A 57671-nucleotide genomic window follows, 5' to 3' on the forward strand; every position below is an offset into this window, starting at 1 on the left:
CTCGTCGAGGGCTTCCACCCCCCACCACGCTTCGACCAGCACGGTGGCCTGCGGCGCCGACAGTTCCAGTTCGTAGAGGCGGCTGGAAGCGGTAAACAGGGAATGCATGGGCGGCGGGAGGGGCAGGCTAATGTCAAGTGAGTGAAATCATAATGCATGACATGAAGATTTAAAAGGACCAAGCAGGCTCCATCCGCGCCGATCAAGCCAAATGAACGCCCCCCGCGCCGTACTCAAATGGCGGGATAATTGCCGCATGCTGCCCATCCTCTATCGCGACGAACACCTCATCGCCATCCACAAGCCGGCCGGCCTGCTGGTTCATCGCTCGATGATCGACCGCCACGAAACCCGTTTTGCGGTGCAGTTGCTGCGCGACCAGATCGGCCGCCGTGTGTATCCGGCCCACCGCCTGGACAAGGGCACTTCGGGGGTGCTGCTGTTCGCCTTCGAGCCGGCGGTGGTGGCACACCTGGGCGCGGCGTTCGAGCAGCGCGCGGTGGGCAAGCAGTACGTCGCCATAGTGCGCGGGCATCCGCCGGCGGCGGGGCTCATCGACCATGCGCTGAGCCGGCAGGCTGACGAACCCGGCGCCAACGATGCACAGGCTCCCGCGCAGGCCGCGCTGACCCGCTACCGCACGCTGGCGACCACCGAACTGCCGCATCGCGTCGACCGCTACCCGAGCAGTCGCTACGCCCTCGTCGAACTGATCCCGGAGAGCGGGCGCCGCCACCAGTTGCGCCGCCATCTGAAACACATTGCCCATCCCATCATCGGCGATGCGACCTACGGCAAGGGCCGCCACAACCGCCTCTTCCACACCCTGTTCGGCTGCCAGCGGCTGCTGCTGGCATGCACCGCGCTGCACCTGACCCACCCGCTGAGCGGGCAGGCGCTGGCTTTGTGCACGCCGCCGGACGTCGACTTCATGCGGGTGGTGGATGCGCTCGGGTGGACGGCGGCACTGCGCCGCGGACTTTCGGGCGTCATCGAATCGTAGGAGAATGCCCTTCCCTGCACAGCCGCAACCGGCCGGAACCGCCATGAACCGTCTGCTTCAAGTACGTCAGCTGGGCCAGCAGATCTGGCTCGACAACCTTTCCCGCACACTGCTCCGCGAGGGCCAGCTCGAACGCTTCATCCGCGACGACGGGGTCTGCGGCATCACCACCAATCCGGCGATCTTCCACAAGGCGATCGCCGACGGCCGCTACTATGCGGACGATCTGGCGGCGCTGAAACGCACCGTGGCGGATGCCGAGGCGCGCTACGAAGCGCTGGTGATCGCCGACGTGCAGGCGGCCTGCGACCTGTTGCGCGAGACCTGGACGCTGAGCGGCGGCGAGATGGGCTATGTCAGCCTGGAGGTCTCCCCTGCCCTCGCCCACGACCGCGCCGGCACCCTGGCTGCCGGGCAGCGCCTGCACGCCGCAGTGGGACGCGACAACCTGCTAATCAAGGTGCCGGCCACGGCCGCCGGGGTGGGCGCGGTGGAGGATCTGGTGGCACACGGCATCAGCGTCAACGTCACCCTGATGTTTTCGCTCGCCCATGTGGACGCGGTGGCCAGCGCCTATCTGCGCGGGATGGAGCGCCTGCAGGCGGCAGGTGGCGATCTGGCGCGGGTGATGTCGGTGGCCAGCCTGTTCCTCAGCCGCGTCGACACCCTGGTCGACCGCCGCCTGGACGACATCGGCGGCGCAGCGCTGGCGCTGCGCGGCCGGACTGCAGTGGCGATGGCGAAGACCGCCTATGCCCATTACCGCGCCCGCTTTCACGGCCCCGCCTTCGCCGCGCTGCGCGCCGCCGGGGCGCGGCCGCAGTACATGCTGTGGGCGAGCACCGGGACCAAGAATCCGGCCTACAGCGATCTGCTGTACGTCGAGGCGCTGATCGGCGCGGAGACCGTCAACACCCTGCCCGACGCCACGCTGGCCGCACTCATCGACCATGGCACGGTGGCCGACACGCTGGCAACGGAGACGGACGCGGCGGCGGCCACGCTGGCTCAGGTCGAAGGCCTCGGCATCGACCTCGGTGCCGCCGGCGAGCAGCTGCAGGCCGAGGGCCTGCGCCAGTTCGACGAAGCCTTTGCGCGCCTGCTCGAACTGGTCAACTGACCCGTATTTCTCACCCTGGCACGTCACGAGGGGGTCGAGGCGCCGTCGTGGTGCGCCGCACGGAGCGAGCGGCGCCGAAGGCGTAGCTGACACTACGTCGAGGCGGCGCGAGCGAGTACGGCGTGCCACGGCGAGCGTATCGGCACCCGCAGTAGGGACAGGGTGAGAAATACGGGTAAAGCACCGCGCTCACAAGCAGAAGGGCCAGGCACCGCGCTGAGCGGTGGCTGGCCCTTTCTTTTGCAGGGATGGATCTGCCTCAGGCCACCACGACCGCCTGACTGCCGCCTGCGAGCAGACGCGAACGCGACACGCCACGCTGCTCGCCGACGCCGCCGAGGAGCTCCTTCATGTCGAGGATGAGGACGATCTGGCCGTTCGACAGCGTCGTCACCCCGGCCACGCCCTTCGGGCGGAAGTCGTCGAGTGACTTGATCACCGCATCCTCGCGCCCGGCAAAGCTGTCGATGGCGAGGATGAAGGACAGCTCGGCGGTGTGCATCAGCACGCCATACTCGGGCACACGCTCCTGCGGCCAGCCGAGGAGGCCGGCGAGCGGCAGGATGGGCAGCACCTCGCCGCGCACCACCATGGTGGCACGGCCGCCGACTTCCTTGATCTGCTCGGCTTCGATGGGGAGGATTTCGCGCACCATCGACAACGGCACGGCGAAGGGCTGTTCGCCCAGGCGCACCAGCAGCACCGGCAGGATCGCCAGGGTGAGCGGCAGGCTGATGACGAAGGTGGTGCCCTTGCCAAGCTGCGAGCGGATCTCGATGGAACCGTTGAGCTTCTGGATGTTGGTGCGCACCACGTCCATGCCGACACCGCGGCCGGAGACGTCGGAGACCTGCGCGGCCATCGAGAAACCGGGGAGGAACACCAGATTGAAGCTCTGGCGGTCGTCCATGGTATTGGCTTCCTCGTCGGTGATGAGGCCCTTCTGCACCGCCTTGGCGCGCAGCTTCTCGGCGTTCATGCCATGACCGTCGTCGGACACCATGATGAGGATGTGATCGCCTTCCTGACGGGCCTCCAGGCGGACGATGGACTTCTCCGGCTTGCCCGCAGCGCGGCGCTCGGCGGCGGATTCCACGCCGTGATCGACGGCATTGCGGATGAGGTGGATGATGGGATCGGAGAGATCCTCGATCATCGTCTTGTCGATCTCGGTCTCCTCGCCGGAGAGCACCAGCTCGACATCCTTGCCGAGGTTGCGCGCGAGGTCGCGGGCGATGCGCGGGTACTTCTGGAACAGCCGGCCGATGGGCTGCATGCGGGTCTTCATCACCGCGTTCTGCAGATCGGAGACCAGCAGGTCGAGCTGGCTGACGGCGACATCGAGGGCGTGCAGGGTCTCGGTGTCGTTGAGGCCGTTGAGGATGTCGCTGCGCAGCGCGTTGAGGCGGTTCTTGGTGAGACCGATCTCGCCAGACAGGTTGAGAACCTGATCAAGGCGCGCGGTATCGACACGGATCGAGTTGTCGCGTGACTTCTCGGTATCGCGCCGGCCGGTGGGCGCACTGACGCCGGGCTTGTCGGTGACGCGGCGGCCGATGGCCTGCTTGATCACTTCTTCGGGCGACTGCTCGGCCACCGCCACCACCGCCTCGCTGGCGGGCTTCTCCGCTGCCGGCTGCACCACCACCGGCAAGCCGGTGACGGCATTGAAGAGGTTGTTCCAGTCCGGCTGGCCATCGCCGCCGCTTGCCGGCGTGACCGTTGCCGGCGGCGCTTCCGCCGGCGCACTGGCGGCGCCCAGCTCACCTGCGATGGCACGCTTGAGGCTGTCGATCAGCTCGGGGTCGGCAGCCGGCGGCTGGGTGCCCTGCTCGAGATAATGGAACATGTCACGCACCGTGCCGGTGGCGGCAAGGATGACGTCCATCGCCTCGGGGGTGATCGCCAGTTCGCCGTTGCGCAGCTTGTCGAAGAGGTTCTCGGTGAGGTGGCAGAGCGTCACCAGCTCGGTGGCGTTGAGGAAGCCCGCACCGCCCTTGATGGTGTGGAAACCGCGAAAGATGTCGTTGAGCAGGCCGCGGTCGTCGGGCGCCCGTTCAAGGTCGACAAGCTTGTTGTCCACCCCGGAGAGCAGATCGCCCGCCTCGATCAGAAAATCCTGCAGCAACTCTTCCATGCCGGCGAAGTCACTCATGGCCGTCTCGCTCCCATTCTCATCGGCAGCTGTCGCCGCCTCTTCCCGGCATGCCGCAATCGCCGCGGCGTGCCGTCCTTCGTTGTACCGTCGCGCTCAGAAGCCGAGGCTTTCGAGCAGGTCGTCCACCTGTTCCTGGCTGGTGACCACGTCGTCGCGTCCCTCCGCGGAGATCACCGGGCCGTTCATCAGGCCGGTGTGCTTCTCGGGGATCCTGTCCGACGGGGTCACTTCGATGAGCACCTGCAACAGCTGGGTCTCCAGGGCCTGGGCGAGATCGATGACGCGCTTGATGACCTGTCCGGTGAGATCCTGGAAGTCCTGCGCCATCATGATTTCCAGCAGCTGCGCGTTGGTGGCGCGGCTGCTCTGCCCGACGCTGCCGAGAAACTTGCGGGTGTCGGTGGCCAGCACCTTGAAGTCGTCCACGCCGAGCTGGTTGGCAAAGAGCTGGTTCCAGCGCTTCTCCAGGGCCACGGCGTCGCTCTCCACCTTGTCCTGGATGGGGCGGGCGATGTCGGTGGCGTTGAGCACGCGGCTGGCCGCCTGCTCGGTGAGCTGGGCGATGTAGTTGAGGCGCTGGCGGGCATCGGGAATCGCCGACGCGGCCTCCTGCAGGGCTTCATCGTAGCCGAGCTCGCGCAGGGTGTTGTGTACCTGGCGGGTCATCTGGCCGATGCGCTGGAAAACGGCGTCGTAATCCGGCTCGCCCTTCGCCACCTCGGCCTGCGGGGCCGCGGCAGCCCGCGCGGGGGCGGCAGGCGCTGCCGGTGCCGGTGCTGCTGCGGCCGGTTCGCTGAACTGGTCGGCGACCGAATCGAACAGGGCCTGCAGGTCGTCGTTGTCGCCATCGGCGGCGGCGGCCGGCGCCTTCGCCGCTGCCGCAACCGGCTCGACGACCTCCAGCCGGGTGGCCGCCGGCGGCGTGGCGATGCTGTCGAACAGCGCCTGCAGGTCGTCGGAATCTCCCGCTTCGTCGAACTTCAACTTCTTGGCCATCTTCAGGCTCCCTGAATTCGTTGTGCGGGGCAGATCAGGCTGCAGTCTTGCCAAGCCGCTCGAAGATCTTCTCCAGCTTCTCGGCCATCGTCGCCGCGGTGAAGGGCTTGACGATGTAGCCGCTGGCACCGGCCTGGGCGGCGGCGATGATGTTCTCCTTCTTCGCCTCGGCGGTGATCATCAGCACCGGCAGATGCTTCAGGCTGGGGGTCTGGCGGATGGTCTGCAGCAGCGTCAGGCCGTCCATGTTGGGCATGTTCCAGTCGGTGACGACGAAGTCGAAGGGCGCGCTGTTGAGCTTCTGCAGCGCCACCGCGCCGTCTTCGGCCTCATCGACGTTGGTGTAGCCGAGTTCCTTGAGCAGGTTGCGCACGATGCGCCGCATGGTCGAGAAGTCGTCTACAACGAGGAATTTCATCTTGGGGTCAGCCATGTTCGATCTCCGGTTTCACTACTGCGGCCGATCCGCTCATCGCCCACGGTTGAGCAAGGGACGCAAGGTATCGGCCAGCACGTCCGCGTCGAATTTTGCCACGTAGGCGTCCACACCGACCCGTTTTCCCATGGCGCGGTTGGCTTCGGAGGACAGCGAGGAGTGCATCACCACCGGGATGCCTTCGAAACGGGCATCGTTCTTGATGTTGCGGGTCAGGACGTAGCCGTCCATCTCGGGCATCTCGGCATCGACCAGGATGAGGTCGATCTCGTCGGACAGCGGACGGCCGCTCTGCTGTGCATGGCCGGCCATGCCTTCGAGGCGGGTCCACGCCTCGAGGCCATTCTGCGCATGCTTGTGCTTGACGCCGAGCTTGTCGAGCACTTCCGAGATCTTGCGCCGCGCCACTGCGGAATCGTCGACGAAGAAGATGTTGACATCGTGCCCGCCGCTGATCGGCGCGATGTTGCCGATCACCGCCTCGCCGAAGGTGTTGGCGAGGATGGTCTCGACGTCGAGGATGGAGACCAGGGTGCCGTCGTGCAGCTCGGTGATCGCGGTGATGAAGCTATGCACGTTGCTCGACACGTTCTCGGGGGTGCGCACCTTGTCCCATTCGACACGGATGATGCGATCGACCTCCTCGACCAGGAAGCCGAGCGTGCGCTTGCTGTACTCGGTGACCATCATCGAGCCGCCAAGCCCGTCGCCAGGATTGGCGATGCCCAGCACCTTGCCCAGCGCCAGCACCGGGATGACGTTGCCGCGCAGCGAGATCAGCCCTTCGACGCCCGCCGGCATGTTGGGTGCGCGGGTGATGAAGGGGGTCTTGGAGACTTCGCGGACCTTGAAGACGTTGATCCCGAAGGTCTCCTTGGTCCCCAGGGAGAAGAGCAGAATCTCCATGCGATTGGAACCGGCCAGCATGGTGCGGCCATCGACCGCTTCGAGCAGGTTGTTCTCGGTCGCTTCGATTCTCATGACTCACCTCGCGGATCTGCAGCCACCCCCAGCAGGCGGCGCAGCGTGGCAGCCAGGCGCTGGGGTTCGAACTTGGGCACATATTCGTCGACCCCGACCGACTTGCCGAGGTTCTGGTTGGACATGCCGGACAGCGAGGAGTGCATGATCACCGGCACCCCCTCGAAACGCGGATCGGACTTGATCGACTTGGTGAGGATGTAGCCATCCATCTCCGGCATCTCGACGTCGGTCAGCACCAGGCTGACCAGGTCCTTCACCTTGCGGCCGCTGGAATCGGCGTAGGCGGCGACCTTCTTGAGCTCCTCCCAGGCCGCGCGCCCATTCACCGAACCGACGTAGCGCACGCCGAGGGCGTCGAGGGTGCGGGTGATCTGGTTGCGCGCCACCGAGGAATCGTCGGCGAAATACACCGTGTGCTCGCCTTGCTCGATGGGCTGGATGTTCTGGAACATGAAATCGTCATCGTAGCGGGTGGTCTCGGAGAGCACCTTCTCGACGTCGAGCATCATCACCAGCTTGTTGCCGGGCAGTTCGGTGACCGCGGTCACCAGGCCGCCCATGTTGGCCACCAGCATGTCGGGTGGCACGCGCATCTGCGCCCAGTCCAGGCGCAGGATGGTGTCCACCGCCTCAACCAGGAAGCCCTGGGTGTGACCGTTGTATTCGGTGACGATCATGATGTCGCGCGGGGTTTCGGAGCCGATGCCGACATACTTGGCCAGATCGACCACCGGCACCAGCACGCCGCGCAGGCTGACCATCCCCTCCACCGCCGCGGGCATCTCCGGCGCCGCGGTAATGGCCGGCGTGCGCATCACCTCGCGGACCTTGAAGACGTTGATGCCGAAGGTCTCGCGACGGCCGGTGCGCGCATCCATGCCCAGCGTGAACAGCAGGATCTCCAGCTTGTTGGTTCCCGCGAGCTTGGTGCGGGCATCGATGTTCTTGAGCAGTTCGGACATTTCCATCTCCGCGTTTCGCAGCCGCCGCCTCAGCGGGCAAGGGCCGTCGCGTCGTTCATGTAGGGCTTATCGACAGCACGGGCGGATTCTTGAGGTCTTCCATCACGCCGTCCGCTTCCTGTTTCATTCTCGCACCAATTTCACGGCTTTGCATTGTATCGACCACACCGACCTACTACTTGAGGAATAAGCGACCGGAATCCGCGCTATTCCGCCCCCTGGTCAGGGCGCCGCCGGCGCGCGCATGCCGGCGAGGCGCTGTTGCATGCGCGCGGCGATCTCGTCCAGCGCCACCACCTCGCTGGCACCGCCAAGATTGACGGCTTCGCGCGGCATGCCGTAAACGACGCAGCTGGACTCATCCTGGGCAATCGTCCACGCCCCGGCCTGGCGCATCGCCAGCAGGCCGCGGGCGCCGTCCTTGCCCATGCCGGTGAGCAGCACGCCGAGGGCCGCTGCACCGACCTGGGCAGCGGCGGAATCGAACAGCACGTCGACCGAGGGGCGATGGCGATTGACCGGCGCCGAGCGCGCCAGACGACACTGGAAGCCGCCGCCGGGGACGCGCTGCACGGTGAGATGGGAGTGACCGGGAGCGAGGTAGGCGACGCCCGCCAGGGCGCGTTCGCCGTCCTCGGCTTCCTTGACGCGCAGCGCGCACAGGCCGTCGAGGCGCTTGGCGAAGGAGCCGGTGAACATCTCCGGCATGTGCTGGACGATGAAGACCGGCGGCATCGTCGCCGGCAGACCCAGCAGCACGGTCTTGATGGCCTCGGTACCGCCGGTCGAGGCGCCGATGAACACTGGCCGCGCAGCCGCCAGCACACCTCCGGCAGGCAGTGCCGGGCGCGCCGCAGGGGACGGCGGCGCATGCTCTGCCGGCCTGCCCTGCGGCAGCCTCCTGAGACGGGCCTGATAGGCTGCGCGGATGCGCTCGCCAAGCTCCTGGGCGTATTCTTCGAGGGCCTCCGGCGTGCGTGCGCGCGGCTTTCCCAGCACCTCCACGGCACCCAGCTCAAGCGCCCGCACCGAGGCTTCGGAGCCCTTGTCGGTGAAGCTGGAGATCATCACCACCGGCATCGGATTCAGCTTCATCAGGCGGGCGAGAAAATCCAGCCCGTCCATGCGCGGCATCTCGACGTCGAGGGTGAGCACGTCGGGTTTGTGGCTGCGGATCATCTCGCGCGCGACCAGCGCGTCGGCGGCCACCCCGACCACCTCCATGCCGGGCTGGCGAGCAATCAGTTCGCTGAGCATGGCGCGCATCAGCGCAGAGTCGTCACAGACCAGTACGCGAATGGCCATCGTCCGTTCTCCCGAGCCAAGGCGCCGCCTCAGGGGCGCGGGCTGTCCTTGAGCGCGTAGACCGTGCGTCCGAGCGAACGGAAGAGGTCGGCAGCGTGCATGAAGCTCTCGGAGTGTCCGGCGAACAGCAGGCCGTCCGGACGCAGCAGGGGACTGAAACGCTTGAGGATGGTGTACTGCGTGGGCTTGTCGAAATAGATCATCACGTTGCGGCAGAAAATCACGTCCAGCGGCCCCTGCACCGCCCACTGCGCTTCGAGCAGGTTGATGCGGCGGAAGCTGATCAGGCGCTGCAGTTCAGGGCGCACCCGCGCGTGCCCTTCCTGCACCCCGGTGCCGCGCTGGAAGAAGCGCTGCAGGCGCTGCGGCGACAGGCGTTCGACGCGATCGGCGCGATAGATGCCGCGCTGTCCGTGGGCGAGCACATTGGTGTCGATGTCGGTAGCGAGGATCTGCACCGGCGGGGTCAGGGTATCGAAGGCCTCGCAGGCGGTGATCGCCAGCGAATAAGGTTCCTCACCGGTGGACGCGGCGCAGCACCAGATCTTGATCGGCCGCTTCTCGGTGACCTTGCGCAGGTAGTCGGCAAGGATGTCGAAGTGGTGCGCCTCGCGGAAGAAGGAGGTGAGATTGGTGGTCAGCGAATTGACGAAGGTCTCCCATTCGCTGCGGTCGCGCTCCAGACGGGCGAGGTATTGCGCGAAGGTGCGGTCGCCGCAGGCGCGCAGGCGGCGGGCGAGGCGGCTGTAGACCATGTCCTGCTTGGCCGGTGACAGCGCGATGCCGGCATGCTGATGGATCAGCGCGCGAATGCGCTCGAAATCGGCGGTGGTGAACTCGAACTCGCGGTCACGCTGCGTACCCTGCGGCAGGGAGGGCCACTGCAGGCCGCTGGTGGCGGTTTTTGCGGGTGTCGCCGGGCGTGGCGGCGTCAGCGGCGGACGCGCCACCTGGGCGCGCGGCGGCGTGCTCGCCGCGGTGTTGCGGGACGGTACGGCAAGCGGCCGTGGCGGGGGTTTGGGCGGGTCGCCGGCGGCCATTTGTCAGAACTCCTCCCATTCGTCGCTCAGTGCCTTGCTCGCCGCCACTCGCCTGCGCACCTTGGGCAGCGGCGCGCTGCGCAGGGCGCGGGGCGCGGGGCGCACAACGCTGTCGGTAGACAGTGTAGCAATACCGCCGCCTGCTGCGGCATCGACGCGGAAGACGCCGACGGCGTCGAGCAGTCCGCGGGCCTGTTCCTCCAGGCTCGCCGCCGCTGCCGCAGCCTCCTCCACCAGCGCCGCGTTGTGCTGCGTCATCTCGTCCATCTGACCCACCGCCCCGGCCACCTGCTCGATACCCAGGCTCTGCTCGCGGCTGGCCGCGGCGATCTCGCTCACCAGCCCGGCCACACGATGGAACACCTCCACCACTTCCTCCATCGTCCGCCCCGCCTCGGCCACCAGCTGCACACCGCCTTCAACATGCCCCACCGAGTCGCCGATCAGCCCCTTCACCTCGCGCGCCGACTGCGCACTGCGCTGCGCCAGCGCCCTCACCTCCGCCGCCACCACAGCAAAACCACGACCCTGCTCACCGGCTCGCGCCGCCTCCACCGCCGCATTGAGCGCCAGTATGTTGGTCTGGAAGGCAATCGCGTCGATCACCCCGATGATGTCGCCGATGCGCCGCGCCGAGCCCTGGATCGCCCCCATCGTGCTCACCACCTCGCGCATCCGCTCGCCGCCGCGCTCGGCCACCGCATTCGCCGTCTCCGCCAGTTCGCGCGCCGCGCGCGCATTGTCGGCGTTCTGCCGCACCGTGACGTTGAGCTCCTCCATCGCGCTGGCGGTCTGCTCCAGCGAGGCCGCCTGCGCCTCCGTGCGCGTCGACAGCTCGCCGTTGCCCGCAGCAATCTGCCGCGACGCCGCACCGATCGCGTCGGCCGAGCCCTTGATCCGCCCCACCACCTCGCGCAGGCGCGCCACCGTGGCATTGGTGTCGTCCTTCAACCGCCCCAGCGTGCCGCGGAACTCCCCTTCCACGCGCGCCTCCAGATCCCCCTGCGACACCGCCGCAAGCACCCCGGCCACCGCCTCCACGCTCTGCGAGACCATCTCCATCAGCCGGTTCAACCCCTCGGCAAGCTGCAGGAAGAAACCCTCCTTCCCCGCCAGCGCCACACGACGCGAAAAATCACCCGCCGCCGCCGCATCCACGAGAGCGGTGAGCTCACCCTCGACCGCCAGCTCCTCGGTACGGTCGCGCCATTCGCCTACCGTACCGAGCAGGCGCCCCTGGGCATCGAGTACCGGATTGGTGGTGACGACGAAGTGCCGTCCGCCGATCAGCATGTCGTTGTGGGCCATCCCGCGCAGACTGGCGAGGCGGTGCACGGCAGCCTGCGGATCTGGATAGAGACGGCCGATGTTGCTGCCGACGAAAGAGTCGGCGGAGAAGTCGGCGACGTCGCGGCGGATCTCCGCTTCGACGCGGCGCAGGGTGCGCATCAGCGCCGGATTGGCGTAGATCACCCGGCCTTCGGCATCGGCGATGCGTACATTGGTGCTGACGCATTCGAGGGCCTGGCGGATGCGCAGGTTCTCCGCGGCAATGCGGCGCTGCTCCTGGATGTCGAAGCCGAGACGGACCTGCACGGCCTTCAGTTGCTGCTGCAGGCGGCCGAACTCATCGTCGCGACTGAGATCGAAATCGGCCTCGAACCGCCCCCCGGCCATCGCCTGCAAGGTCCGCCCGACATCGCGCAACGGTATGGTGATGGTGGTGGCGAGCAGCCACACCAGGCCGCCGCCGATGGCCGCCAGCGCCACCACGAGGAGGATCAGCAACCCCTGCAGGGAGGCGGTGCGCGCCGCCGCGGCCTCGCTCGCCACGCCGGCGCGGCGCAGTTCGTCGAGCGTCGCCGCCATCCCCTGCCAGCCCAGAGCGGCGAGCGCACAGACCAGCACCATGGCCAGAGCCAGCGACCACCACAGCTTGCTGACCAGCGTCAGATCGCGATACCAGCCGGCAAAACGGCGCCCGAGGCTGGCGGAGACGACCTGCCCGTGGCGCACCCGCAGGCGGCGATTGCCGAAATCGCGCAGCTCGCGGTAGAGCTCTTCGGCTTCGCTCACCGCTTCGCGCGGCGCGCGCGTGCGCACCGAAAGGTAGCCGCTGATGCGGCCATGCTCGAAGATGGGGGTGATGTTGGCGTGTACCCAGTAATGGTCGCCATTGCGGCAGCGATTCTTCAGCAGACCCGACCACGGTCGCCCGCTTTCGAGGTCGCGCCACATGTCGGCGAACACTTCGGCGGGCATGTCGGGGTGGCGGACGACGCTGTGCGGCGCGCCGAGCAGTTCCGCCTCGGCATGACCGCTGAGCTCGACGAAATCCTGGTTGACATAGGTAATGCGTCCCTCGGTATCGCTTCGTGTCACCAGGGTGCGCTTGCCGACATCCACTTCACGACGGGTCACCGCAGCATTGTTCTTCATCCCTGTTGCCCTTCCATGCTCGCCGCTGCCGAGCGCGTGGCCTTGCAGCGGAAGACGCCGACGGCGTCGAGCAGTCCGCGGGCCTGTTCCTCCAGGCTCGCCGCCGCTGCCGCGGCCTCCTCCACCAGCGCCGCGTTGTGCTGCGTCATCTCGTCCATCTGACCCACCGCCCCGGCCACCTGCTCGATACCCAGGCTCTGCTCGCGGCTGGCCGCGGCAATCTCGCTCACCAGCCCGGCCACACGATGGAACACCTCCACCACCTCCTCCATCGTCCGCCCCGCCTCGGCCACCAGCTGCACACCGCCTTCAACATGCCCCACCGAGTCGCCGATCAGCCCCTTCACCTCGCGCGCCGACTGCGCACTGCGCTGCGCCAGCGCCCTCACCTCCGCCGCCACCACAGCAAAACCACGACCCTGCTCACCGGCTCGCGCCGCCTCCACCGCCGCATTGAGCGCCAGTATGTTGGTCTGGAAGGCAATCGCGTCGATCACCCCGATGATGTCGCCGATGCGCCGCGCCGAGCCCTGGATCGCCCCCATCGTGCTCACCACCTCGCGCATCCGCTCGCCGCCGCGCTCGGCCACCGCATTCGCCGTCTCCGCCAGTTCGCGCGCCGCGCGCGCATTGTCGGCGTTCTGCCGCACCGTGACGTTGAGCTCCTCCATCGCGCTGGCGGTCTGCTCCAGCGAGGCCGCCTGCGCCTCCGTGCGCGTCGACAGCTCGCCGTTGCCCGCAGCAATCTGCCGCGACGCCGCACCGATCGCGTCGGCCGAGCCCTTGATCCGCCCCACCACCTCGCGCAGGCGCGCCACCGTGGCATTGGTGTCGTCCTTCAACCGCCCCAGCGTGCCGCGGAACTCCCCTTCCACGCGCGCCTCCAGATCCCCCTGCGACACCGCCGCAAGCACCCCGGCCACCGCCTCCACACTCTGCGAAACCATCTCCATCAGCCGGTTCAACCCCTCGGCAAGCTGCAGGAAGAAACCCTCCTTCCCCGCCAGCGCCACACGACGCGAAAAATCACCCGCCGCCGCCGCATCCACGAGTTCGCCGAGGGCCATACCGGTACTCACCTCGGCGCTGCGGTCATACCACTCCAGCACCGTGCCGGTACGTTGGCCATCGGCGCTGAAAACGGGATTCAGCACCAGCACGAAGGCGTTCGATCCGAGGCGGATCTCCGCCTCCCAGGTCTCGCGCATTGCGGCAATGCGCTCGCGCTGTGCTGCCGGATGGCGGTGGAAGCTGTCGAAGCTGTGGCCGACGATGTCGTCGGCACGGATGCCGCCCGGCAGACGACCGCCCATCTCCGCCTCGGCGCGGCGCAGCAGCCTCAGCGCGGCGGCATTGGCATAGGTGATCACCCCTGCCGGATCGGCCAGCATCACGCTCACCCGCGCGTGTTCCAGCCCATCGACCACCGCACGGACAGCGCCGAGCTGCGCTTCGAGTGCCTGCACGCGCGCGGCCTGGGCTTCCGCGCTGCGCACCAGAGTGCGCTGCAGGCGCCCCAGCTCGCTGCCATCGGCGACGGCGGGGAGCACCACCGCCTCGCCCTCGCCCCAGCGCGCCACGGCCTGCCTGAGGCCATCGGCACGTGCCCCCAGGCTCGCCCCCAGCCAGACCGCGGAGCCCAGCGCGAGCACGGCAACGAGCACTGCCAGCAGCAGCACCGGCAGGCTGAGGCTGCCACTGCGCGAGAGCAGCGGCAACAGCAGCAGCCAGGGCAGCAGGCCTGCCACGGCAACGGCAGGCAGCGCCAGACGCAGTGGCAGACGCGCCATCCGTGGTACAGCCGACGTCCTGCCGTGCATTTTCATGGCTGCTCCTCCGTCTGCTCACCGAGGCCCGTTTCCGGCGCGCCCATCAGGCCGACGATGTCGAGCACCACCAGCATGCGCTCATCAACCGTGGCCAGGCCGCGAATGAAGCGCGCCCCGATGGTTGACGGGAAGTCCGGCGCAGGGCGGATGTCGTCCTCGCCGAGAGCCAGCACGTCGTTGACCGCATCGACCACCACGGCGGCCAGACGGCGGCCGCTCTCCACCACGATGAGCACGGTGAAGGCGGTGCATTCGGCCGCAGCGAGGCCGAAACGCAGGCGCAGATCGACCACCGGCACGATCACGCCACGCAGATTGATCACCCCGCGGATGAAGGCCGGCGCCCCGGCAATGCGGGTGGCGCTGTCGAAGGCGCGGATCTCGCGCACTGCAAGGATGTCGATGGCGTACACCTCCTCACCGACCGTGAAGCTGAGGTAGTCGGCCACGGCGGGCAGTGCTTGCGGTGCCGAAGGTGGTGAGGAGGGGGAAGACATCGACTTCTCTTTCGGTGGGCGCGTACACCCGGTTTACGGCCGCCGCGCGGCGTTCTGAAGCCCTTCCTGCAGCGCTTCAGGCCGCCAGTTCGGCTTGCACACGGCTGGCGTCGACCAGCGCCCCCACATCCACGATCAGGGCCACCTCGCCGTTGCCGAGGATGGTGGCAGCGGAAAAGCCGTGAACGCGACGGTAGTGAGTCTCCAGACTCTTGATCACCACCTGCTGCTGGCCCAGCAGGGCATCGACCATCAGTGCCGCCCGGCGCCCGCCGGCTTCGACCAGCACCATGATGGCACGCAGCCAGTCACGTTCCGCGCCGGGTACGGCAAAGCGCTCGCCCAGAGCCACCACCGGCAGGTATTCGCCGCGCACACGGATCATGCGCGCCACGCCACCGATGCGATGGACGGCCTCGGCATCGACCTGCAGCGATTCGACGATCTGCGCCAGCGGCAGCACATAGGTTTCCCGTCCCACCGCCACGGTCATGCCGTCCATGATCGCCAGGGTCAGCGGCAGGCGCACCACCACGCGGGTGCCGACGCCATCGACGCTGTCGAGTTCGATACTGCCGCCGAGTGCATCGACGTTGTGCCTGACCACGTCCATGCCGACCCCGCGCCCGGAAAGCGCGGAGACGCTCTCGGCGGTGGAGAAGCCCGGCAGGAAGAGCAGTTGCCACAGCTCGGCATCGCTCATGCCCTCATCCACCGGCAGCGCGCTGGCGCGCGCGCGCGCAAGGACGCGCTGGCGATCGAGTCCACGACCGTCGTCGGCAACCTCGATGACGATCTGCCCGCCCTCGTGGCGGGCGCTCAGGCTGAGCCGCCCACGCGCCGCCTTGCCTGCCGCAAGACGCTCCTGCGGGCCCTCCAGGCCGTGATCGAGGGCATTGCGCACGAGATGGGTGAGCGGGTCGGCAACGCGCTCGACGACGCTCTTGTCGAGCTCGGTATGCTCGCCGGCAAGCACCAGCTCGACCTCCTTGCCAAGGCTGTCGGCAAGCTCGCGCACCAGCCGGGGAAAGCGCGAGAACACCCGCGAGATCGGCACCATGCGGATCGCCATCACCGATTCCTGGAGCTCGCGGGTATTGCGTTCGAGCAGCCCCAGCCCGGCGAGCAGGCGTTCGGCAAGGGCCGGATCGACGACGTTGGCCGCTTCCTGCAGGATGGAGCGGGTGATCACCAGTTCGCCGACCAGGTTGATCATCTGGTCGACCTTGTCCACGCCGACCCGGATCGAGTGGCCGGTGCCCGTGCGCTCGCGTCCCCCCTCCTCCGCGGCGACAGGCGGGGAAGCTGGCGGGGAGACGGGCGGCACGTCATCGAGCGCGGCGGGCTGCGGCGCAGGCAGGAAGAAACCGTAGCTGCCATCGGCAGCGATCTCCTCGCCGGGCAGGGGCTGCATCGCCGCCGCAGCGCTCGGCGCGGCGAGCGCGGCGATTTCCAGGGTTCCCGGTTCGACGAAGAGATCGAGGGCGGCGCGCACCCGCTCCTCGGCGGCGCAGCCCCGCAACGCCAGCGTCCACACGCCGTCGGCGGCATCGGCGGGCGGGCGCGACAGGGTACGCACCTCGCCAAGCTCGCCGAGCGCATCGAAGAGGCTGTCGATCAGCACTTCGCTGCCGGCCACCACCCGCGAGAGGACGAAGTTCAGCTCCAGGCCATCGCCATGACCACCCTGCGGCGGCGGCGCCGCAGGAACTTCGCCGCAGGCCTGCAGGCGCGCCAGGGCAACGGCGGCAGCCTGCGGATCGGCGGCGCCCGCGCTGCCGCGGTGAGCATCGAGCTGGGCGCGCAGCACGTCGCAGGCGGCCAGCACGGCCTCGACCATGCCACGCTGCAAGGCCAGTTCGCCTTTGCGCACACGGTCGAGGAGGTTTTCCATGGCATGGGTAAGGGTAGCCATGTCGTCGAAACCGAAGGTCGCCGCCGAACCCTTGATCGAATGTGCGGCACGGAAGATCTCGGCGATCCCCTCGGCCGGCGGTGCAGCCGGGTCGATGCGCAGCAGGATGGCCTCGATGGCAGCCAGATGCTCTTCGCTCTCGTCGAAGAAGACCTGGTAGAACTGGCTCATGTCGAAGCTCATCGCTCCACCCCGCTCAGCCCAGCACCCGCGCCGCAACTTCGAGCAGGCGCCGCGGCTCGAAGGGCTTGACCATCCAGCCGGTGGCGCCCGCGGCACGTCCGCGCGCGCGCATCTGTTCGGAGGATTCGGTGGTCAGCACGATCACCGGCACCTCGCGGCAGTGTGCCAGCGCACGCAGGCCCTCGATGAGGCCGATGCCGTCGAGACGGGGCATGTGGAGATCGGTGAGCACCATGTCGAAACGCGTCGACCGCGCCAGCGCCAGCGCCTCTTCGCCATCACCGGCCTCGCTGACCACATAGCCCGCGGAGCGCAGGGTGTGCCCGACCACCTGGCGGATGGCGAGGGAATCGTCTACGGCAAGGATGTGCTTGGTCATGGCGATGTGAATCCGGACTGACGGCTGCGCTGCGGCAAAACCGCCCACGCCTCCTGCATTACGGCCTCCCGCGGGCGCACTTGAACCACGCGCTTCTCAGCGCGCCATGCCATTGCCACCCGGGGACAGAGGCAGGGTGCCCGCCGCAGCCTCTTCGGCGCCGAACTCGACCGCCGCCCCCTCGGCGCGGATGGCTTCGTCGGTGCGCTTGTTCATGACGATGATGCTGATCCGCCGGTTGGCCGGATCGAGCGGATTGTCGCGGTTCAGATGCACGGTATCGGAAAGCCCCACCACGCGCGCCACCTTGCCGGGTTCCAGCCCGCCGCCGAGGAGTTCGCGGCGCGAGGCGTTGGCGCGCATGCTCGACAGCTCCCAGTTGGAGAAGCCCAGTTCGCCGCCGGCATAGGGGGCGGAGTCGGTGTGCCCGGAGAGGCTGACGCGGTTGGGAACGTCGTTCAGCGCCCGCCCGATGGCACGCAGCAGATCGCGCGTATAGGGCCGCAGCGTCGCCCCGCCGGTCTGGAACATCGGCCGGTTCTGCTCATCGACGAGCTGGATGCGCAGCCCTTCGAGGGTGATGTCCATGAGGATCTGCTCCTTGAACGGACGCAGCGCCGGATCGGCCTCGATGATGGCCTCGATCTTGCCCTTGAGGTCGAGCAGGCGGGAGCGCTCCTGGCGCAGTTCGCGCGCCTCGGCATCCTGATCCTCGGGGGGCAGGCGTTCCCGACCGACCGCAGCGTCGATGCTCAGGGTGCGGCGATCAGCAACATCACCACGCTTGACCTGCCCCACCGAACGGCTGAGATCCTCGCCGCCGCCCTGGATGATGGACGAACTGTCGCCGACCCCGCTGCCGCCCTGCAGGGAAAGCTTGAGAGGATTCTGGAAATGGTCGGCGATGCCTTCGAGATCGCCCTGCGCCGTGGAGCCGAGCAGCCACATGAGCAGGAAGAAGGCCATCATCGCAGTGACGAAGTCGGCATAGGCGATCTTCCACGCCCCGCCATGGGAGGCCGCCCCTCCCTTCTTGATGCGCTTGACGACGATGGGCTGCTGGGTATCGTCGCTCACGCGCGCCTCCCTGCAGGGGCCGGGCCATCAACACCGGTACGGATCTGCTGCAGCTGTTCGCTCATGGTGGGCGGGCGCAGGATCAACCCTTGCGGCTCTTGATGTCTTCCTCCAGCTCGGTGAAGGTCGGACGATCGGTGGAGAACAGCACCTTGCGGCCGAACTCGACCGCAACCTGGGGCGCATAGCCGTTCATGCTGGCGAGCAGCACGACCTTCATGCACTGGTAGATCTTGCCGCCCTCCTCGGCCTTCTGTTCGAGCTGGCCGGCGATCGGCTGCACGAAGCCATACGACAGGAGAATGCCGAGGAAGGTACCGACGAGGGCGCCGCCGATCATCTTGCCGAGCACCGCGGGCGGCTCGCCCACCGAGCCCATCACGTTGACCACCCCCATCACCGCGACGACGATGCCGAAGGCCGGCAGCGCGTCGCCGACCTTGGCGACGATATGGGCCGGGCCATGGGCTTCCTGGTGGTGAGTCTCGATCTCCATGTCCATCAGGTTCTCGATCTCGAAGGCATTGAGGTTGCCGCCGACCATCATGCGCAGGTAATCGGTGAGGAATTCGACGGCGTGATGATCCGCCATCACCTTCGGATACTTGGAGAAGATCGGGCTGGACTCGGGGTTGTCGACGTCGTTCTCGATCGACATCAGGCCTTCCTTGCGCACCTTGGCAAGGATCTCGTAGAGCATCGCCAGCAGATCCATGTACAGCGCGCGGTTGTACATCGATCCCTTCAGCGCCTGCGGCAGCGCCTTCAGCGTCGCCTTCATGGCACGGCCACTGTTGCCGGCGACGAAGCCGCCGATCATCAGGCCGATGATGGCAACGTACTCGACCGGCACCCACAGCGCCATCAGGCTGCCATGCAGGGAGTATGTGCCAATCGAGGCAAGCAAAACGATCACGTAACCGACTATCAGTAGCACCTGGTACCCCTGTGTTCCCGCACTTACGGCGACAGCTGGAGAAAATACTGTGATTCTAACGTCGCTGCAAAGGGAAACTTGACCGCCCGCAGAAAAGAAAAAGGCCGCCTGCTGGCAGGCGGCCTTGCTGTCCGGGAGGCGGCAGTTCAGGCCGCGACGGCCTTGCGTCCGCGCTTGGCGGCAGCGGCACGCTTGGTCTTGCCGGCGCGCGAAGGCATGTTGCACAGACCGCAGACGAAGTTCTGCCCCGGGTCGTAGGCGTGGGTGACGTAATGACCGCCGCAGCAGGTGCACGGAGTCGTCTGCAGCAGGTCGGCATCGAAGAAGCGCACCAGCGTCCATGCACGGGTCAGGCTGAGCACGGGCTCGACGGCATCGGACTCGATGTGATCGAGGTAGAGGTGATAGGCCTTGAGGATGGAGTCCAGCCCGGCGAGGCCGGCACGCTCGCTGAAGAAGCGGTAGAAGCCCATGAACAGCGAGGAATGCACGTTGGGCTGCCAGGTCATGAACCAGTCGGTGGAAAACGGCAGCATCCCCTTGGGGGGGGAAACGCCGCGCACCTCCTTGTAGATCTTCAGCAGGCGCTCACGGCTGAGGCGGGTTTCCGCCTCCAGCATCTGCATGCGCGCGCCCAGACGCACCATTTCGACGGCGCGCTGGATGTCCTCGGCTTCCTGGATGATGCTCTTGTTCTTCATTGTTCCACTCCCCTCACGCCGATTCTTCGATCGGCCTGGATGCGGCGATGATCGCCGCGTGAAGTCCGGAGGTCGCCTCGTCGCGACCCTCGCCGGCCATCAGCCCGGCCAGCAGGCCGTCGTCGAACCGGAAGCGCGGCAGCAGCAGCTGGCTGCTGGCCATGCGCACCAACTTGGCGGCGGACAGACCGGCAATCAGGTCTGCCACCTCGTCACCCATTCCCAGGCGGTACATGGCCGTCTCACGATCGCTGCGCAGCATCTGCTGAGCCAGCATGAGGTAGGCCAGGTTCAGTTCGCGAATTTCCGCCTGAAAATCGGGGCGTTCCATATTTCTGCTCCCATTCAGGGACAAGCTACTCGAAGTTAAAGTGAATTATGAAGAATTGCCAGTAAACCGCACGTCGGCATTCACTGCAACATACAGTAGCAAAAAGACCACATTGAATGTAAGAGATTCGCTTACGAGCGAGAGGCGGGACAACCTGTCAACGACCCTCCGCCTGCATTTCTTTAGTTCTTTTTTTGCCAGACTAGTCCAAACCTGCCGTCAACGACATGTCGACGCGCGCCCTGCGCCGGCGCGCCGGAGAAAACTGTTGCAAAAAACCTACAGAACGAGCGCCTCCGCGGCACACGGGCGGCTGAAATGGAAACCCTGGAAGAAATCGCAGCCCGCCGCACGCAGCACATCGGCCTGTGCCGCACTCTCCACACCTTCGGCGACGGTGCTCATGCCCAGACTGCCGGCCAGCGCAATGATGGCGCGCACGATGGCCACATCGCGGCTGTCGCCGCCGAGGTCGCGAACGAAGGACTTGTCGATCTTGATGATGTCGATGGGCAGCCGCTTCAGGTAGGACAGCGAGGAATAACCGGTACCGAAGTCGTCCACCGCCACCCTCACACCCATGTTCTTCAACGCACGGAGCATGCCGACGGCGGACTCGACGTCGTTCATCAGCGAGCTCTCGGTGATCTCCAGCACCAACTGGGCAGGCGCCAGTCCGCTGTCGTGAAGGGCGCGGCTGACCGTCTCCAGCAGCCGCGGCTGGGAGAACTGCACCGCCGAGACATTCACCGACACCCGCAGGTCCAGCCCCTGATCCGCCCACAGACGCCCCTGGCGTGCGGCCTCGCCGAGCACCCAGGCGCCGACTTCGCCGATCAGGCCGCTTTCGTCGGCGAGCGGGATGAAGCGATCCGGCGACAGACGCCCAAGATGCGGGTGGCGCCAGCGCACCAGCGCCTCGACACCGCGGATGTCAGCACCGGCAGCAGCAACCACGGGCTGGTACTCGAGGAACAACTCGCTACGTTCCACCGCGTGGCGCAGATCGGCCTCAAGGGCGAGGCGCTCGGCCGAGGCCGCATTCATGGTGCGCTCGAAGAACCGCAGGCCGTTGCCACCGCTGCGCTTGACCTGGCCAGTGGCGGTTTCGGCGTTCATCAGCAGTTCGTGCACCGCTCGCCCGTCGCCCGGCAGCATGGCAATGCCGACGCTCGCAGTGAGGAAGAGCTCGATGTGCTGCTTGAGGAAGGGGCGTTCGAAACTATGGACGATCCAGCGCGCCACCAGTTCGGCCTCGCCACGCTCGACCACCGCCGGCAGGAAGACGCCAAACTTGTCGCCACCGAGGCGGGCGAGCATCACCTCCACAGCCAGCCCGGCGCGCAGGCGCTCACCGACCTGACGCAACAGGGCATTGCCGGTGTCATACCCGAAGCTAGCGTTGATGCGCAGGAAGCGGTCGAGATCGACCACCATCACCACCCCCGCCGGCGTGCGCCCGCGCTCCCGGGCATGGGCAATGGCCGCCTCCACCCGCGCGCAGAAGGACTGGTGGTTGGGCAGCGCGGAGAGGCCGTCGAAAAAGGCCAGTTGCTCGATGCGGCTGTCGGCCTGACGGACGGCACGGCGTGCCAGCGCGCCGCGCAGCTCGCGGCCGATCACCGGCACCAGGCGTTCGTAGTCGCCTTTGGCGATGAAGTCGTCCACGCCGTCGTACATCGCCGATACCGCCTGACGGTCGGAGATGCGCCCGGAGTGAATGATGAAGGGCACGTCGCGCCCGCTGCGCTTGAGCACTTCGAGCGCGGCGAGGGCATCGAAACCGGGCATGTCGTGATCGGAAAGGACGATGTCCCAGTCGTCGGAGGCCAGCGCCGCAGCCATGTCGAGCGCGCTGTCGACGCGGCGGCAGTACATCGGCAGGCCGCGGCGGGCGAGCTCGGCACGCAGCAGGTAGGCGTCGTCCTCGGAATCGTCGACGATCAGCGCACGCACCGGCACCATGTCCTGTTCGTCATCGCAGGCTGTCGCGCGCATCAGCTGCGGGCTCCGCCAGCGGCGTGCTGAACCGTGATGACGCGGTTACGCCCTTGCTGCTTGGCGCGGTAGGCGCCCTGGTCGGCACGCTTGATGAGCGCATCGAGATCGACCATTTCCGCCTCGCGCATCGCCACCCCGACGCTGATGCTCAGGCGCAGGTGTTCGCCCGCAACGACCCTGTGCAGGGCATCGACCGCGGCGCGCAGGCGCTCGCCGCACACCAGTGCGGCATTGAGCTCGGTTTCCGGGCAGATCACCAGGAACTCGTCGCCGCCGGTGCGGCAGATCACGTCCTGGCCGCGCAGCGCACTGCGCAGGGCGTCGGCGATCGCCCGCAGCACCTCGTCGCCGGCGTCGTGACCGTGCCTGTCGTTGATCTGCTTGAAATCGTCGAGATCGATCACCATGCACGATAACGGCCGCCCGCTGCGGGTGGCCGCCTGCCATTCCTGCTGCATGCGGTCGATGGCGTAGCGGCGGTTGGGAAAACCGGTCAGCGCATCGGTGAGGGCGACCTCCTGGAGGCGGCGGTTGCTCACCGCCAGTTCGGCGGCGAAATGGCGGATCTCCTCGCGGTCGCGTTCGAGCTCCTGCTGCAGGCGCACCACGCGCAGGCCGGCACGCAGCCGGGCGGAAAGCAGGCGCGGCTTGAGCGGCTTGCCGAGAAAGTCGTCCACCCCGGCCTCGAAGGCCTCGATGAGGCGCTCGTCCTCCTCGTGCTCGGTGAGCAGCAGGATGTAGATGCCGCGACCGACGCGGGTTGCGCGCAGCGCGCGGATCAGCTCCATGCCGTCCATCTGTGGCATGGCCCAGTCCACCAGCATGATATGCGGCTGCATCTCAAGGGCGCGCTCCAGTCCGGCACGGCCATCGGCGGCCTCGCAGACACGCTGGCCGGCCTCCGCTAGAAGGCCGATGAGCTGCGCGCGCAGGGCGGCATCGTCCTCGACCACGAGGATGCGCAGCTCCTCCGCCGCGGCCGGCGCTGCAGCAGATTTGTGCACCGGCTCGGCATCGCTGCACGGTTGCGGCACAGCCACCGGCGGTGCCGCAGCGGCCTCGCCACTGCCCAGCAGGGCAGCGAAGTCCGGCGGCGCGGCGTGGCGCAACTGCAGGCTGTCGCACCATTCCACCCACTGGCGGGCGACCTGCTCGCAGACATTGACGAGTTCGCCGGGCACCAGATCGAGGCGCTTCGCGCCCGCACACAAGGCGGCGAACAACTGCGCGTGGTCGGCCGCAGCAGCCATGCACAGCTCGGCAATCTGCGTCGCCAAGGCCAGCAAATGCACCAGCACGTAGTCACGCGAACCAGGCAGGCTGCCGCTGCGCTCGGGAGTCTCGTGCAGCCGCACGGCATCGACCAGCAGCCCCGGCAAGCCCCAGTCGAGCAGCATCGCCGCGCCGAGGTCAAGGTGGGTCATCGCAAAGGCGCGGTGTTCGAGATCGCTGAGACGCAGCTCGGGATAGCGGCGCTGCTCGCTGAGCACCTGGGCATAGTCGCCGGGGTAGAGGGTGGCCAGCGCCAGTTCACCGACACGGGCGAGCAGACCGACGCTGAACAGCTCGTCGGGGGCGCCGGCGCGCTTGCGCTGGGCGAGCACCTGCATGGCCAGCGCAATCGCCAGCGACCCGGCCCAGAAGGCCTGGTAGTCGAAACCGTGGCAACTGCCCTTGCGATGGTCGGAGAGCAGCGAGAAGCCCAGGGCCATGGTGCGCACCGCCGGCAGGCCGAGCACCATCAGCGCTTCCTGGACCGACACCACCGGGCGGCGGGTCATCGCCACGATGCCGTTGGCGGCCTTCACCAGGCGCCCGACGAAAGCCGGATCGCTGCGGATGACGCGGGTCAGCTCGGCCATCGAGACGTCGTCCTGCTGGGTCAGACGCATGATGGCAAGCGCCACACCGCGCGGCGAGGGCAGATCGCCCGAGGCCTTGAGCTGCTCGAATCGCGTGCTGTCCAGTCTGTGGATCATCGTGCTGCAGGCACCCATCGCCATCGCGGCACAGGTGTGTGCCGCACGATCGCGGACTTTACCCCGCCGCGGTGTCAACTGTCACCCTCGCGAGCGTGCCGCAGCAGCGCCACAGGGGGGCAAATGCGGGCTAGAATTCGCCGTTCCGACGCCCCCAGCGAATGCAATGAACTTCTGCTCCAGTTGTGGCGCTCCGGTCGAACTGCGCGTTCCGCCCGGTGACACCCTGCCCCGCCACGTCTGCCCGGCCTGCGGCAGCATCCACTACCAGAACCCCAAGGTGGTGGTCGGTGCACTGGCCGAATGGGAAGGGCGCATCCTGCTCTGCCGGCGCGCCATCGAACCGCGTCTGGGACGTTGGACGCTGCCCGCCGGCTTCATGGAAAACCGCGAAACCACCGCCGAGGCGGCCGCCCGCGAGACACTTGAGGAAGCCTGCGCACGCATTGCGGTGGGCGAGCTATATACGCTCTTCGACATCCCCCACATCAGCCAGATCCATATCGTCTACCGCGCCCGCCTGCTCGATCTCGACTTTGCCCCCGGCGAGGAATCGCTCGAGGTGGCGCTGTTCGACGAGGACGAGATCCCCTGGGCGGATATCGCCTTCCGCTCCATCGACCTCACCCTGCGCCACTACTATGCCGACCGCCGGCGCGGCGACTGGGCCTTGCACACCGGCAGCATCCACCCCCCCGGCGGCGCGGAGAGCCACGTTGACTGAAGCCAGTGCCGCAGTACGCCTGCGCCTGCAGGGCATCCGCAAGGTCTATCCGGGCGTGGTCGCCAACGACGACATCGACCTCAGCGTCAGCGCCGGCGAGATCCACGCCGTGCTCGGCGAGAACGGCGCCGGCAAGTCGACGCTGATGAAGATGATCTACGGCGTCAGCCGCCCGAGCGCCGGCGAGATCCACTGGGAGGGCCGGCGCGTGGACATCGCCAGTCCGGCGCAGGCCCGCGCCCTCGGCATAGGCATGGTGTTCCAGCACTTCTCGCTCTTCGAGACCCTCACGGTGACCGAGAACGTCGCCCTCGCACTGCCCGACAAGCCCGCGCTCGACGAGCTTGCAAGCCGCATCGAGGCAGTCTCTGCACGCTACGGCCTGCCGGTCGATCCGCGCCGCCACGTCCACGCCCTGTCGGTGGGCGAACGCCAGCGCGTCGAGATCATCCGCTGCCTGCTGCAGGATCCGAAGCTGCTGATCATGGACGAACCGACCTCGGTGCTCACCCCGCCGGCGGTGCGCAAGCTCTTCGACACCCTGCGCCAGCTCGCCGCGGAAGGTTGCTCCATCCTCTACATCAGCCACAAGCTCGACGAGATCCAGGCGCTCTGCCATACCGCCACCGTGCTGCGCGGCGGGCGCGTCAGCGGGCACTGCCGCCCAGCCGAGGAAACCCCGCAGTCAATGGCGCGCCTGATGATCGGCGGCGAACTGCCGGTGTGCGAGCACAGCCCCGCCGACGGCAGGGGCGAACTGCGCCTGCGCCTGGCCGGACTGTCGCACGCCAGCGCCGACCCCTTCGGCACCGACCTGCGCGACATCCACCTCGACGTCCATGCCGGCGAGATCGTCGGCATTGCCGGGGTCTCCGGCAACGGCCAGCAGGAACTGCTGCAGGCCATCTCCGGCGAGGAGACCATTGCCGAGAAGTTCCCCGTGCAGATCTGCGGCGTCGAGGCCGGCCGCCTCAACGCCGCCCGCCGCCGGCGCCTCGGGCTCTGCTTCGTCCCCGAGGAGCGCCTCGGGCGCGGCGCCGTGCCGTCGATGTCGCTGGCCGACAACGCCGTGCTCACCGCCGCGCGCAACGCCGCACTGGTGCGCGGCGGTTTTCTCGCCTACACCCGCGCGCGGCGCTTCGCCAGCGAGTGCATCGAGCGCTTCAACGTCAGGTGTGGCGGCCCGCAGGCGGTGGCGCGCTCGCTCTCCGGCGGCAACCTGCAGAAATTCATCATCGGCCGCGAGATCCTCCAGACCCCCAGGCTGCTGGTCTGCGCCCAGCCCACCTGGGGCGTGGACGTGGGCGCAGCGGCCTTCATCCGCCAGGCCATCATCGATCTGCGCAACCGCGGCTGCGCGGTGCTGGTGATCTCCGAGGAGCTCGACGAGCTGTTCGAGATCTGCGACCGCATCGCCGTGCTCGCCAAGGGCCGCCTGTCGCCCGTGCGCCCGATCGGCGAGACCAGCATCGAGGACATCGGCGTGTGGATGAGCGGGATGTGGCCGGGGGCGGAAGGCAGCGGCGGGGAGGACGATCGTGCTGCGGCTTGAACCCCGTACCGAGGCCTCGCGCTTGATGCAGTGGTGCTCGCCGCTGCTCGCCGCCACCCTCACCCTGCTCGCCGGACTGGCGATCTTCTGGCTCCTCGACAAGGACCCCCTCGAAGGCCTGCACTACTTCCTGATCAGTCCGGTGAAGGATCTCTACGGCGTCTCCGAGCTGCTCCTCAAGGCCACCCCGCTGATGCTCTGCGCCATCGGCCTGGCGGTGGGCTTTCGCGCCAATGTGTGGAACATCGGCGCCGAAGGCCAGTTCATGCTCGGCGCCGTCGGTGCCAGCGGCGTGGCACTGTATTTCGCCGAATCGGACAGCGCCCTGATCCTGCCCGCAATGCTGCTCGCGGGCGCCCTTGCCGGGGCGCTGTGGGCGGCCATACCGGCCTTTCTGCGCACCCGCTTCAGTGCCAACGAGATCCTCGTCTCGCTGATGCTGGTGTATGTCGCCCAGCTCTTCGTATCCTGGCTGGTGTTCGGCCCCTGGCGGGATCCGATGGGCTTCGGCTTTCCGCAGACGGCGATGTTCCACGACGCCGCGCTGCTGCCCACGCTGCTCGACGGCACGCGCCTGCATCTGGGCTTCGTCTTCGCGCTCGGCGCACTGGCGCTCGGCTACGTGTTCATGAACCGCAGCTACACCGGCTTCAAGATGCGCGTCGCCGGTGAGGCCGCGGAGGCCGCGCGCTACGCCGGCTTCTCCGCCCGCCGGGTGATCTGGATCGGCCTGCTCAGCGGCGGCGCGGCCGCCGGCGTGGCGGGAATGGCGGAAGTTGCCGGGCCGATGGGGCAGCTCACCGACAAGCTCAACTTCGGCTACGGCTTTGCCGCCATCATCGTCGCCTTCGTCGGCCGCCTGCACGCCTTCGGCATTCTCCTCGCCAGCCTGCTGATGGCCCTGCTCTATATCGGCGGCGAGCAGGCGCAGCAGTACATGAACCTGCCGAGCTCGATCTCCATGGTCTTCCAGGGCCTGCTGCTGTTCTTCCTGCTCGGCTCGGACGTCTTCATCCACTACCGGCTGCGCATCGGCCGGGCGCGGGCATAGGAGGAGCGATGGACGCCGCGCTGTTCTCCTCCATCCTCTTCGCCACCGTGGTCGCCGGCACCCCGCTGATCATCGTCGCTCTCGGCCTGCTGGTGAGCGAGCGTGCCGGGGTGCTCAACCTCGGCGCCGAGGGCATGATGGCGATGGGCGCAGTGGCCGCCTTTGCGGTCACCCACAGCACCGGCAACCCGTGGCTGGGCGTGCTCGCCGGGCTCACCGCGGGGATGGGCACGGCGCTCATCCACGGCGTGCTGTGCCTCAGCCTGCAGGCCAACCAGGTGGCCGCCGGACTGGCGGTGGCGATCTTCGGCGTCGGCCTCTCGGCCTTCGTCGGCAAACCCTTCGAATCGGTCGCCCTGCCCGCGGTGCCGCCGATCCGCATCCCCTTCATCGCCGACATCCCGCTCATCGGCGAGGCCCTCTACAACCAGCAGGCCCTGGTCTATTTCTCCTGGGCGCTGTTCTGGGCGGTGCTGTGGTTCCTCGCCCGCAGCCGCGCCGGGCTGGTCCTGCGCGCGGTCGGCGAAGCGCCCGCCTCGGCCCACGCCATCGGCTACCCGGTGATCCTCATCCGCTATCTCGCGGTACTCTTCGGCGGCGCCATGGCCGGCATCGGCGGCGCCTTCCTGTCGGTGTTCTACACCCCGATGTGGATGGAGGGCATGGTCGCCGGACGCGGCTGGATCGCCCTCGCGCTGGTGGTCTTCGCCACCTGGCGGCCGCTGCGGGTGATGGTCGGTGCCTATCTGTTCGGCGGCGTGATGATCACCCAGCTGTTCATCCAGGGCTCCGGCCTGCAGATCGACTTCCCGGCACAGTTCCTCTCTTCGCTGCCGTACTGGGCCACCATCGTCGTGCTGGTGCTGATCTCGCGCAATCCCAACGCCATCCGTCTCAATTCGCCCGCCTCGCTGGGCAAGCCCTTCCGCCCCGAGCAATGACGACGCCACCGCTTTCCGGCCACAAGCCATCCCTCAACCACGGAGAACCCTCATGACCGATCGTCGCCAGTTCATGCTGTCCGCCAGTGCCGCCGCGCTGGCCGCCGCCCTCCCCGGCAGCCTGCTCGCCCAGGAAGCCACCCGCATCGGCTTCGTCTACGTCAGCCCGATCGGCGACGCCGGCTGGACCTACCAGCACGACCTCGCCCGCAAGGAGCTCGAAGCCAGCCTCGGCAGCAAGGTCCAGACCCGCTTCGTCGAGAACGTCGCCGAAGGGGCTGACGCCGAACGGGTGATCCGCGAGTTCGCCGCCAGCGGCCACAAGATCGTCTTCGCCACCAGCTTCGGCTACATGAACTACGTCGAGCGCGTCGCCCGCCAGTTCCCCAACGTCACCTTCCTGCATGCCACCGGCTACAAGTCCGGGCGCAACTTCGGCAACTACAATGCGCGCTTCTACGAGGGACGCTACCTCAACGGAGTGATCGCCGGCCGCATGACCAAGTCGAAGATCCTCGGCTACGTCGGCGCCTTCCCCATCCCCGAGGTACTGCAGGGCATCAACGCCTTCACCCTGGGGGCGAAGAGCGTCAATCCGGACATCGAGGTGCGGGTGATCTGGGTGAACAGCTGGTACGACCCCGGCAAGGAGCGCGAAGCGGCAATGACGCTGATCAGCCAGGGCGCCGACGTCGTCACCCAGCACACCGATTCCACCGCCGTCGTCCAGGCCGCCGAGGAACGCGGCGTGTACGCCTTCGGCTACCACTCCGACATGTCGAAGTACGGCCCCAAGGCCCACCTCACCGCCACCACCCACCACTGGGGCGAGTTCTATACCCGCACCGTGAATGCCGTGCTCGCCGGCACCTGGAAGGCGGAGAACATCTGGGGCGGTTTCAAGGACGGCATGGTGCGCCTGGCGCCGCTCAACCCGGCCATTCCCGCCGCTGTGCAGGCCGAGGTCAAGGCGCTGGAGGAAAAACTCACCGCCGGCACCTTCCATCCCTTCACCGGCCCCATCGTCGACCAGGCCGGCAAGGAGCGCCTCTCCGCAGGCGCGGTGATGGATGACGTCGCCCTCGGCAAGATGGACTTCTTCGTCCAGGGTGTCGCCTCGCGCCTGCCCAACACCCGCTGAGCGCCTGCGCCGCCGCTGCCGCAATGGCGCGCAGCGGCGGCACAAAGATACCGGAGTACACCCTGGGCACCCCAGCCGTACGCGCCCTGCGCGGCGAAATCGTCCATTTCCTCGCCGACCCCGCCGACTGCGGAGCCGCCGCGCTGGCGCACTTTGCCGACGGGCTGCTGATCATCCGCGACGGCCGCGTGGCCGACTGCGGCCCCGCAGAGCAACTGCTCGGCCAGCTGCCGGCGGACTGCACCGTCGACGATCAGCGCGGCCACCTGATCATGCCGGGCTTCGTGGACACCCACGTCCATTACGCGCAGACCGACATCATCGCCAGCGACGGCGAGCAACTGCTCGCCTGGCTGGAGAAATACACCTTCCCCGCCGAACGCCGCTTCGCCGATCCGGCACACGCCGCCGAGGTCGCGGCCTTCTTCTGCGATCAGCTGCTGCGCAACGGCACCACCACGGCAATGAGCTTCGCCACCGTGCACGCGCAGTCCGTCGATGCCCTCTTCGCCGCCGCCCAGGCGCGGCGCATGCGCATGATCGCAGGCAAGGTGCTGATGGACCGCAACTGCCCCGATTTCCTGCGCGACGACGCCCACAGCGCAGAGACCGACTCGCGCGCGCTGATCGCCCGCTGGCACGGCCGCGACCGCCTTGCCTACGCCGTCACGCCGCGCTTCGCACCAACCTCCAGCAGCGCGCAGATGGCGCTCGCCGGACGCCTGTACGCCGAGCACCCCGGGGTCTATCTGCAATCCCACGTCGCCGAAAACCGCGCCGAAGTCGCCTGGGTGGCCGAACTCTACCCGCAGGCCCGCAGTTATCTGGACGTCTACGACCACTACGGCCAGCTCGGCCCGCGCAGCATCTACGCCCACTGCATCTGGCTCGACGACAGCGACCGCGCACGCATGGCGGCAACTGGCGCGGCGATGAGCTTCTGCCCGACCTCCAACCTCTTCCTCGGCTCCGGGCTTTTCGACCTCGAGCGCGCCCACGCCCTCGGCGTCCGTGTCGGCCTCGGCACCGACGTCGGTGCCGGCACCAGCTTCTCCATGCTCACCACCCTCAACGAGGCCTACAAGGTACTGCAGCTCCAGGGGCAGAAACTGAGTGCTGCGCGCGCCTTCTACCTCGCCACCCTGGGCGGCGCGCGCAGTCTCTACCTCGACGAACACATCGGCAGCTTCGCCCCGGGGCGCGAAGCCGACCTGATCATCATCGACCCCGCCGCCACCGCCCTCCTCGCCCGCCGCAGTGCCGCTGCGCAGACGCTGGCCGAACGCCTGTTCGCCCTGATGATGCTCGGCGACGAGCGCTGCATCGCCGAGACCCGCATCCTCGGCGAAACCGCCTTCAGGCGACCTGTGGAGCGAGGCGCATGACCCTCGCCCGAGGCACCGAAAACCATGTCACCATGTCGGAAATCGGCCTATTCCATCCACCTTGCCGCAGGCATAGAATCGCGCCGCCAGGGCCTTTCGGCCTTTCCGCCTTGACCGCCCCCCGCCATCCCGACCACTGAGGACGCTCCGCCATGGCCTGTTTCTGCCACCAGTGTGGCCAACGCAACGAAGACGACGCCAATTTCTGCGAGTCCTGCGGCACGCCGCTGCGCAAACCCGCAGCGCCCCCGCCGGCCACGCCGGCTGCGAGCGCCAACCCCGTCGCACCGGCAGGCCGGCCCGCGGCAAAAGGGACCGGCCTGCCGAAGGCCGCGCTCGCCGGCATTGCCGTCGTCGCCCTGGTGGCGGCCGGCGCACTGGGCTGGTTCCTCCTCGCCGACGGCAAACCCAGCGAAGGCGCCCTGCTGACGGCCAGCAAGACCTGGCTGGACGACCAGCGTGCCAACCAGGAGAGTTCGGCCTGCCTGCGCAACTTCGACTACGGCAAGAGTCCGGTGTTCGTCAGCCCGGACAGCCACAGCACCCGCGAATGGCTCGACGCCCTCGTCGAGGCCGGCATTTACCAGGCTCCCGAAACCATCACCAGCGGCAGCGGCTACTGGGCGCGCCAGCAACTGCGCTACGAACATGGCGAACAGGCCGCACGCTACATCCGCGGCGGCCGTCTGTGCGCGGCCGAGCGTCTCGAAGTCAGCGCGGTCAGCTTCGATCCGCAGAGCGTCTTCAAGGCCGCCGACAGCCAGTGGGTGGCGGGTTCGGCAACGCTGAGCTGGGACGCGCGCGCGCCGTGGAGCCAGCATGCCACGCTGGCCGGCGAGTTCGACGAGGTGATGAATCCGCGCACCGTGGACATGGCCTGGCGGCGAGCCAAGGACGGCGACTGGGAAGTGGTCAGCCGCAATCAGTACGCACAGGCCCAGCGCGGCAGTGAAAGCGGCGACAAGAAGGCCGTCACCCCGGCCAAGCAGGCACAGGCCAGCAGCAGCGGCGGCTTTGGCGACTGGCTGGGCAAGCTGTTCGGCGGTGGCGGCGGTGCCGAAAAGATGGTCGAGAGCTTCTACCGCGACATCAACGGCGGTCGCGCCGAACAGGCCGCCACGGCGGTGATTCCCGACCCCCAGCTCGAACCTGCCAAGCTGAAGGTGCTGCTTGAAGCGAAGAGCGTCGAATTCAAGGCCAAGGGTGGCATCGCGCGCATCTCCACCCGCTACCAGGCCGGCAGCAACGGTGCCGCCGACGCCGTGGAAGTGGAGATCGGCTTCAATGACGGCAGCACCATGCAGGAACGCGTCGAAGTAGCCAAGGTAGACGGCGATTGGAAGCTGTCGCTCGACTGAAGGCACGGCGCTGGTGGCTGGCGGCGCTGATCGCGACGCTGGCCACCCTCGCCGCCCTGGGGGTGTCTGCTCTGCCCGCCGCTCCGGGTTTCGACGCACGCAACGTGCGCCTCGACAACGCCGAGGAAGGCGACTGGGTGTTTCGCCGCACCACCTCGGCCGCAGGAGCGGCGGCACGCTGGATGAGCAGCTTCCCGCCCTACTCCCATGTCGGCATGTTGATCGCCGGGCCTGACGGCTGGCAGGTCATCCACGCCAGCCCCGGAGACGACCATGAAGCCGCCGGCGTCACCCTGGTTAGCCTGGAAGCCTTCCTGCAGCGCCCCGACGTCAATGCCGCCGGCGTCTTCCGCGTCCGTGACAGCACCGCAGCGCAACGCCGGACGATGGCCGCCGCGGCGCACAGCATGCTCGGCCGCCCCTTCGACCACCTCTATGCCCTCGACGATGACAGCGCCCTCTACTGCACCGAACTGCTGTGGCTGGCCGCGCGCCAGGCGGCACTCCTCGACGGGCTCAGCGCACGCGAACTGGCCACCCCCTTCGGCCGCGTTGCCGTGCTGACCCTCGATACCGTGCTCAGTCCCGAGTTGCTCGAACGTGTCGATGGTCACACCGACGTCGCCGCGGAGCAGTAGGCAGAACGCCGATTGGATACAATCCTGCAACCTCTCTGCCGCAGCACGGCAGCAAACCAGCGGATGGAGTCATAAAGACCATGAAATGCACTCAGTGCGGCCGTGAAAACCGTGACGGCGCAGCATTCTGCGGGGGCTGCGGGAGCAGCCTGCAAGGCGCCGCGGCGCCGCAGCCTGCACCGGCGGCGACAGCCTGTCCGGCCTGCGGCGCCGACTGCAAGCCAGGGGCGCGTTTCTGCCCGGCCTGCGGCCACCACCTTGACGCCGCGCCCGCACCGGCGTCACCCGCCCAACCGGCAGCCGCGACGACAGCGGATGCGGAAGCGGACTGGGACATGCCACTGCCCCCCTCCCCGGAAGCGCCGGCGCTCGAGCAGGCACTCCCGACGACTGCCCCTGCCACCGCGACACAGCCGCCTGTGCAGGAACAGCCCTCCGCGGAGCCCGCGCCGGAGCCCGCACCCGAGCCCGAACCCATTCCTGAGCCGCAGCCCATTCCTGAGCCGGAGCCCGAAGCCGTCCCCGAACCTGCCCCGGAACCCGAGCCTGCCCCGGAGCCCGAACCTCTTCGAGAGCCGGAGCCGGCAACCGTTCAGCAAACCGCAGCCGCACCGGATCCTGTACCTGTGCCGGCGCCCGCAGCGAACCCGCAACCCACCCTGACCTCCGACGCCGACGACAAGGCGCCGCCGCCCGCTGGCGGCGGCCGCTCGCCGGGCATCTTCATCGGCATCCTCATCGGCGTCGTGCTGCTCGCTGCCGGCGCTGCCTTCTGGGCCTATCGCTCGATGCAGGCCGACGTCCCGCCGCCTGTGGCTACCGCCCCTGCCAGCACGAGCGGACAGGATGCGGCACTGGCGGCTGCTGAGACTGCAGCACCTGCCGCTGCCGCGGACGCCGCCCCTGTTGCCGAGGAGGATCCTGCACACGCAAGCAGTGAGAGCGCCGACAGCGAAAGTGCCGACGACGCCAGCACCAAGTCTGCCGCCGCCCAGCCGCTGCAGCCCCGCCCCTCCCGCGAGCTGTGGCGCACCGCCTGCGCCAGCTGCCATGACCGTGGCGAGGGCAAATCGCCGCGCGTCAGCCAGCCCGGTGAATGGGACGGACTGCTGGTGCGTTCGCGCGCCGCCATGGTGCGCAGCGTGCTCGACGGTCACGGCGGCTCGCCGGCCGGCGCCGGCGTCGACCTGAGTGAGGAAGAAGCCCGCCGCCTGGTTGCCCAGGTTGTCCAGCAGGTCGAACGCGCCGCCAGCGCAGCGGAGGCCGAACGCGCCCGCCGTGCGGCCGCCGAGCGCGAAGCGGCCTCCGCCAGCAAACCGGCGGAGAGCCGGCCACAGGCGAACGGCGGAGAGGACTGGCTGGCTGCACTGCGCCGCGAGCTCGATGCCTGCAGCAAGCTCAGCTTCTTCGCGCAGATTCCCTGCCGCGAAAAGGCACGCTGGCAATACTGCAACAACCGCTGGGACACTGTGCCGGAATGCGCGACCAGCAACCAGCGCAACAACTGAGCCTGAATCCCGCAACCGGACTCACCGCCGCATCAAACAATAAACAAGGGGAACGACACATGACACAAAGCGTATCCAGCCAGCAGACCTCCGGGCTGCTCGACCTCCTCCTCCGCGCCGGCGATGCCTGGCGCAACTGGCGCGCCCTGCTGGTGCTCGCCGGCACCGCGCTGCTCTTCGTGGTACTGATCGGCGCCGGCGGGGCAGGAGCGGCCAGCGGCAGCGGTTTCGTCGCCTTCGTTGCCGGCCTGATCGCCTTCTTCATCCTCCTCACCGGTTTCTCCGCCGCCGGTGTGCTGCTGATGGATCAGGCCACCGAGATGGAACCGCGCGGTATGGGCGCTGCCATCGTCGATGGCTTCTTCTGCACCCTGCGCTACATCGTCCTCGCCCTGGCCGCCTTCCTGGTCACCGTACTGTTCGCCATCGTCGTCGCCATCCTGCTCTACCTGTGCAAGATCCCCGGTCTCGGCCCAGTACTGTATGCGGTGCTGTTCCCGATCCTGGCAATCGTCTCGGCCTTCTTCTTCGCCGCCTACTACCTGTTCTTCCTGCTTGCCGGCCCCACCCTGTGGAGCGGCAGCACGCTGCGTGAAGCCATCGCCCGCCTCTACGCCATCATCACCCAGAAGCCTGCCCAGGCCATCATCGCCGCACTGATGCTGTCCATCCTGGTGGCACTGGTGAGCGGCATCCTGTTTACCGCGGTGACTGCCGGCGTGTTCTTCGTCGGCGGCCTCAGCGCCCCCATCCTCGGCGGCTTCGGTGGTCTGGAGAGCATGATGATGGGAGGCATGGGCCGCGGCGGCTTCCAGGGCCTGGCGGTGGCCGGCGCCTTCGGCACCGGGCTGGTTTATGCGCTGGTTGCCGCGGCGGTGTTCGTGGTGATGATCCTCGGCAGCTGCTACGTGTATCTGCACCTCACCGCCGACATGGATTTTGCCGCCGCCGAAGCAGCGCTCGAGGAGCGCATGCGCAAGACCCGCGAGCAGGCCAGCCGTCTCAAGGAAGAAGCCGAGCGCCGCGCCCGCGAAGCCAAGGAAGAGGCCCAGCGCCGCACCGAGGCAATGCGCGTGGCCGCCTCCGAGCGTGCCGCACGCAAGGCCGAGGAGGATGCCGCGCGCGCCGCAGCCGCCGTTGATGCCGCCGACGCCCCGGCCACCGAAACGGCACCGCCGGCCGCTGCCGCCGCCAATGCCTGCCCGGCCTGCCAGAGCCCGGTACACGCCGACGACATGTTCTGCGGTAACTGCGGCCATCGCCTCAAGCAGCCTGGCTGAGCGCCGAGCACGCTCCGCATGGACAACGGCGGCCCCCAGGGGCCGCCGTTTTTTTTGACCTGCGGCTGCCGGTCAATAGGTAAAACCATCTAGCCAGCCCCTTCATCACCCCAATTACGGCGTGGTTATTCCATCGCTACGCTGGCAGTGCCTCCCCAAAACCGACGGAGCACTGTCATGAAGCACCCCGATCTTACCCATTCCAGCGCCGCGCCCTCGCCTTCGCGCCGGGCCTTCCTGCGCGGCATCCCGGTGCTCACCGCGGCCATCGCCGCCCCTGCCCCGGCCCTTGCCGCCAGTGCCGGCCATCACTGGGCAATGCTCGTCGATGTGCGCCGCTGCATCGGCTGTCAGGCATGCACGGTGTCGTGCATGCAGGAGAACGCCGTTCCCGAGGGCAGTTTCCGTACCGTGGTGTCGACCTACAGCGTCGCCCTCGAGGGCGAACGCCAGCCCGCCGGCACCTACGTTCTGCCGCGCCTGTGCAACCACTGCGACAACCCGCCATGCGTGCCGGTGTGCCCGGTCGGTGCCACCTTCAAGCGCGCCGACGGCGTAGTGCTGGTCAACAGCGAGCGCTGCGTGGGCTGTGCCTACTGCGTACAGGCCTGTCCGTATGACGCACGCTTCATCAACCACGACACCAACAAGGCCGACAAGTGCACCTTCTGCGCCCACCGCGTGGATGCCGGCCTGTTGCCCGCCTGCGTGGAAACCTGCGTCGGCGGTGCGCGCGTGTTCGGCGACCTCAATGACCCGGACAGCGAACTGCGCCGCCGCCTCGACGCCGCCGCCGGCCAGGTGAAGGTGCTGAAGCCGGCCCAGAACACTGATCCGCAGGTCTTCTACATCGGCCTCGACGAGCGCTTCGCAGGCAAGGTCGACGGCCAGGCCACGCTGTGGAAGCCGCGCGCCGCGCATCCCTGAACGAATCATCCAGCAGGAGTAGCGACCATGAGCACCGCCATCGTCGAAACCATCAATGTCACCCGCGAGATCGCCTGGCTGCCCTGGGCGGTGTCGTACTTCTTCCTCATCGGCCTGTCCTGCGGCGCCTTCCTGCTCTCCTTGCCCGGCGTGCTGCTGCAGCGCCCGGGCTGGGAGGCGATCTCCCGGCTGGCGCTGCTCGCGGCACTGGTGTGCGGACTCACCGCCCCGGTGGCGCTGCTTGCCGACCTGCATCAACCGGGGCGCTTCTGGCACTTCTACGCCTACTTCACTCCCAGCTCGTGGATGTCCTGGGGCGCCTTCTTCATTCCCGTCTATCTCGGAGGGCTGCTGGTCTATGCATGGCTGGCCTTCCGCCCCCTGCTTGCCGAACACGGCCGCAGCGGCGGACGTCTGGCACGGCTGGCGGCGCTGCTTGCCTGTGGCGGACTGGAAAGCCGCCGCGCGCTCATCGGCGCCGCCGCACTGGCCTTCGCCGGCGCCGCTCTGGTAGCGCTATATACCGGCGCCGAGCTGATGGTGGTGCGCGCCCGCCCGCTCTGGCACACCCCGCTGCTGCCGGTCCAGCTGGCGATCACCGCACTCGCCGGGGCTGTCGGTCTGACCCTGTTGCTGAAGCGCCTCGCAGGCGATGCCGACGCCTCCGCCACCGCGCGCCTGGCACGCACCCTGGTCGCCACCCAGTGCGCGGCGCTGGCGGTCGGCGCGCTCTGGCTGCTCCTAGGTCTCGGCGGGCTTTCCGCCGTCCATGCCGAGGCGCTTGCCGAGGTGGCACCGTCGGCGAACTGGCAGCTCGCCGCACTGTGGGCCGCCGGCGCCACCGTGGCGACCCTGCTGCTGGCCTGGAAGCGCCCCGCCAGCGGCGTGCTGATCGGCCTGCTGGCCCTGCATTCGGCGTGGATGATGCGCTGGAGCATCTTCATCGGCGGCCAGGAAGTACCCAAGACCGGCGCCGGCTACTACAGCTACCAGCTGCCGCTGGGCCCCGAGGGCCTGATGGGCATCGTCGGTACCGCCGGCCTGTGGGTCTTCGTCTTCATCCTGCTGACCACCGTCCTGCCCCTCGACCGCCTCGCCACCCGCACGCGCAGCAGCCACTGACCCCCGCACCGTCATCGTCCGCCGCATGTGCAGGCACAGCGGCGCACCAGGAGAACAGCAATGAAAGTGACACGCCGAGACCTCATCGCCGCCGGCGGCCTGAGCGCCTTTGCCGCCGGTTTTTCACAGACCTTCGGCCGCATGGTGGACAGCTTCACCGGCCCCGCCGAGCAGGGCGACGCCCATTACGGCCGCGCCTTGGCACCGGAGTTCCGCGTCGATCCGCACAGCGGCGAGCTGCACCCCAACCCCACCCAGCAGGTCAGCTACACCGCCTGCCTGGGTTGCACAACGCTGTGCGGCGTGCGGGTGCGCATCGACAAGACCACCGACAAGGTCATCCGCGTCGGCGGCAACCCCTACAGCCCGCTGTCGGCCGAACCCCACCTGCCGATGAAGGCCAGCGTGCGCGAGAGCTTCGTCGCCCTGTCGCGCTACCAGGATCAGGGGCTCGACCGCCGCGCCACCACCTGCGGACGCGGTAATGCCGCACTGGCACAGATCGATTCGCCGTTCCGCGTCCTCACCCCGCTCAAGCGCGTCGGAGCGCGCAACAGCGGGCGTTGGGAGCCGATCTCCTTCGAGCAGCTGATCACCGAGGTCGTTGAAGGCGGCGATCTCTTCGGCGAAGGCCATGTCGATGGCCTGCGCGCCCTGCGCGATCTTGAAACCCCCATCGACCCCGACAATCCCGCCTATGGCCCGCGGGTCAACCAGGTCGGCCACATCGTCAGCGTCAATGACGGCCGCGACCTGCTCGGCCGGCGCTTCTGGCAGCAGTCCTACGGAACCCAGAACTACGTCGGCCACGGCGCCTACTGCGGCGGCTCCTACCGCTCCGGCTCCGCCGCGCTGTTCGGCGACCACCGCGCCATGCCGCACGGCAAGCCCGACCTCGCCCATGCCGAATTCGTCATCTTCATCGGCACCGCGCCGGGCAATGCCGGCAACCCCTTCAAGCGCACCGGCCAGCTGCTTGCCGAAGGGCGCGCCGATGGCCGCCTCGAGTACGTCGTCGTCGATCCCTTGCTGACCAACGCCGACAACCGTGCGGCGCCCGAGCAGGGGCGCTGGGTCCCCATCGTGCCGGGCACCGACGGCGCCCTGCTGATGGGCATGATGCGCTGGATGTTCGAGAACGATCGCGTCAATACCGCCTATCTGGCCAATCCCAGCCTGGCGGTTGCCGAGGCGGCAGGCGAGCCGTCGTTCTGCAACGCCAGCTGGCTGGTCATCGACCAGCCCGACCATCCCCGCGACGGGCGCTGCCTGCGCGGTTCGGACATCGGCTTCGATCTGCGCGGCGCCGAGCGCTACGGCGATGCCGATCCCTACCTGGTCATGGGCGCGGATGGCCGCCCGCTGGCGGTGAATGAAGCCACCGGGCCCGCAGCGCTGGACATTGACACCACCGTGGACAGCGCCGGCAAGGCCGTCCGTGTGCGCACCGCCTACACACTGCTGCGCGCCTCGGCAATGCGTCAGACCCTGGCCGAGTACGCCGCCGAATGCGGCATCGCCGCCGATGTCATCAGTGGCCTGGCCGACGAATTCACCCGCCACGGGCGCAAGGCCTGCGCCATCGCCCACGGCGGCATGATGTCGGGCGCCGGCTTCTACAATGCCTTCGCGGTGGTCACCCTCAACACCCTGATCGGCAATCTCAACTGGAAGGGCGGCTTCGTGATGAATGGCGGTGGCTTCCCCAGTGTCGCCGCCGGGGCGCGCTACGACCTGGTGAACTTCCCCGGCCGCGTGCAGCCGCGCGGCACCCCGCTGGGGCGCAACATGCCCTACGAGCGCAGTGCCGAGTTCGCCCGCAAGCGCGAGGCCGGCCACCCCTACCCCGCCGCCGACCAGTGGTTTCCCGCCGCGCCCGGGCTGGGCACCGAGTTCTTCGCCAGCACCTTCAGCGGCTACCCCTATTCGCTGAAGGCACTGATCCTGTGGATGGCCAATCCGATGTACGGCATTCCCGGGCTGCGCGAGCGTTTCGCCAGAGACATCGCCGACCCGCGGAAGCTGCCGCTGATCATCTCCATCGACGGACTGATCAACGAGAGCAATGCCTACGCCGACTACATCGTTCCCGACTCGATGATGTACGAGGGCTGGGGCTGGGTCGGGGCCTGGAACGGCGTGCCGACGCGCAGTCTGACCGCACGCTGGCCGGTGATCGAACCACGCCAGGCGAAAACCGCCGACGGCCAGCCGATCTGCATGGAGACCTTCATCTTCGCCCTTGCCAGGGCGATGAATCTGCCCGGCTTCGGCCCCGAGGGCCTGGCCGACACCGACGGCCGCCGCCTGCCGCTGGAGCGCCCCGAGCACTGGTACCTGCGCGCCGGCGCAAATGCGGCTTTCGCCGGCGAGCCCGTTGCCGAGGCCAGCGACGACGACATCGAGCTGGCCGGCGTGTCACGCATCCGTGAGCTCCTCGAAGACACCCTGAAGGACGACGAATGGCGCCGCGTGGCCTTCCTGTACACCCGTGGCGGACGCTACCAGCCCGCCACCCAGGCTCAGGACGCGGACAAGCCGGAATGGCAGAGCAACCGTTTCCGCAACACCTTGTGGCTGTGGAACGAACATCTCGGTGGCTCGCGCAACGCCCTCAACGGACGGCGCTACTCCGGCTGTGCCACCTGGCAGCCACCGGCCTTCGCCAACGGCACGCCGATGCGCGCGCTGCATCCACGCTCGGAGTGGCCGCTGCTGGCGATGAGCTACAAGTCCGCGCTGCAGAACTCCTACAGCATCGCCACCCCGATCACCGCCCTGCATCCTCACAACCCGGTCGTCGTCCATCCCGATGACGCTCTTGCACTCGGACTGCGCAACGGTGACCGCGCCCGCCTCGCCACCCCCGGCGGCAGCGCCGAATGCACGGTGCTGATACACCACGGCGTGATGCGTGGCGTAGTCGCTGTCGAGCACGGCTTCGGGCACCGCGAGCTGGGCGCACGCGCGCACCTGATCGGCACGCAAACGCAGCCGCAGCGCCCGCAGCTCGGCGCGGGCATCAACCTCAACGACCTTGGCCTCGTTGACCCCACCCGCCCCAGCACGGCGTTGTGGGTCGATGCAATCTCCGGCGCCGCGGTACGCAACGGCCTGCCCGCGCGCCTGCAACGCATCTGAGCCATGCACCCGGCGCTGCTGTGCGCTGGCCCACCGCCTAGTGTAGTGTTTCATCCTTGCGGGAACTTAAGTTTGCACAACGAAGCTCCCTCCCCTTCAAGGGGGCGGAGCAGGGGTTTCGGCGAGCACCGCTCGCCGCCTGCGTAGCGGCGTAGCGTAGCGGAGACTCCCGGGTTGGGGTGGGGATGGGTAGACTCCGAAGCGCCTGCAAGAAACCCATCCCCATCCTGTCCTGTCCAGGGCCGGCTTTGCACAGCCGGCCCGCTCAGCCGGCGCGAAGCATGCTTCGCGAAACCCCAGCTTCGCCCCCTTGAAGGGGAAGGAACCTGCTAATTCGCTCCGCGGCACGCGAGGAGGAGGCCGCTGCAACGTGAATTGCTACGCTTCAGATAAGTTCCAACAAGAACGCACCACTACACTAGCCCGCATTTCTCACGCCCTCACGTCGCGAGGGGGTCGAGGCGCCGCCGTGGTGCGCCGCACGGATCGATCGACGCCGAAGGCGTAGCTGACACTACGTCGAGGCGGCGTGAGGGAGTACGGCGTGCCACGGCGAGTGCATCGGCACCCGCAGCAGGGATGGTGTGAGAAATGCGGGCTGGTGGACCGGCGCAGCGCCTGCATGCGATGCTGTGCGCTGGCCCACAGCACACCTGCAGCACCCATGCCCTCATCACCCGCCGCCGCACACCACCGCCCGCACTCGCTCGGCGAGCTTTTCCTCACCTTCACCGTGCTCGCCCTGCAGGGCTTCGGCGGCGTACTTGCGGTCGCCCAGCGCGAGCTGGTGGAACGCAAGGGCTGGCTGAGCCGCGAGGAGTTCCTCGACACCTATTCCTTTTCGCAGCTGCTGCCCGGGCCCAACGTCGTGAACATGGCACTGATGCTCGGCGACCGCTTCTTCGGCTGGCGCGGCGCGCTCACTGCACTGGCCGGCATGATGGCCGCGCCGCTCCTCATCGTGCTGGTGCTGGCAGCGAGCTACGGGCGCTTCGCCGAACACGAGATGGTCGCCGGGGCCTTGCGCGGCATGGGCGCAGTAGCCGCCGGGCTGATGGTGGCAATGGCCGTGCGCCTGGCCGCCAGCCTGCGCAGCAACCCCGCAGGCATGGTCGCCTGCGCCGCACTGGTGGTCGCGACAGTGGTGGCGATGGCCGTGCTGCGCCTGCCCCTGCTGTGGATCCTGGGCGGACTCGGCGGGCTCGGCTGGGCACTGGCGCACTGGCAACTGCGGCGCGCGGAGCGGCAACGATGAGCGCTGCCGAACTGGTCGACCTCTTTCTGCGCTTTCTCGCCCTCTCGCTGCTGTCGATCGGCGGGGCAATGTCCACCGCGCCGGAGATGCACCGCTACTTCGTCGGCGAGCGCGGCTGGCTCAACGATGCCGAGTTCACCTCGTCCATCGCCCTGGCGCAGGCCGCCCCCGGTCCCAATGTGATCTTCGTGCCGGTGCTCGGCTACCAGATGGCCGGCCTGAGCGGTGCCCTGGTAGCGGTGATCGGCATCATGCTGCCGTCCACGCTGCTCACCCTCGGCGTCAGCCGCTGGCGCAACCGGCGCCGCGACCATCCGGCGCTGCGCGCCTTCAGTGCCGGCCTCGCGCCGGTGACCATCGGCCTGCTGCTGGCCACCGGCTGGATCCTCGCCCTGCCCTTCGTGAACGATCCCGCACACCGCACGGGCGCCCTCGCCCTCATCGCCCTGACCGTGGTGGCAATGCTCCGCACCCGCCTGGCACCGATCGTGCTTATTGCTTTAGGCGGAGTTGCCGGAGCATTCGGCGCGGTCTAGTCCGCATTTCTTACCCCCGCGCTGCTTCTTCACGCCGGAACGCCGCTTTGCCGCCTCCCTGCCGGCCGCGCAGCGGCGCGGGCCATGCCCTGCCTGAAGAATTCGGACTACCAATATTTGTCCACTACAAAACAATTTGTAAAACACAACAAAAGGCGTAGCTTTGCTATAACATTACTTTTGTCCAGGACATTCAAACGAATGCCGACTCAGCCCGCGAGGTAAGCGATGCGCACCAACCAGCCCACGACGACGATCGAAACCCTCCTGCCCGAAGGAGAATTCATCTACTCGCGCACCGACCTGAAAGGGATCATCGTCGAAGCCAACGAGGCCTTTGCGCACATCAGCGCCTACCGCCGCGAGCAGATGATCGGCCAGCCCCACAACATGGTGCGCCACCCCGACATGCCCGCCGAGGCCTTTGCCGACATGTGGCGCGACCTCAAGGCCGGCAGGCCGTGGCGCGGGCTGGTGAAGAACCGCCGCAGCGATGGCGGCTACTACTGGGTGGTGGCCAACGCCTCGCCGGTGCGCGAGGACGGACGCATCGTCGGCTACCAGTCGGTGCGTTCCCGCCCCACCCGTGAGGAGGTCGCGGCGGCCGAAGCCGCCTACCGGCGCCTGCGCAACGGCGAGCGTTCGATCCGCATCGAGCACGGCCGCGTGGTTCCCGCCCGAGTGCCCCTGGCCGCCCGCATTGCGTCCTCGGCGGTGCAACTGCCGGGCACCGGCGTGCTCCTGCTGCTGCTCGCCCTGCTCGCCCTCGGCAGTCACTTCACCGGCGTCGGGCTGCTCGGTGACGCCCTTGTCGCCATTGCCACATTGGCGACACTGTGGTCGCTGTTCTACCTGCTGGCCTACCTGCCGCGCCTGCGCGCCGACAGCACCGCCCTGCACCGCCACCTCGACAGTCTGTTGCGCAGCGGCGACCTGCGCCAGCGTTTCCAGCTCCATCGCCATGACACGCTGGGCACGGTGTCCTGCGAGATCGACCGCTTCGTAGCCGCCGTGCAGGCCACCGTGCAGGGCATGGACGACACTGCGCGACAGGTTGCCCAGGTCGCCAGCGAGGTCGGCGCAGGCGTCGGCAACGCCAATGACGCCGCGCGCGTGCAAAGCGACGCCACTGCCAGCGCGGCCGCGGGCATCGAACAGATCACCGTTTCCATCGGCGAGGTGGCCGAGCACGCGCAGGCCACCCGCAAGGCCGCACATGCCGCCAGCGAGGCCTCCGGACACGGCGCGCAACTCTCCGAGCAGGCCAGCGCCACCATCCTCGACCTTGCCGGCACGGTCAAACGCACCGCCGAGCAGGTCGAACTGCTCGGCAGCCGTTCGGCGGAGATCTCCCGCATCACCGGGGTGATCCGCGAAATCGCCGAACAGACCAATCTGCTCGCCCTCAACGCCGCCATCGAGGCCGCACGCGCCGGCGAACAAGGCCGTGGCTTTGCCGTCGTTGCCGACGAGGTGCGCAAGCTTGCCGAGCGCACCAGCCAGGCCACCGGCGAGATCGCCGGCATGGTCGCCGCCATCCAGGGCGATACCGGCAAGGCCGTCGAGGGCATGCGCGCCGGCGCCTGCCAGGTCGAAAACGGTGTCAGTCTGGTCGAGGAAGCCCGCCAGGCCCTGCAGCGCATCAAGGCGCAGATGACCCACACCCTGGAGATGGTCAACGACATCACCCACTCCTCCAGCGAGCAGCAGAACGCCATGCAGGTGATGGCGCAGAGCGTCGAGCAGGTGGCGGCGATGACCGATCAGAACATGGCCGTGGTCGCCCAGACCCACGGCGCCGTGGGCACGCTGGAACTGGCTCTGGGACGGATGCGCAAGTCGGTCGGGCAGTTCGCGGTCTGATCGCACGCGCGCACACCGCATCCCGGCCCCCCGCTGCTCCCCGGAGCTACTCCGGCAACACGCTTTCCCCGCGCGCATCGGCGGTGGCCTCGTCGTCCGCCGCCCGGCCGGCGCTCATGCAGGCGGCGATGCCAGTAGCCAGTGCATCGGCCATGCGCGCCTGATAGGCAGGGTCGGCGAGCAGCAGCTCCTCGGCGCGATGGCGGATCACTCCGGCCTCGAAGAGCACCGCCGGCATCGTGGCGTGGCGCAGCACGGCAAGGTTGTCGTAGTAATGCACGGCATGGGCATGGTCGGCGTAAGCGCGCCGGCGGCCGTTCTTGTGCGTGGGTGTGAACCCGGCGCGCTGCAGCGCCGCCCCCATGGTGCGCGCGCACAGCACGCTGTGCGCGGTAGCGGGATTGTGGCGCGAGACAAACAGCGAATGTCCGGCCCAGCGGTCATTGTAGAACTGCTCGTTGCCGCCCCAGCGCCACGGCAGCAGCTCATGCGCACTGACCGAATCATGGTGGATGGAAATGAACAATCCGGCGGCCGCTGCAGCGGCCACCGCCGGACGCGCCTGCAGCGACTCGATGCGCCCGTCGCCATTCACCAGCACGACATGCAAGCCCCGCGCCTGCAGGGCATCGACGAGGTGGGCGGCAAGCTCGAGGTTGAATGACAGCTCGCTGCGCCCGCGCGCACTGGTGGCCCCCGGTGCATCCACGGTGTGGCCGACGTCCACCGCCACCACGGCCGGCGGCACAGCCGTCACCGGTGCGACATGGGTGGCAGCGGCGAGCAGCAACGCCAACCGCCACCTCAGCCTGCGTTTCCCGCTCCGGCAGGTAGCGAGCGGGCCACGGCGCCGCTGAGGGGCGGCGCGAGAAATGCGAGCTGGCAGCCAAGGTCCGTTCATGGCATCAATCGAGCGCCGCCGGATCGGCGCGCAGCATCAGCCGCGCCAGCTCCGCGGCACTGCCGGTGGCGGTCTTTTCCATGACGTGCTGGCGATGCACGTGGACGGTCTTCTCGCTGATCTCCAGCTCGCGGGCAACGAGCTTGTTGGGCAGGCCGAGGGCGACCAGGCGGGCGACCTCGCGCTCGCGCGGCGACAGCCTTTCGAGCAGGGCCAGGGCCTCCTCGCGCCGGCAGGCCTGGGCCTGGTCGGCGCTCGCCCGGCGCACCGCCGCGCCCACGGCGTCGAGCAGGGCCTGGTCCTTGAAGGGCTTTTCGAGAAAGTCGCAGGCCCCGCGCTTCATCGCCTGCACCGCCAGTTCGACGTCGCCGTGGCCGGTTATGAATACCACCGGGAGCTGCCAGCCGCGCTCGACGAGGAGGCGCTGCAGTTCCAGCCCGCTCATCATCGGCATGCGGATGTCCAGCACCAGGCAGCCGGCATCGGCCGGCTGTTGCGGACAGGCGGCGAGAAAGGCCTCGGCGCTGTCGTGGGCAACGGCCGTCCACCCCACCGATTCGAGCAGGAAGACCAGCGAGCGGCGAAAGGAAGCATCGTCATCGACGACGTGCACCGGATGCTTGAGCAGTTCATTCATGGGCGGGCAGGATCAGGGTGAACACCATGCCGGGCGGCGGCTCGGCGCGGGCGGCGAGCAGGCGCCCGCCGTGGGCCTCGGCGATGCGCTTGCAGATCGACAGACCAAGGCCGAGGCCATCGGCCTTGGTGGTGTGGAAGGCCTCGAAGAGCCGGGCCATGCCCTCATCGTCGAGACCGCAGCCGACATCGCGCACGGCGATGCTGACCGAGGTGCCGTGCTGACCGAGGGTCACGCTCAGCACCTGTTCCGGATGAGGCAGGGTGCTCATCGCATCGACACCGTTCTTGAGCAGGTTGAGGAGCACCTGCTGGCATTGCAGTGCATCGACGTCGACCCGCGTACCCGCCGCCAGATGGTCGACGATCTCCACCCGCGGGGCGTGGGCGAGCATGCCCTGCAGCAGGGCCACCGCATCAGCGACGATGGCCGCCGGCACATGTACCTCGCGCTGCGCCACGCGCTTGCGCGCAAAGGCGCGGATGCGCGCCAGGATACCGGCGGCACGCTCGGCCTGGGTACCGATCTCGGCGGCGGCCTCGCGGACCGCGTCATCGGTGAGGCGGCCGTTGTCGGCACGGCGCAGCAGGCTGCTGGCATAGTTGCCGATACCGGCGAGCGGTTGGTTGAGCTCATGCGCAAGGGTGCCGGAGAGTTCGCCGAGCACCGACAGCCGGGCAAGGTGATCGGCCTGCTCCTGGTTGGCGCGCATGCGCGCCTCCAGCGCTTCGCGCTGGGCCAGCGCCTCGCGCAACTCTGCAGTGCGCGCATGAACCAGATGCTCGACGCGCACGGTGTACAGCACCCAGCCGAGCAGCGCGGCGAGCACCACCGCCACGGTCGGCCAGTAGCGCTCGGCAAGCGCACTGAGGGTGGGCTCGCGCAGATAGGCATAGGGGCCGATCTGCAGTTCGCGGAACAGTTCATGCACGGACTGGTAATCGGCGGGCACGTTCCAGGCCATGCCGGCCTCGTCCGCGGGCATGGCCAGCAGGGCGATGGCCACCGCCTTGGCCAGTGCCGGCGGGGTGTGCCGCAAGGTGGCCACCGGCCAGTCGGGGTACAGCGGGGTCGACGTAGCACAGGGAAAATCCGCTTCCGCACGCACCGACAGCACCTTGAAACGCGCCGCGCGCACGGGGTCGCCCTCCAGCAGGCAGGCACGCACGATACCGGCGTCGGCACGGCCGTTGGCCACCGCGTCGAGCACCCCATCCATCGGGAAGCCGACCTCGATCAGTGCGGCAAAGTCGCGCCCGGGGTCGATCCCCGTGCGCAGCAGTTCCCGCCACACCAGCTGGTAGCCGCCAAAGCCCTCGCGCCCGACTACCGCCACGCGCCGCCCGGCAAGATCCTCCAGGCGGTTCAGTTCGCTGCGCCCGGCATCCACCACCACCGCCGAACCCACCGCGCGCTCGGCCGACGGGGCGCGTGCGCTGGCCAGGGTGACGATGCGGGCGACACCGAACTCGGCCTCCAGCTCGACGTAATGACCGGGATTGGTGAGGACGAAATCGACCTCGCGCGCCGCCACCGCGCGCCGCAAGCCGTCATGATCGAACTGCAGGAGCTCGAAATCCATCGCCGGCAGGGCAGTGTTGAGCCCGGCGATCATCGGCCGCCATTCGCCCACCGCGGCGTCGACACCCTGAAAGGCGAGCACGCCGATGCGCACCACCTCGCGCGCCTGTGCCACGGCCTGGCAAGGCACGGCCAGTGCGGCAAGGAAGAGGAGGGGCCGCAGCATGCGGCAGACGGCAAGTACGGACATCGGTGCGAGGAAGGAAGACTGGCGAGCAGTCTACCCTGTCACGGCCCCCGGCAAGCAGGCCATGCCGATGCACAGCCCGCGGCCGGCCGGATGTTCATTTCACCGTCACCGTAGCGCAAAGGGCACGTAACGGAGCGGCCCTAGAGTTTCGAACGAACTTCAACCGCGTTCGAATACTGCATCCATGTCCTGGCCCGCCCTTCCCGCCCGTGAGCGCGACATCGTCGAACTGGTGCGCAGCACCGGCCATGTCGCCATCGACACCCTCGCCCAGCGCTTCTCGGTCACTCCGCAGACCATCCGCCGCAGCGTCAACCAGTTGTGCGAACTGGGCCTGCTGCGCCGCGTCCATGGCGGCGTCGACGTTCCCGGCGGACACGGCAACCTGCCCTATCAGCGCCGCCAGGTGCTCAATCTTGCCGCCAAGCAGCGCATCGCCAGTGCCGTGGCAGCCTTCATCCCGGACGGCGCCAGCGTGTCGATCGGTCTGGGGACCACACCCGAGCAGGTCGCCCTCGCCCTGCGCGGCCACCAGGGCCTGAAGGTGCTGACCAACAGCGTCAATGTGATCAACGCCCTCGCCGGCGCCCCGCTGGCATCGCTCGCCATCGCCGGCGGCACCCTGCGGCGCAGCGACCTCGACATCGTCGGCAGCGCCGCAGTGGCGTTCTTCAGCGCCTTCAAGACCGACTACGCCGTCTTCGGCGTCGGCGGCATCGACCGCGACGGTTCGCTGCTCGACTTCCATCCCGACGAGGTCGCCGCCCGCCAGGCGATGGCGGCCAACAGCCGGTGCACGGTGCTGGTTGCCGATGCCAGCAAGTTCGGCCGCAACGCCGTCGCCCGCGGCGGCCGCCTCGGCGACATGGATCACCTGTTCACCGAGCACGCCCTTCCCGGAGACTACGCCGAAGCCCTTGGCTGCGGCGACACCACCGTCCATCTGGGCGCCACGGAGGGCGCACGATGAGTGCCATCGAACTCGACGCCCTGAGCAAGCGCTGGCAGTCCTGCGCCGCGGTAGACGGCATCAGCCTGCACTGCCCGCAGGGTGAGCTGGTTGCCCTGCTGGGCCCCTCGGGCTGCGGCAAATCCACCACCCTGCGCCTCATCGCCGGCCTCGAGATGGCCGACGGCGGGCACATCCGCATCGGCGGACGCGAGGTCACCCACCTGCCCCCGGCCGCACGCGGAGTGGCCATGGTGTTCCAGTCCTACGCACTCTTTCCGCATCTGAACGTCGCCGACAACATCACCTTCGGCCTCAAGGTACGCGGTGTAGACGCTGCCGAACGCCAGCGCCGGCTGGCGCGCAGCGCCGAACTGCTCGGCCTCGGCGCCCTGCTCGCGCGCAAACCCGCCGAACTGTCCGGCGGCCAGCGCCAGCGCGTCGCCCTCGGCCGCGCCATCGTCGCCGAGGCGCCGGTATGCCTGATGGACGAGCCGCTCTCCAATCTCGACGCGCAGTTGCGCCAGCAGATGCGCAGCGAAATCCGCGCCCTGCAGCAGCGCCTCGGCATGACGATGATCTACGTCACCCACGACCAGACCGAGGCGATGACGATGGCCGACCGCGTGGTGCTGATGCGCGGCGGCCGCATCGAGCAACAGGGCCGCCCCGATGAACTCTACGAACGGCCGGCAAGTGCCTTCGTCGCCGGCTTCATCGGCGCCCCGCCGATGAACCTGCTGCCGCTGGCCGTGCTCGGCCACCACGGCGGCGCCGACGAACGCCTCGGCATACGCCCCGAGCACCTCCACGTAGGCGCCTCTGGCGACGGCCTGGAGGCCGAGGTGGTCGCGCTGGAATACCTCGGCGCCGAATCCATGCTCATCCTGCAGCACGCCGGGCACCGCTTCGTCGCCCGCATCAACGGCCGCGCCCGCCAGCGCGCCGGCGACCGCATCAGCGTGCGCTGGCTGCCGGAGCACGAACATCGCTTCGCCGGCGACGGCGTCCGCGTCGCCGAAGGGGGTAGCGACGACAGCCGTGCCGCCCCCACGTCCACTCCCACCCTCCTCACCCAACCCGCTGGAGCCTGAAGATGAGAAAACTGTTCACCGGACTCAACCGCTACGCGGCCGCCCTCGGGCTGGCCGCCGGCATCGCCGCCACCCCGGCAGCGGCCGTCGAACTGAGCTTCTACTACCCGGTCGCCGTCGGCGGCCCGATCACCCGCATCGTCGACGGCATGGCCGCCGACTTCGAACGCGAGAACCCCGGCATCCGCATCAAGCCGGTGTACTCCGGCAGCTACCAGGACACCATTGCCAAGGTGCTCACCGCAGTCAAGGGCGGTGACGCCCCGCACATCGCCGTGCTGCTGTCGACCGACATGTACACCCTGATCGACGAGAACGCCGTGGTCGCCTACGACGACCTCGTCAGCACGCCCGCCGAACGCCAGTGGCTGAACAGCTTCTACCCCGGCTTCATGAAGAACAGCCAGACCGGTGGCAAGACCTGGGGCATCCCCTTCCAGCGCTCCACGGTAGTGATGTACTGGAACAAGGAGCTGTTCCGCGAAGCCGGGCTCGACCCCGAACGCGCGCCGCAGACCTGGGCCGAGCTGGTCGACTACGGCCAGCGCCTGACCCGCCGCGACGCCGCCGGCAACGTCACCACCTGGGGCGTGCAGGTGCCGTCCTCGGGCTTTCCGTACTGGCTGTTCCAGACCTTCACCACGCAGAACGGCATTGAGCTGATGAACGCCGCCGGCACGGAAACCTACTTCGACCGTCCGCAGGTCATCGAAGCCCTGCAGTTCTGGGTCGACCTCTCGCGCCGCCACGGCATCCACCCCCCCGGCGTCGTCGAATGGGGCACCACGCCGAAGGACTTCTTCGAGCGCAAGGCAGCGATCATCTACACCACCACCGGCAACCTCACCAACATCCGCAACAATGCCGGCTTCGAGTTCGGCGTCGCCATGCTGCCCGCCGGCGCGCAGCGCGGCACCCCCACCGGTGGCGGCAACCTGCACATCTTCAGCCGCAGCAGCGCCGCAGAGCGCGCCGCCGCACTGAAGTTCGTGCAATGGCTGAGCGCGCCCGAGCGCGCCGCGCAGTGGGCGATCGACACCGGCTACGTGGCGGTTTCGCCGGCAGCCTGGGAGACCGAGCGCATGAAACGCTACGTTGCCGACTTCCCCGCCCCCACAGTGGCCCGCGACCAGCTCCAGTACGCCGTCGCCGAGCTCTCCACGCATGACAACCAGCGCGTCACCAAGGCCCTCAACGACGGCCTGCAGGCCGCCCTCACCGGCACCAAGACCCCCGCGCAGGCCATGCAGGACGCCCAGCGCGAGGCCGAGCGCATCCTCCGCCGCTACCGCTGAGCATCCACCACGGCGGGCAACGCAGGCCGAGCCTGCAACGCCCGCCGCGGCGTCCTTCACCCTCCCCCGACCATGACCGTTTCCTCCGCCTCTCCAGCCCGGCGCCACGCCGCCGCGCTCCACGGCTGGCTGTTGCTGCTGCCCGCCGCGGTGATGCTCGCCGCGTTCACCCATTACCCGGCGCTGGCCACCTTCTGGCACAGCCTGCACACCACTGCGCGCGGCAACCGCGCTGCCGAGTACATCGGCTTCGAGCACTACCAGGACATGCTCGCCGACCCCATCTTTCACCTTGCCCTGAAAAACAACCTGCTCTACGCCCTCGGCACCATCGTGCCCTCGGTCGCGCTCGCCATCGTCATGGCGCTGTGGGTCAACGGCCGCATCGCCGGGCGCGGCGCCCTGCGCCTGGCCTACTTCACCCCCACCATGCTGCCGATGATCGCGGTAGCCAACATCTGGCTGTTCTTCTACACCCCCGACTACGGCCTCCTCGACCAGCTGCGCGGCCTCGCCGGCCTGCCGGCGCGCAACTGGCTGGGCTCGCCGGACAGCGCGCTGTGGGCGGTGATGACGGTGGCAGTGTGGAAGGAGGCCGGCTTCTTCATGATCTTCTACCTTGCCGCGCTGCAGCAGGTCTCCCCCGAACTGCGCGAAGCGGCCACCCTCGAAGGCGCCAGCCGCTGGCAATACTTCTGGCAGGTACTCTTCCCGCTGCTCATGCCGACCACGCTGTTCGTCCTCATCAACGCCACCATCAACGCCTTCCGCCTCGTCGACCACCTCTTCGTGATGACCCGCGGCGGCCCTGACAACGCCAGCACCCTGCTGCTCTACTACATCTACGAGATCGGCTTCCGCTTCTGGGACCAGGGCTACGCCGCCGCCCTCACCATGGTGCTGCTGGCCCTGCTGGCGGTGGTCGCGCTGGTCAAGTTCCTCTGGCTCGAACGCAGGATCCACTACCAATGAGCAGCCTCGCCCTTGCCCCCGCCTTCGACAGCCGCTTCGACCGCATCCTCAACACCGTCGCCGCATGGACGCTCGGTCTGCTGTGGCTGCTGCCGCTGGCCTATGCCGCGTGGACGGCCTTTCACCCCAGCGAGTACTCGGCACGTTTCGAACTCTTCGCCCCTCTCACCCTCGACAACTTCCGCACCGCCTGGGAGGCCGCGCCCTTTCCACGCTACCTGCTCAACACCACCCTGCTGGTCACCACCATCCTCGCCGGCCAGCTCCTGCTGTGCACCCTCGCCGCCTACGCCTTCGCGCGCTTCAGCTTCCCCGGCCGCGACATCGCCTTCGCCCTCGTCCTGGTGCAACTGATGATCATGCCCGACGTGCTGATCGTCGAGAACTACCGCAGCATCCACCGCCTCGGCCTGGTCGACACCATCGGCGCCATTGCCCTGCCCTACATGGCCTCGGCGTTCGGCATCTTCCTGCTGCGTCAGACCTTCAAGACCATCCCGCGCGAGCTCGAAGACGCCGCCCGCATCGAAGGCTGCGGCGTCCTCGGCGTGCTGTGGCGGGTCTACATCCCCCTCGCCCGCCCCACCTACCTCGCCTACGCGCTGGTCTCGGTGAGCCACCACTGGAACAACTTCCTGTGGCCGCTGGTGGTCACCAACACCGTCGACACCCGCCCCCTCACCGTCGGCCTGGCCGTCTTCGCGGGCACCGACCAGGGCATCGACTGGGCCGTCATCAGCGCCGCCACGCTGCTCTCCTCCGCCCCCCTGCTGATCGCCTTCCTGCTTTTCCAGCGCCAGTTCGTGCAGGGATTCCTGCGTGCGGGGATACGTTAGTCGACCTTTGAAAACCGTAAACAAGTGCGCCCACCAGGAAGTGGATGACGCACAAAAGCAATCCGAGGAGCCTGCTGCGAGCCGCAGCAGCGGAAGTTTCTAAGCGAACAGGAAACTTCCTCAGGTCATTCTTCAGCTTGCACTGAGTGAGAAGCCACTGGAGCCTGGCGACCATGGCTGCGATGGCCAGGCGCGGTGACTCCACGGCGCATCAACTCTGCGGGGAGATCACAGCCGAAAAGCGGGTGAGCAAAGAGATAGCCCTGTCCAGCCGTGCAACCATTTTGCGCTAGAAAGGCAAGGTGGTGCGGGGTTTCAACCCCTTCGGCAATCGTGCCAATTCCTATCGTGCCCGCTAGTTGGATGATGGTGCGGCAGATCGCTTCGTCACTGGACTCAAGGCCTATATTTCGAATGAATGCGCGATCAATCTTCAAGGCGTCAATTGGCATCGTGTTGAGGTACGACAAGGATGAATAGCCGGTACCGAAATCGTCGATCGAGAGACGCACGCCAAGACCCTTGAGGGTGCGCATCATTCGAACTGCAAGCTCCGGTTCGCCCATCGCCACCCGCTCGGTAAGCTCGATTTCGAGAAGTTCTCCAGGCAATCCGTGACGGGCTAGCGTGGTGCGGACTTCGTCTACAAAATCGTCACGCCAGAACTGCACGAAGGATACGTTTACTGCCACCACGAAGTGCTTGTGGCCTTCATCAAGCCATTGCTTGCGCGCAGCCACCGCTTGCTCCAGCACCCAGCGCCCGAGCTCGATAATCTGCCCCGACTCCTCAGCGATCGGGATAAAGCGGTCGGGCGGAACATGGCTGCCGTCCTCGCGCTGCCACCGCAGCAAAGCCTCAACACCGGTAATTCGGCCACTGGCGAGTTCCATCTGCGGTTGATAGCGCAAGGTCATTTCCTCGTTGACTATCGCACGCCGCAGGTCAAACTCGATCACGAGCCTCTCCGATGCGGAGCGCGCCATTTCATCATTGAAATAGCGCCAACCGTTGCGCCCGCCGCTCTTGGCCTGATACATCGCCATGTCGGCCTGCTTGAGCAGTTCGTCGAAGGCCGTCGCATCGTGGGGGTAAAGGGCAATGCCAATCGACGCGGATACCGACACTTCGGACGTGCCGATGGTCATCGGTTCACCGATCGCCTCCACCAGTGCAGCTGCGCGACAGTCGATTTGAGCGTGATTGAGGTCATCGAGCAGCAACACGAACTCATCCCCCGACAGCCGGCAGACGGTGTCGCTGTCGCGAATCCGTTGCTGAATGCGCTTGGTGACCTCGCGCAGCACCTCGTCACCTATTGCGTGACCAAAAACGTCGTTAACGGCCTTGAAGCGGTCCAGATCGATGAACACCACAGCAAACGACTTACCTCTGCGTTCGGCGGCGCGAATCGCCTGCGCTGCCCGGTCATGAAGCAGGTAGCGGTTCGGAGTGCCAGTAAGAGAATCGTAGAAAGCAAGCCGCTCGATCTCCTCCTCGGCCATCTTGCGGTGAGTTATGTCGCTGAACACCCCAATGTAGTGCGTGGGTTCGTCATTGGCTCCACTCACACGGCTGATCGACAGCCATTCCGGATAGACTTCGCCGGATTTGCGCCTGTTCCAGATCTCGCCGGCCCAACGACCGGAGGCGTTTATCGCACGCCACATGCCCGCATAAAATGACTCCGGATGACGGCCGGAGGCAAGAATCGATGGCTTCTCGCCAAGCACACTCTCTTCCTCGTAGCCCGTGATCTGACTGAAAGCGTTGTTCACCGAGATGATTCGTTGCTCGGCATCGGTAATCACGATGCCCTCCCTGCCTGAGCGATAGACCTGCGCAGCGAGTTCGAGGCGGATATCCTTTTGGCGACTCTCGGTAATGTCGTTGGTGATGCCGCCAACACCTATTATTTCACCGGCATCACCGACCAACGGAAACTTGTTGCTGAGGTAGTAACGCACCTCAAGGCCGGGCTCATGAACCTTTTCTTCGTAAAGGATCGCCTTGCGGTTTGACATCACCAGAGCGTCGTTCTGGGCATGTTGATCCGCGTCTTCGGCTGGCAGCCATTCATCACGCCGGTGCCCGATTACCTCAGCATCGCTGCGACGCAGAAATCGCAACAGTGCCTGATTGGCGAGCAGGCAACGACCCTGAGGGTCGAATGCGTAGATCCACGAGTCGCTATTGTCCAGCAGAGTCTTAAAGATGTTGCGCGTGCGCGACAATTCGTCATCTGCGCTGCGGTCCAGGCACAACACAAGGAAACGTGAATCGAGGTGGTAATCGCTCGGCAGCGCGCACAGATAGACTTCAACGTGCAGTGTGGCGCCATCGTGAGCACGGAACAACAAGTACAAAGGCCCTTCTTCCGTGTCCGCGCCAACTCCGCGCAGCCGTTGCATCAGGTTGACTCCCCCTCCGTCCAGGATCAGTCTCAGCAAGGAATGCTGACGCAGCGTCCTGGTGCTGCGAAAGCCAAACAGCCGTGCTGCGGTGTCGTTAGCCTCCTCAATGATGCCGCGGTCGTCCACCACGAAGGCCGACAGCGGCAAGGCCGAGAACAGCAGTTGGTAGCGCCGGCGCACGCTCTCCTCGGCCTGTCGTGATGCAATCAGTTCCTGATTCTGTATATTGAGTTCGGCTTGATACACCCGCAATTCATGCAACAGCTCGCTAAGATCGGCAGCAGTAGCAGCATCTAGACGGCCTGTGCCCGCCTCGCCGCGCGACAGTGCCATTTCAGCACGCAGGCGAAGAGTGTCAATACGTGAACGACCTTCGCTCATACCTGTACCTCGTCGGGTGCATACCAGCTGGTAATGTTTATGTGACTCACCACTGCACCGAATTCCCCCCCGTGTATTGGTGCGACGTTCATCACGAACCAGCGTTTCTCTGTCGCCGAATGGCAGGGGTATTGAAGCGAGAACGTCGCGCTTGAACCTTCGAGTACCGCCTTGATTCCGATTCGAGCGCGGTGCGCTTCGCTGTCCAGGCCAGGGGCATCGGTACATGCAGAAAGGTAGTTGCACCCTACTCCGCAGCGGCTTTGGTCGGAATCACCGTTGGCGCGAGCAAAGCGCGTCCAGGCTGCGTTAACCATGGCGATGGTGCCATCCGGAGCGAGCACCGCAATATGCTCAGGCAACGCGTCGATGATGACCTGCAGGCGGTCACGTTCTCTGGTCGCAGTGATGTCGATGAATGTCACCACAGCGCCGTGCTGACTCGCCGATGCAGTGCTGTAGGGCAGGATGCGCACAAGAAAGACACGACCGTCGGCGGCAAGCGCCTGCTTCTCGATCATGCGCTCGCTGCGCACTGTATGGCGCAGATCCTGGATGAGTTCGGGATAGCGCAGGACGTGCACGATCTCGTCCAGCGGCCGTCCAAGATCGCCCTCGCGCAGACGGAACACATTAACTGCATCCGGACTGAAGCGGGTGAGGTTGAGCGCACCGTCGACGAATACCGTGGCGACGCCGACCGCCTTGGACATGCTGTCCAGATCGGCATTGAGGCGATTGAGGATGCCGACCTTTTCCTGGTATTCCGCGTTAACCGTGTTGAGTTCCTCGTTGACGGACTGCAATTCTTCATTTGAGCTTTGCAACTCCTCGTTGGAGGCCATCAACTCTTCATTCGTTGCCTGCAGTTCCTCGTTGGAGGTCTCAAGCTCTTCGATGGTCGCCTGCAGGCTCTCGCGGGTAGCCTCCAGTTCGCGCTGCAACACATCAATGCGGGCCATCGTTTCGGCGTCGACATCTACCGTCGGCGCAACTCCATCCGCCGCCGGCATTCCCTGCGACTCGAACACCAGCAGCAACAACTGCTCGTCGCCGTGCAGTGGAAGGGGCCGTACGCTGAGCCGCACGTTGCGCGAAGCCACTTCCTCGGATCTGACCTCCAAGATATCCGACACCATCGGCTGGCGTTCCTTGGCGGCCTTGAAGAGCAGCGCAGAAGCGACGGGAACGAGGTTCTCGGGAAGAATGCGCGACAACTCAAGGCTCGCTGAACCTTCGCGCGCACGAACGTAGGGCTGTACACGACCGAACAAATGAATGGCTTCGTGTCGTTCGTTTACCAGAATTGCCGGTGGTACGTAGGCGTCCAGCAGCATGCTCATCGCTTCGTCGGTGATCATGCCCTCGGCGAGCCTTTTGCGCCGGTCGTCCCCCACGCGTCGCCGGCTCGTTTCTACAACATAGGGCGCACGAGTACCGGGAACCCCGAGGCCAAGGTTGAGCGCATTGGCGGCATCAGTGCGCTGGAATAGCTTGTGCTTCCCATGCACAGTGGAAAAACCACTGCCGTGAGCAGTCAAGGATTCGCTTGAGCCGAGGAGCATGTAGCCGTTTGTCTCGATCGCGTACTGCAAGCGGTCCAGCGCGCGCTTCTGGGCCTCGGGCGTGAAATAGATCAGCGTGTTGCGGCAACTGACCAGACTCATACGTGTGAACGGCGGGTCGCTGAGGAGGTTGTGGCGGGCGAACACGATGCACTGGCGCAG

46 protein-coding genes and 1 pseudogene (1 of these 47 running past the window's edge) are annotated in these 57671 nt (G+C 67.5%); 24 read left to right on the forward strand and 23 right to left on the reverse strand.

Annotated elements, in window-relative coordinates; all coding sequences use genetic code 11:
* Positions 1–256 precede the first annotated feature (256 nt).
* Together C8261_RS14770 and tal are read left to right on the forward strand one after the other, a co-directional pair.
* Positions 257–1003 carry a pseudouridine synthase gene (locus C8261_RS14770; protein WP_107494499.1) on the forward strand — a complete coding sequence of 249 codons (747 nt, stop codon included), beginning with the start codon at positions 257–259 and terminating at the stop codon, positions 1001–1003.
* Between the two features lie 43 nt (positions 1004–1046).
* Positions 1047–2123: a transaldolase gene (gene tal, locus C8261_RS14775; RefSeq protein WP_107494500.1), complete on the forward strand. Its 1077-nt coding sequence runs from the start codon at positions 1047–1049 to the stop codon at positions 2121–2123.
* A 259-nt stretch (positions 2124–2382) separates the two neighbouring features.
* On the opposite strand, the gene C8261_RS14780 is transcribed toward tal, so the two are convergent.
* The 18 genes from C8261_RS14780 to C8261_RS14865 form a co-directional block, all read right to left on the reverse strand.
* On the reverse strand, positions 2383–4278 hold the full coding sequence (locus tag C8261_RS14780) for a chemotaxis protein CheA (protein ID WP_107494501.1): 1896 nt from the start codon (positions 4276–4278) through the stop codon (positions 2383–2385).
* A 96-nt stretch (positions 4279–4374) separates the two neighbouring features.
* On the reverse strand, positions 4375–5277 hold the full coding sequence (cheZ, locus tag C8261_RS14785; RefSeq protein WP_107494502.1) for a protein phosphatase CheZ: 903 nt from the start codon (positions 5275–5277) through the stop codon (positions 4375–4377).
* Positions 5278–5311: 34 nt separating this feature from the next.
* Positions 5312–5710, reverse strand: a complete 399-nt coding sequence (cheY, locus tag C8261_RS14790) for a chemotaxis response regulator CheY (protein ID WP_107494503.1) — start codon at positions 5708–5710, stop codon at positions 5312–5314.
* A gap of 36 nt (positions 5711–5746) precedes the next feature.
* Positions 5747–6694: a chemotaxis protein gene (locus C8261_RS14795; RefSeq protein WP_107494504.1), complete on the reverse strand. Its 948-nt coding sequence runs from the start codon at positions 6692–6694 to the stop codon at positions 5747–5749.
* Positions 6691–7659, reverse strand: a complete 969-nt coding sequence (locus tag C8261_RS14800; RefSeq protein WP_107494505.1) for a chemotaxis protein — start codon at positions 7657–7659, stop codon at positions 6691–6693. Before C8261_RS14800 ends, C8261_RS14795 begins: the two co-directional genes overlap by 4 nt.
* Before the next feature lie 222 nt (positions 7660–7881).
* Complete coding sequence (locus C8261_RS14805; RefSeq protein WP_107494506.1) at positions 7882–8964, reverse strand: protein-glutamate methylesterase/protein-glutamine glutaminase; 1083 nt, start codon at positions 8962–8964, stop codon at positions 7882–7884.
* A gap of 29 nt (positions 8965–8993) precedes the next feature.
* Positions 8994–10004, reverse strand: coding sequence for a CheR family methyltransferase (locus tag C8261_RS14810; protein ID WP_235864935.1), 1011 nt, complete (start codon positions 10002–10004; stop codon positions 8994–8996).
* Positions 10005–10007: 3 nt separating this feature from the next.
* Complete coding sequence (locus C8261_RS14815) at positions 10008–12443, reverse strand: methyl-accepting chemotaxis protein (protein ID WP_107494507.1); 2436 nt, start codon at positions 12441–12443, stop codon at positions 10008–10010.
* Positions 12440–14233, reverse strand: coding sequence for a methyl-accepting chemotaxis protein (locus tag C8261_RS14820; protein ID WP_219905214.1), 1794 nt, complete (start codon positions 14231–14233; stop codon positions 12440–12442). The genes C8261_RS14815 and C8261_RS14820 overlap by 4 nt, the downstream gene beginning before the upstream one ends.
* Positions 14234–14265: 32 nt before the next feature.
* Positions 14266–14769, reverse strand: a complete 504-nt coding sequence (locus tag C8261_RS14825; RefSeq protein ID WP_107494509.1) for a chemotaxis protein CheW — start codon at positions 14767–14769, stop codon at positions 14266–14268.
* 76 nt (positions 14770–14845) lie between these two features.
* Complete coding sequence (locus C8261_RS14830) at positions 14846–16855, reverse strand: chemotaxis protein CheA (protein ID WP_235864936.1); 2010 nt, start codon at positions 16853–16855, stop codon at positions 14846–14848.
* A 25-nt stretch (positions 16856–16880) separates the two neighbouring features.
* The gene (locus C8261_RS14835) at positions 16881–17246 is read right to left on the reverse strand and encodes a response regulator (protein ID WP_107494511.1); all 366 of its coding nucleotides are present in this window, start codon (positions 17244–17246) and stop codon (positions 16881–16883) included.
* 96 nt (positions 17247–17342) lie between these two features.
* Positions 17343–18323 carry a flagellar motor protein MotB gene (motB, locus tag C8261_RS14840; protein WP_107494512.1) on the reverse strand — a complete coding sequence of 327 codons (981 nt, stop codon included), beginning with the start codon at positions 18321–18323 and terminating at the stop codon, positions 17343–17345.
* A gap of 82 nt (positions 18324–18405) precedes the next feature.
* Entirely contained in the window at positions 18406–19260 is an 855-nt protein-coding gene (gene motA, locus C8261_RS14845; RefSeq protein ID WP_107494513.1) for a flagellar motor stator protein MotA, read from the reverse strand.
* 146 nt (positions 19261–19406) lie between these two features.
* Complete coding sequence (flhC, locus tag C8261_RS14850) at positions 19407–19961, reverse strand: flagellar transcriptional regulator FlhC (protein ID WP_107494514.1); 555 nt, start codon at positions 19959–19961, stop codon at positions 19407–19409.
* Between the two features lie 13 nt (positions 19962–19974).
* The gene (flhD, locus tag C8261_RS14855; RefSeq protein WP_107494515.1) at positions 19975–20292 is read right to left on the reverse strand and encodes a flagellar transcriptional regulator FlhD; all 318 of its coding nucleotides are present in this window, start codon (positions 20290–20292) and stop codon (positions 19975–19977) included.
* A gap of 279 nt (positions 20293–20571) precedes the next feature.
* Complete coding sequence (locus C8261_RS14860) at positions 20572–22290, reverse strand: putative bifunctional diguanylate cyclase/phosphodiesterase (protein ID WP_219905215.1); 1719 nt, start codon at positions 22288–22290, stop codon at positions 20572–20574.
* Entirely contained in the window at positions 22290–24272 is a 1983-nt protein-coding gene (locus C8261_RS14865) for a diguanylate cyclase (protein ID WP_107494516.1), read from the reverse strand. The genes C8261_RS14860 and C8261_RS14865 overlap by 1 nt, the downstream gene beginning before the upstream one ends.
* 166 nt (positions 24273–24438) lie before the next feature.
* On the opposite strand from C8261_RS14865, the gene C8261_RS14870 reads away from it, so the two are divergent.
* From C8261_RS14870 to C8261_RS14945, 17 genes and pseudogenes are all read left to right on the forward strand, one after another.
* Positions 24439–24996: an NUDIX hydrolase gene (locus C8261_RS14870; RefSeq protein ID WP_107494517.1), complete on the forward strand. Its 558-nt coding sequence runs from the start codon at positions 24439–24441 to the stop codon at positions 24994–24996.
* Positions 24914–26548 (forward strand): ABC transporter ATP-binding protein, encoded by a 1635-nt coding sequence (locus C8261_RS14875; RefSeq protein ID WP_107494518.1) that lies wholly within the window; start codon positions 24914–24916, stop codon positions 26546–26548. Before C8261_RS14870 ends, C8261_RS14875 begins: the two co-directional genes overlap by 83 nt.
* Positions 26535–27599: an ABC transporter permease gene (locus tag C8261_RS14880; RefSeq protein WP_107494519.1), complete on the forward strand. Its 1065-nt coding sequence runs from the start codon at positions 26535–26537 to the stop codon at positions 27597–27599. Before C8261_RS14875 ends, C8261_RS14880 begins: the two co-directional genes overlap by 14 nt.
* Positions 27600–27607: 8 nt before the next feature.
* Positions 27608–28540, forward strand: coding sequence for an ABC transporter permease (locus C8261_RS14885; protein WP_107494520.1), 933 nt, complete (start codon positions 27608–27610; stop codon positions 28538–28540).
* A 52-nt stretch (positions 28541–28592) separates the two neighbouring features.
* Entirely contained in the window at positions 28593–29681 is a 1089-nt protein-coding gene (locus C8261_RS14890) for a BMP family ABC transporter substrate-binding protein (protein ID WP_107494521.1), read from the forward strand.
* Between the two features lie 23 nt (positions 29682–29704).
* Positions 29705–31066: a guanine deaminase gene (gene guaD, locus C8261_RS14895; protein WP_181358958.1), complete on the forward strand. Its 1362-nt coding sequence runs from the start codon at positions 29705–29707 to the stop codon at positions 31064–31066.
* 152 nt (positions 31067–31218) lie between these two features.
* The gene (locus tag C8261_RS17355) at positions 31219–32424 is read left to right on the forward strand and encodes a zinc-ribbon domain-containing protein (protein ID WP_107494522.1); all 1206 of its coding nucleotides are present in this window, start codon (positions 31219–31221) and stop codon (positions 32422–32424) included.
* Positions 32403–33062, forward strand: coding sequence for a YiiX/YebB-like N1pC/P60 family cysteine hydrolase (locus C8261_RS14905; RefSeq protein ID WP_107494523.1), 660 nt, complete (start codon positions 32403–32405; stop codon positions 33060–33062). Before C8261_RS17355 ends, C8261_RS14905 begins: the two co-directional genes overlap by 22 nt.
* Positions 33063–33142: 80 nt before the next feature.
* Positions 33143–33301 (forward strand): annotated as a pseudogene (locus C8261_RS17865) (double zinc ribbon domain-containing protein); the annotation flags it as partial.
* A gap of 387 nt (positions 33302–33688) precedes the next feature.
* The gene (locus C8261_RS17670; RefSeq protein WP_235864938.1) at positions 33689–34570 is read left to right on the forward strand and encodes a c-type cytochrome; all 882 of its coding nucleotides are present in this window, start codon (positions 33689–33691) and stop codon (positions 34568–34570) included.
* 59 nt (positions 34571–34629) lie between these two features.
* Positions 34630–35850 carry a hypothetical protein gene (locus tag C8261_RS14915; RefSeq protein WP_107494525.1) on the forward strand — a complete coding sequence of 407 codons (1221 nt, stop codon included), beginning with the start codon at positions 34630–34632 and terminating at the stop codon, positions 35848–35850.
* A 177-nt stretch (positions 35851–36027) separates the two neighbouring features.
* The gene (dsrO, locus tag C8261_RS14920) at positions 36028–36777 is read left to right on the forward strand and encodes a sulfate reduction electron transfer complex DsrMKJOP subunit DsrO (RefSeq protein WP_107494526.1); all 750 of its coding nucleotides are present in this window, start codon (positions 36028–36030) and stop codon (positions 36775–36777) included.
* Between the two features lie 27 nt (positions 36778–36804).
* Complete coding sequence (nrfD, locus tag C8261_RS14925) at positions 36805–37899, forward strand: NrfD/PsrC family molybdoenzyme membrane anchor subunit (RefSeq protein ID WP_107494527.1); 1095 nt, start codon at positions 36805–36807, stop codon at positions 37897–37899.
* Positions 37900–37959: 60 nt separating this feature from the next.
* The gene (locus tag C8261_RS14930) at positions 37960–41040 is read left to right on the forward strand and encodes a molybdopterin dinucleotide binding domain-containing protein (protein ID WP_107494528.1); all 3081 of its coding nucleotides are present in this window, start codon (positions 37960–37962) and stop codon (positions 41038–41040) included.
* 664 nt (positions 41041–41704) lie between these two features.
* Positions 41705–42295 (forward strand): chromate transporter, encoded by a 591-nt coding sequence (locus C8261_RS14935; RefSeq protein ID WP_235864939.1) that lies wholly within the window; start codon positions 41705–41707, stop codon positions 42293–42295.
* Positions 42292–42831, forward strand: a complete 540-nt coding sequence (locus C8261_RS14940; RefSeq protein ID WP_107494529.1) for a chromate transporter — start codon at positions 42292–42294, stop codon at positions 42829–42831. Before C8261_RS14935 ends, C8261_RS14940 begins: the two co-directional genes overlap by 4 nt.
* A gap of 228 nt (positions 42832–43059) precedes the next feature.
* Positions 43060–44694 carry a methyl-accepting chemotaxis protein gene (locus C8261_RS14945; protein ID WP_107494530.1) on the forward strand — a complete coding sequence of 545 codons (1635 nt, stop codon included), beginning with the start codon at positions 43060–43062 and terminating at the stop codon, positions 44692–44694.
* Positions 44695–44740: 46 nt separating this feature from the next.
* On the opposite strand, the gene C8261_RS14950 is transcribed toward C8261_RS14945, so the two are convergent.
* From C8261_RS14950 to C8261_RS14960, 3 genes are all read right to left on the reverse strand, one after another.
* Positions 44741–45481 carry an N-acetylmuramoyl-L-alanine amidase family protein gene (locus C8261_RS14950; RefSeq protein WP_408003225.1) on the reverse strand — a complete coding sequence of 247 codons (741 nt, stop codon included), beginning with the start codon at positions 45479–45481 and terminating at the stop codon, positions 44741–44743.
* 118 nt (positions 45482–45599) lie between these two features.
* Positions 45600–46232, reverse strand: a complete 633-nt coding sequence (locus tag C8261_RS14955) for a response regulator transcription factor (RefSeq protein WP_107494532.1) — start codon at positions 46230–46232, stop codon at positions 45600–45602.
* Positions 46225–48003, reverse strand: a complete 1779-nt coding sequence (locus C8261_RS14960; protein WP_107494533.1) for a sensor histidine kinase — start codon at positions 48001–48003, stop codon at positions 46225–46227. Before C8261_RS14960 ends, C8261_RS14955 begins: the two co-directional genes overlap by 8 nt.
* A 184-nt stretch (positions 48004–48187) precedes the next feature.
* Here C8261_RS14960 and C8261_RS14965 point away from each other — a divergent pair, with 184 nt between their 5' ends.
* From C8261_RS14965 to C8261_RS14985, 5 genes are all read left to right on the forward strand, one after another.
* The gene (locus tag C8261_RS14965; RefSeq protein ID WP_107494534.1) at positions 48188–48973 is read left to right on the forward strand and encodes a DeoR/GlpR family DNA-binding transcription regulator; all 786 of its coding nucleotides are present in this window, start codon (positions 48188–48190) and stop codon (positions 48971–48973) included.
* Positions 48970–50046, forward strand: coding sequence for an ABC transporter ATP-binding protein (locus tag C8261_RS14970; protein ID WP_107494535.1), 1077 nt, complete (start codon positions 48970–48972; stop codon positions 50044–50046). Before C8261_RS14965 ends, C8261_RS14970 begins: the two co-directional genes overlap by 4 nt.
* A 2-nt stretch (positions 50047–50048) precedes the next feature.
* Positions 50049–51341, forward strand: coding sequence for an ABC transporter substrate-binding protein (locus C8261_RS14975; protein WP_107494536.1), 1293 nt, complete (start codon positions 50049–50051; stop codon positions 51339–51341).
* A gap of 72 nt (positions 51342–51413) precedes the next feature.
* Positions 51414–52313, forward strand: a complete 900-nt coding sequence (locus tag C8261_RS14980) for a carbohydrate ABC transporter permease (RefSeq protein WP_107494537.1) — start codon at positions 51414–51416, stop codon at positions 52311–52313.
* A complete protein-coding gene (locus tag C8261_RS14985; protein ID WP_107494538.1) occupies positions 52310–53149 on the forward strand; it encodes a carbohydrate ABC transporter permease in 840 nt (279 codons plus the stop codon). The genes C8261_RS14980 and C8261_RS14985 overlap by 4 nt, the downstream gene beginning before the upstream one ends.
* A 125-nt stretch (positions 53150–53274) precedes the next feature.
* Here the strand turns inward: C8261_RS14985 and C8261_RS14990 are convergent, their stop codons facing one another.
* Together C8261_RS14990 and C8261_RS14995 are read right to left on the reverse strand one after the other, a co-directional pair.
* Positions 53275–55944 (reverse strand): sensor domain-containing protein, encoded by a 2670-nt coding sequence (locus tag C8261_RS14990; RefSeq protein WP_107494539.1) that lies wholly within the window; start codon positions 55942–55944, stop codon positions 53275–53277.
* Positions 55941–57671 carry the 3' portion of a chemotaxis protein CheB gene (locus C8261_RS14995; protein ID WP_107494540.1) on the reverse strand. The gene runs 1218 nt beyond the window's last position, so the window shows 1731 of its 2949 coding nt (coding positions 1219–2949); its start codon lies off the right edge, out of view; its stop codon occupies positions 55941–55943. Before C8261_RS14995 ends, C8261_RS14990 begins: the two co-directional genes overlap by 4 nt.

The sequence above is a fragment of the Pseudothauera lacus genome (assembly GCF_003034845.1).
GTDB classification, from domain to species: Bacteria; Pseudomonadota; Gammaproteobacteria; order Burkholderiales; family Rhodocyclaceae; genus Pseudothauera; species Pseudothauera lacus.

Coding starts and splice junctions, on each gene's coding strand:
- C8261_RS14860 (WP_219905215.1), bottom strand. CDS start 22,290: ATGCGCGCGACAGCCTGCGATGACGAACAGGACATGGTGCCGGTGCGT.
- C8261_RS14835 (WP_107494511.1), bottom strand. CDS start 17,246: ATGACCAAGCACATCCTTGCCGTAGACGATTCCCTCGCCATCCGCCAG.
- C8261_RS14825 (WP_107494509.1), bottom strand. CDS start 14,769: ATGTCTTCCCCCTCCTCACCACCTTCGGCACCGCAAGCACTGCCCGCC.
- C8261_RS14890 (WP_107494521.1), top strand. CDS start 28,593: ATGACCGATCGTCGCCAGTTCATGCTGTCCGCCAGTGCCGCCGCGCTG.
- C8261_RS14770 (WP_107494499.1), top strand. CDS start 257: ATGCTGCCCATCCTCTATCGCGACGAACACCTCATCGCCATCCACAAG.
- C8261_RS14780 (WP_107494501.1), bottom strand. CDS start 4,278: ATGAGTGACTTCGCCGGCATGGAAGAGTTGCTGCAGGATTTTCTGATC.
- C8261_RS14960 (WP_107494533.1), bottom strand. CDS start 48,003: ATGTCCGTACTTGCCGTCTGCCGCATGCTGCGGCCCCTCCTCTTCCTT.
- C8261_RS14985 (WP_107494538.1), top strand. CDS start 52,310: ATGAGCAGCCTCGCCCTTGCCCCCGCCTTCGACAGCCGCTTCGACCGC.
- C8261_RS14830 (WP_235864936.1), bottom strand. CDS start 16,855: ATGAGCCAGTTCTACCAGGTCTTCTTCGACGAGAGCGAAGAGCATCTG.
- C8261_RS14885 (WP_107494520.1), top strand. CDS start 27,608: ATGGACGCCGCGCTGTTCTCCTCCATCCTCTTCGCCACCGTGGTCGCC.
- C8261_RS14795 (WP_107494504.1), bottom strand. CDS start 6,694: ATGAGAATCGAAGCGACCGAGAACAACCTGCTCGAAGCGGTCGATGGC.
- flhC (WP_107494514.1), bottom strand. CDS start 19,961: ATGAAGAACAAGAGCATCATCCAGGAAGCCGAGGACATCCAGCGCGCC.
- C8261_RS14945 (WP_107494530.1), top strand. CDS start 43,060: ATGCGCACCAACCAGCCCACGACGACGATCGAAACCCTCCTGCCCGAA.
- C8261_RS14915 (WP_107494525.1), top strand. CDS start 34,630: ATGACACAAAGCGTATCCAGCCAGCAGACCTCCGGGCTGCTCGACCTC.
- flhD (WP_107494515.1), bottom strand. CDS start 20,292: ATGGAACGCCCCGATTTTCAGGCGGAAATTCGCGAACTGAACCTGGCC.
- C8261_RS14970 (WP_107494535.1), top strand. CDS start 48,970: ATGAGTGCCATCGAACTCGACGCCCTGAGCAAGCGCTGGCAGTCCTGC.
- C8261_RS14815 (WP_107494507.1), bottom strand. CDS start 12,443: ATGAAGAACAATGCTGCGGTGACCCGTCGTGAAGTGGATGTCGGCAAG.
- C8261_RS14800 (WP_107494505.1), bottom strand. CDS start 7,659: ATGTCCGAACTGCTCAAGAACATCGATGCCCGCACCAAGCTCGCGGGA.
- C8261_RS14940 (WP_107494529.1), top strand. CDS start 42,292: ATGAGCGCTGCCGAACTGGTCGACCTCTTTCTGCGCTTTCTCGCCCTC.
- C8261_RS14955 (WP_107494532.1), bottom strand. CDS start 46,232: ATGAATGAACTGCTCAAGCATCCGGTGCACGTCGTCGATGACGATGCT.
- dsrO (WP_107494526.1), top strand. CDS start 36,028: ATGAAGCACCCCGATCTTACCCATTCCAGCGCCGCGCCCTCGCCTTCG.
- C8261_RS14930 (WP_107494528.1), top strand. CDS start 37,960: ATGAAAGTGACACGCCGAGACCTCATCGCCGCCGGCGGCCTGAGCGCC.
- C8261_RS14810 (WP_235864935.1), bottom strand. CDS start 10,004: ATGGCCGCCGGCGACCCGCCCAAACCCCCGCCACGGCCGCTTGCCGTA.
- C8261_RS14805 (WP_107494506.1), bottom strand. CDS start 8,964: ATGGCCATTCGCGTACTGGTCTGTGACGACTCTGCGCTGATGCGCGCC.
- C8261_RS14865 (WP_107494516.1), bottom strand. CDS start 24,272: ATGATCCACAGACTGGACAGCACGCGATTCGAGCAGCTCAAGGCCTCG.
- C8261_RS14990 (WP_107494539.1), bottom strand. CDS start 55,944: ATGAGCGAAGGTCGTTCACGTATTGACACTCTTCGCCTGCGTGCTGAA.
- C8261_RS14965 (WP_107494534.1), top strand. CDS start 48,188: ATGTCCTGGCCCGCCCTTCCCGCCCGTGAGCGCGACATCGTCGAACTG.
- C8261_RS14975 (WP_107494536.1), top strand. CDS start 50,049: ATGAGAAAACTGTTCACCGGACTCAACCGCTACGCGGCCGCCCTCGGG.
- cheZ (WP_107494502.1), bottom strand. CDS start 5,277: ATGGCCAAGAAGTTGAAGTTCGACGAAGCGGGAGATTCCGACGACCTG.
- C8261_RS14875 (WP_107494518.1), top strand. CDS start 24,914: ATGCCGACCGCCGGCGCGGCGACTGGGCCTTGCACACCGGCAGCATCC.
- cheY (WP_107494503.1), bottom strand. CDS start 5,710: ATGGCTGACCCCAAGATGAAATTCCTCGTTGTAGACGACTTCTCGACC.
- C8261_RS14870 (WP_107494517.1), top strand. CDS start 24,439: ATGAACTTCTGCTCCAGTTGTGGCGCTCCGGTCGAACTGCGCGTTCCG.
- C8261_RS14935 (WP_235864939.1), top strand. CDS start 41,705: ATGCCCTCATCACCCGCCGCCGCACACCACCGCCCGCACTCGCTCGGC.
- C8261_RS14820 (WP_219905214.1), bottom strand. CDS start 14,233: ATGGCGCGTCTGCCACTGCGTCTGGCGCTGCCTGCCGTTGCCGTGGCA.
- C8261_RS17355 (WP_107494522.1), top strand. CDS start 31,219: ATGGCCTGTTTCTGCCACCAGTGTGGCCAACGCAACGAAGACGACGCC.
- tal (WP_107494500.1), top strand. CDS start 1,047: ATGAACCGTCTGCTTCAAGTACGTCAGCTGGGCCAGCAGATCTGGCTC.
- guaD (WP_181358958.1), top strand. CDS start 29,705: ATGGCGCGCAGCGGCGGCACAAAGATACCGGAGTACACCCTGGGCACC.
- C8261_RS14980 (WP_107494537.1), top strand. CDS start 51,414: ATGACCGTTTCCTCCGCCTCTCCAGCCCGGCGCCACGCCGCCGCGCTC.
- nrfD (WP_107494527.1), top strand. CDS start 36,805: ATGAGCACCGCCATCGTCGAAACCATCAATGTCACCCGCGAGATCGCC.